The sequence below is a fragment of the Pseudomonas sp. BN415 genome (assembly GCF_029871195.1).
GTDB lineage: Bacteria > Pseudomonadota > Gammaproteobacteria > Pseudomonadales > Pseudomonadaceae > Metapseudomonas > Metapseudomonas resinovorans.
The window spans coordinates 154-55183 of record NZ_SSOK01000019.1 but is presented as its reverse complement, the minus strand read 5'-3'; the positions used below and the strand labels follow the sequence as shown (position 1 = coordinate 55183).

Sequence of the window (55030 nt, the reverse complement as noted above, 5' to 3'; positions counted from 1 at the left end):
GCGAGGCGCTGGCGTTGAAAACCATGAACCCGAGGCTGGGTATTCTCGGCGGCCTTTCCATCCTCGGCACCACCGGCATCGTCCGGCCGTTCTCCTGTTCGGCCTATATCGCATCGATCCATCAGGGCATCGATGTCGCTCGCGCCAATGGCTTCACCCACCTGGCGGCCTGCACCGGCAACGCCAGCGAAGACACCATGCGTCGTCGCTACCACATGGACGACACCGCGCTGATCGAGATGGGCGACTTTGCCGGTGCCGTGCTCAAGCACCTGCGCAAGGCGCCTGTGGAAAAACTCAGCCTGTGCGGCGGCTTCGGCAAGATCAGTAAACTCGCCGCCGGCCATATGGACCTGCACAGCCGCAACTCCAGCATCGACCTGCCACTGTTGGCGCAGTGGGCTGCCGAACTGGGCGCAAGCGCCGAATTGCAGGCGGCCATGCGCGGTGCCAATACCAGCCAGCTGGCGCTGGTCATGGCCCATGACGCCGGCGTTCCCCTGGGCAATGCGGTCTGCGCCCACGCCCTGGCCTTCGCCCGCAAGACGGTGCCGGCCAGCGTGGCGCTGGAAGTCTTCGCCATCGATCGCCAGGGCAATATCGTCGGCGAGGCTGTGGAGCAACGATGAAACGCATCCTCCTGCTGGGCGGCGTCAGCGAAGCACTGGCGCTGGCACGCCGCCTCGGCCCCGAACATGTCTACAGCCTCAAGGGCCTGGGCAAGGTGCCGGATGACCTGGCCTGCCAGGTACGCGTCGGCGGCTTCGGCGGCGCCGAGGGGCTGGCGCGTTTCATCGCGGAGGAGGGCATCGATCTGCTGGTCGATGCCACCCATCCCTACGCCGCACAGATGAGCCGGAACGCCGCGGCAGCGGCCGCACTGGCGGGCATTTCCTGCTGGGCCCTGCGTCGCGCCGGTTGGCAGGCGGGCCCGGATGACGACTGGCAAGGGGTGGCCGATTGGGCCGAGCTGATCGAAGCCCTGAAGCGTTTCCGTCGCCCCTTCTTCACCCTCGGCCGCGAACCCTTGGAGCACCTGCACGAGATCCCGCCGCTGCAGCACTGGACAGTGCGTTGCCTGCAGGGGCAGTCGGCGGGTGAACGCTTTGAGGTGATTGGTGCACGCGGCCCCTTCGATCTGGACGGCGAGCGTGAGTTGTTCGCGCGGCTGCGCAGCGATGTGCTCATCAGCAAGAACAGCGGCAGCCAGTCCACCGAACCCAAGCTGCAAGTGGCCCGCGAGCTGGGGCTGCCGGTACTGATCCTCAAGCGCCCGGAGCTGCCGCCCGTGGCCCGTGAATTCGACTCCGTCGAAGGCCTCTGGCAGGCCCTCGCCATCCAACTGGACACCCCATGACCGCAACACCTTACGCCCGCGTGCTGTTCGCCGGGCCGGACCTTGCCGAAGGCGCTTTCGCCGAACTCTTCCGTCGCCAGCTCATCGCCCAGCGTGGCGAGGAGGCGCTGGCCGATATCGTCGACACCTCAGCCGGTCATGACGAGCTCTGGCAGACGGTGCAGGCCAGCCCCCGCCCATTGCTGGTGATCGACCTCGACCCGCAATCGTCCGCCCAGCATCTGGACTGGCTGCGCAGCGAGCTTGCGACTCTGGACGCTCCGGAGCACCTCTTCGTCGCCAGCCTGCTCGGCCAGTTCGACAGCGATCCGGCCGGTGCCGCTTGTGCACTGGCCGGGCGTGCCGAACTGCACCTGGCGTGCGTGAGTGTGCCGGCAATTCCCGCCAGCCACGCCTGGTCCTGCATCCCGCCCCATGCCCGCCGCCTGCTGCTGTGCAACGGCCCCCGCTGCACTCGCCGTGGTGCGTTGCCGCTGTGGAAAAAACTGCGTGAAACCCTCAAGGCCGCCGGCAAGCTGGAATGCGAGGGCGGCGTGCACATCACCCGCACCCAATGCCAGTTCCCCTGCGATGAAGGCCCTACCGCCAGCCTCTACCCGGAAGGCGAGTGGTACCGGATGCGCGACGAGGAAGAGGTCCTGCGCTGGGTGCAGGAGCGGATCGTGGAAGAGCGCCAAGTACCGGATTTGTTGATTAAGACGTAGGGGCGCCGGGAAGTGCCCCGGCGAACCTGGTAAGGGGCATTGAACGTTGCCGCCTGCAACCTCACATCGCTGAGTTCGGCGTGTTCAGCGATCACCTCCGGATGTTCTGAACGAATGAATCCATTGCGCCCCAGGAGGCTGGGAGCCGCCTGACGATCCAATTCGCACCCCGGATTACTGCGGATTTCCCGCCGGCGCTGAGCTTGACTCCCCCACCCACGAATGTTCATATCCGCGCCGCTTCAGGTGTCTCACGCCGCCGCGCGTGAGGTGAAACGGGAAGCCGGTGCGTTCCGAGAGGAACCAGTCCGGCGCTGCCCCCGCAACGGTAAGTGAGCGAAACCCTCAACAGGCCACTGTGCTGCACAGCATGGGAAGGCGAGGTTTTCATGACCCTCACAAGCCCGGAGACCGGCCTGAGGCATTCGTTTGGCAACCCGCGGTGGGCGGGCGTTGACGCTGACCGTGGGTGCCTGCGCGCCCGCGTCTGCTTTTGCGCGTTCCATCGGGATTGCCGTGCCTTGCACCCTGAATTGGAATTCCCATGGCGCGTCATCCCCAGTCTTCATCCCTGTTCGTCCTCGCCGGCCTGCTGGCGACATCCTCAGCCTTCGCTGAATCCTCGGCCCTGAGCCTGCCGGCCACCGAAGTCGATGGCCAGGTCCTGGAGCCTGCCGAAACCGATCTGCACAAGCCCCAGTCAACCGCTTCGCGGCTCGGCCTCTCCGCGCTGGAAACCCCGGCGAGCACCACCTCCCTCAGCGGCGACACCCTGCGCGAGCGCAATGCCCGCAGCGCCCAGGACGCCGTGACCCGCACCCCCGGCCTCAGCTTCATCGGCACTCCCGGCGACGGCGGCACCGGCCTCTCGGCGCGGGGCTTCACCGGGCATGCCTCGGTGATGCAGTTGTTCGATGGCATCCGCCTCTATACCGGCATGGGTACCACCACTTTTCCGACCGATCCCTGGCAACTGGAGGGCATCGAGGTGTTGCGCGGTCCGGCCTCCAGCGTCTATGGCGAAGGCGCTACCGGGGCGGTGATCAACTACCTGTCGAAGAAACCCTTCGAGGGCGAAATCCGCAACCAGTTGCGCCTGGGCTACGGCTCCTACGACCGCAACCAGTTCGCCCTGGACAGCGGCGGCTCCCTCAGCGACAGCCTGAGCTACCGCGCCACCGTCAACCGCCAGGCGACCCAGGGCTGGGTGGATCGGGGCGATGCCCGGAGCCTGAGCTTCGGTGCCGCCCTGCGCTGGCAGGCGAGCGACGACCTGGCCTTTACCCTGGCGCATGACCAGGGCGACCTGGAGCCCGGCAGCTACTTCGGCACCCCGCTGATCAACGGCCGCTACCGCGAGAGCCTGCGAGAGAAGAACTACAACCTGCGCAATGCCGAGCAGCACTACAACGACCAGTGGACCCGCCTGACCACCGACTGGACCCTTTCCGACCAGGTCAGCGCCAGCAACCAGCTCTACTACCTGAAGTCACGGCGCTACTGGCGCAATGCCGAGGCCTACACCTGGGACGACAGCCGCGAGGACATGCTGCGCAGCGACTATCTGCGCATCAAGCACCATCAGGAGCAGATCGGCGATCGCCAGACCTTCACCTTCGATCATTCGCTGTTGGGTCTGGCCAGCCGCACCTTGGTGGGCACCGAGGTCAACCGTATTCGCTTCGACCTGACCAACAACTCGCCCTACAACGATATCGGCGGCGACTACATCGACCCTTGGAACCCGGCGCCGGGCTATTACCAGAGCGCCTCCGAGTACCGCCCGCACTCGCGCAGCCAGACCCGCACCTTCGCCCTGTTCGCCGAGAATCAGCTGCAGCTCAGCGAACGCTGGTCCCTGATCACCGGCGCGCGCCGCGACCAGGTGCATATTGACCGTGACGATTTGCGCGCCGGCACCCGCAGCGACCGTAGCCTTTCCGGCGGCAACTGGCGCGCGGGGCTGGTCTACGCACTGACGCCGAATGCCTCGATCTACGGCCAGTACGGCACCAGCAAGGATGGGGTGAACAACCTCATCACCCTCAACCCGACCCAGCAGCAGATGGACCTCACCGAGGCCCGTCAGATCGAGCTCGGCTTCAAGCAGCAGTTCTGGGAAGGGCGCGGGCAGTGGACGGTGGCCGGCTACCACATCGTCAAGGAGAAGCTGCTGACCACCGACCCGGTGACCCGCGTCGCCGAGCAGATCGGCCAGCAATCCGCCGACGGCATCGAAGCCAGCCTGGAGCTGAGCCTGGCCCGAGGCTGGCAGGTGTCGGCCAATGCCTCGGTGGTACGCGCCGAATACGACGAGTTCTATCAGGGCGGCGTTTCCCGCGCCGGCAATCGCCCGGTGGACGTGCCGCGTCGCACCGCCAACCTTTGGGTGAACAAGGCGCTGCCTGGCAATGTTCGCGCGGGCGCCGGCCTGCGCTACGTGGATGACCGCTACGCCGACACCGCCAACCAGATCGAGGTGCCCGGCTACACCGTGGCGGACGCCAACCTGAGCTGGCGCGCCACGCCCCAGCTGACCTTGGGCCTGGAGCTGAACAACCTGTTCGACCGCCAGTACGCGGTGAGCCAGACCAACAGCGGCCAGCAGTGGTTTCTCGGCGAGCCGCGCTCGCTCTTCGTCACCACGGATATCACGTTCTGATGGCGCGCCTTTCGCTGCACGACCTGGCCTGGGCTCCGAGCCCGGGCCATTCCTTGCTGGAAGGCATCGAGCTGGCGCTGGGGGAGGGCGAGTTCGTCGGGCTCATCGGCCCCAACGGCAGCGGCAAGACCAGTCTGCTGCGTTGCGCCTATCGCTTCCATCGCCCCCAGTAGGGCCGCGTCGAGCTGGAGGGCGCCAACCTCTGGCGGCAATCGCCACGCTGGAGCGCCCAGCGTATCGCCGTGGTCCTGCAGGAGTTTCCCCAGGACTTCGGCCTCAGCGTGGCCGAGGTGGTCGCCATGGGGCGCATGCCGCACAAGGGGTTGCTGGACGGTGACAGCGAAGAAGACCAGCGCCTGGTGGATGAAGCGCTGGCGTGTGTGGGGTTGGTGGAGCGCCGCATCCAGTCCTTCGAAAACCTGTCCGGCGGCGAGAAGCAGCGCGTGCTGTTGGCCCGCGCCCTGGCGCAGCAACCCCAGGTCCTGATCCTCGACGAGCCCACCAACCACCTGGACCCGCGCTACCAACTGGACCTGCTGCGCCAGCTCCGCAGCCTGGGGCTGGGGATTCTCGCCAGCTTCCACGACCTCAACCTGGCCGCCGCCTTCTGCGACCGCCTGCATGTGCTCGACGGCGGCCGCCTGGTGGCCAGCGGCACACCGGCCGACGTGCTGACTGAAGACCTGCTGCTGCAGGTGTTCGGCGCCAAGGCCCTGGTGGACCCCCATCCCGTTGCCGGTCACCCACGGATTACCTGGATCACCCGATGAAGCTATTTCTCATGTCCCTGGGCGCGAGCCTGCTGCTCTTCGCCACTTTAACCCAGGCCGGGCACTACCCGGTCACTGTCACCAGTTGCCAGCGCGACGTGCGTTTCGAGCGTGCGCCGCAGCGCGCCGTCAGCCAGGATGTCAACCTGACCGGCATGCTGCTTGCCCTCGGCCTGCGCCCGAACATGGCGGGCTACAGCGGCATCAGCGGCTGGAAGACCCTGGATGAGGAATTCCGCGCGCAATTGGCGGGGCTGCCGGAATTGGCGCCGCGCTACCCCTCGGTGGAAAACCTGCTGAATGCCGGTGCCGACCTGTTCTTCGCCGGCTGGAACTACGGCATGCACGTGGGGGGTGAGGTCACGCCGGCCACGCTCGCGCCCCTGGGCATTCCGGTGTATGAGCTGACCGAGTCCTGTGCCCACGTGATGCCACGAGACGCCGCGCGTCTCGAGGATCTCTATGCCGACCTGCTCAACCTGGGGCGCATCTTCGATGTGGAGCCGCGCGCCGAAGCGCTGGTGAGCGACCTGCGTGGCCGGGTGGAACGGGTGCGCCAACGCGTGCCGAAAGACGCGCGGGCGCCGGAGGTATTCCTCTATGACAGCGGTGAGGACCAGCCCTTCACGGCGGGTCGTCTGGCCATGCCGCAGGCGCTGATCGAAGCCGCTGGTGGACGCAACCTGATGGACGATCTGGCTTCGAGCTGGTCGCGGGTGAACTGGGAAACGGTGGTGGAGCGCGACCCGGAGGTGATCCTGATCGTCGACTACGGCGTGGTCAGTGCCGAGCAGAAGCGCGAATTCCTCCTCAGCCACCCGGCACTGCAGCAGGTGCGTGCGATCCGGGAGAAGCGCTTCGTGGTGCTGCCCTACCTGCAGGTCACGCCCAGTGTGGATAACGTCACGGCCCTCGAAACCCTGGCGTCGGCCCTGCATCCCGGGCCGCGGCCATGAACCCGGTACGCAGTGCCAGTGGCTATCGCCTGCTGGTGCTCGGTCTGCTGGCGGTGCTGCTGGTCTCCTGCATCGCTTCCCTGGCCTTTGGTGCGGTGAGCCTCGCACCGGAGCAGGTGTTGGGCATCGTCTCGCAGCGCGTGTTCGGCCTGGAGCCGGAGGTGCCGAGCTGGACGGCGGGGCAGGACAGCATCGTCTGGCTGATTCGTGCGCCGCGGGTAGTGCTCGGTGCGCTGGTCGGCGCCGGGCTGGCGCTGGCCGGCTGCGCGCTGCAGGCGGCTACCCGCAACCCGCTGGCCGATCCGCATCTATTGGGAGTCAGCTCCGGCGCGGCGCTGGGCGCGGTGGTGATGGTGCTCGCCCTGGGCGAGCTGCTCGGCCGCTACAGCCTGCCCCTGGCGGCCTTCATCGGCTCGCTGCTGAGCATGCTGCTGGTGCTGGCCATCGCCAGCCGCCAGGGGCGCCTGGCCAGCGATCGGCTGCTGCTGGCCGGGGTGGCGGTGTCGTTCCTGATGATGGCGCTGGCCAATCTGCTGCTGTTTCTCGGCGACCCGCACGCGGCGACCTCCGTGGTGTTCTGGATGCTCGGCGGGCTGGGGCTGGCGCGCTGGGAGCTGCTCTGGTTGCCGGGTATCTGCGTGGGCCTGTCGTTGCTGATCCTGCTCAGCCTGGGGCGTGGGCTCAACGCATTGATGGCCGGCGAACAGAGCGCCGTGAGCCTGGGGCAGGACCCGCGTCGCCTGCGCCTGCTGGTGTTTCTCTGTACCTCGCTGCTGACTGGGGTGCTGGTCTCCCTGAGCGGCGCCATCGGCTTCGTCGGGCTGATGCTGCCGCACCTGGCGCGGCGCCTGGTGGGCGCCGAGCACCGGCGCCTGTTGCCGGTGTGCGCGCTGCTGGGGGCGGTGTTCCTGGTCTGGGTCGATGTCGCCGCGCGAACCTTGCTGGCGCCTCAGGACTTGCCGATCGGCATCGCCACAGCGGCGATTGGCGGACTGTTCTTTGCGGTGCTGCTGCGACGGCGGGAGTGAAGTGTGTCTCCCCTCTCCCTCTGGGAGAGGGGAGGGGGTGAGGGCGCGCTAGAGCTCGGAAATGACCCGGTACTCGGCCCCTAGCTCTTGTGCCAGTTGCTTCGCCCGCCCGAGCCGGATCGCCCCGCCTTCGATATCCACCAGCACGGTCGGGCAACTGAGTGGATCAAGCGCCGGCCACTCCTTCAAACGGCCATCGGTGAGGATCAGCATCCGCTGCGCCTCGGCCGGCTTCTGCCGTTGTCGCCGCGCCAGCCAATGGGTGGATTGCTGCAAGGCCTCGATCAGCGGCGTGCCGCCACCGGCGCCGAGTTCGGCGAGCCAATGGTGCAGGGCGGGGGAGGCCTTGCTGCCTTGCCAGAGCCACTGTGGCCGGTGGCCGGTGGCGTGGAGCACGGCGAGGCGGGCGCGCTGGCGGTAGGCGTTTTCGAAGAGTCCGGCCAGCAGCCCCTTGGCTTGGGACAGCGCACCATGGCGGCGGGTGGAGGCGGAGGCGTCGACGATCACCAGCCAGAGTTCATCGGGGCGCTGGCTGCGCGGCGCACGGATCAGGTCGGCCGCTTTGCGCGGGCGGCCGCGCAGCAGGGTCGGCAGCCATTGGATGGCGCCCTCTAGTCCCGCGCGGCGAGCGCCGCTGCGACCGTTGCCGAGAGTGCCAGGTCTGGGCCGGGCACCCGCCCCTGTGACCGTGCGCGGGCGGATGCTCAGGGCTTTTTTGGCCAGCGCGGCAGGTCGCGCCGTTCTCCCATGGGGACAGTTTGTGCGGGCAGTGCTCCCCACTGGCCTTCGCCACTGGAGGCTTGTGGCTGCGAGCTGGCCGGTGGAGATTGCGGCGGCTGCGCGGCGGGCGGCGGGGTGTGGGTGCGACGATGGGCGAGGGCGAAGTGCTCGACGGCGTCGATATCCTCGGCGTCGATACGGTCGGAGCCGCGCCACGCCGCGTGGGCGCGGGCAGCACGCAGCCAGACGAGATCGGCGCGCAGGCCATCGACGCCGGCGGCGAAGCAGCGTTGGGCGATTTCATCGAGGGCGGCATCGTCCAGCGGGATGGTCGCCAGGCGGGCGCGGGCGTCCCGGCAGCGCAGGGCCAGCGTCTGTTGCTCGCCAGTCCAGCGGGCAATGAAGGCTTGCGGATCGGTATCGAAGGCGAGGCGGCGGCGGACGATCTCGGCGCGCTCGGCGGGTTGCGGCTGGCCGTTCTGCAGCACCTTGAGGCCGAAGCGGTCCAGTAGTTGCGGGCGCAGCTCACCTTCCTCGGGGTTCATGGTGCCGATCAGCACGAAACGGGCGGGGTGGCGATGGGAAATGCCATCGCGCTCCACCTGGTTCACGCCGCTGGCGGCCACATCCAGCAGCAGGTCCACCAGGTGGTCGGGCAGGAGGTTCACTTCGTCGACATAGAGCACGCCGCCGTGGGCCTTGGCCAGCACGCCGGGAGAGAACTGAGCGCGGCCTTCGCCGAGGGCGGCGTCCAGGTCCAGGGTACCGACGATGCGTTCCTCGCTGGCGCCCAATGGCAGGGTGACGAAGAGGGCTTCCGGCAGCAGGTCGGCAATGCCCCGGGCGAGGGTGGACTTGGCCATGCCACGCGGGCCCTCGATCAGCACGCCGCCGATGGCGGGGTCGATGGCGGCGAGGTAGAGCGCCATTTTCAGCTCGTCGGAGCCGACGACGGCGCTCAGGGGGAAGTGGGGAATATCGGTCATGGCTGTGTCCTGCGGGGCCTGGCGGGCATGGTAGCGAAAGCGCGGGGCAGCCGATAGAAATCAGTGATTGAACGGTGCGTGGCGATGCAGTAGGTTAGCCAGCATTCGCTTTGGAGATTGTCATGCCGCACCTCACGTCCACTTCGCTCATCGCTTCCCCGGCTCGCGCCGTGGCAGGTGTGCGTGTGGCCGCTGCGGCCAGCTATTTCTATGGGTATTGGTTTAGCCACGGGCTGACCTGATACCCATCAGGCGGCCCACTCCAGCAGGGTCGCCGCCAAAGCTCCACGAAACCCCCGGTCGGCAACCCGACCGGGGGTTTTTGTTTTCCGGCCCACAAGGCCAAACGCACGCACTTCGAGGATCGCACCATGATCAGCTACCGCACCTACCAGACCTATTACCGCAACTCCGACTGGCGATTTAGCCGCTCCATTACCGCCCAGACACCGTTGAATCGAACACCCAGATAGCGCCGCGCGCGGATCGAGCCGCGCCGGCTGAGGACGCCAGTCATGAACTCTTCCATTTCCGTTCTGCCCACCGCTGTACAGCCGCTCCATGCCATGGCGCTGGAAGCTGCCCTGCCCACATCGCGCAGCACCCTACCGCTGCCCACCCCTGCCGAATTGCGCCAGCGCCTGCCGCTGAGCCATGCCATTGCCCGCCAGATCAATGCCCAGCGCGAGGCCGTGCGCGCGGTGCTGGATGGCGAGGACTCACGCCTGTTGGTGGTCGTTGGCCCCTGCTCCATCCACGATGCGGATTCCGCCCTCGACTACGCCCGCCGCCTGGCCGCCCTGGCGCCGGAAGTCAGCGACCAACTGCTGCTGGTGATGCGCGCCTACGTCGAGAAGCCGCGCACCACCGTGGGCTGGAAGGGCCTGGTCTACGATCCGCACCTGGACGGCAGTGGCGACATGGCGGAAGGCCTGGCCCTGAGCCGCCGACTGATGCTGGAGATGGCCGAGCTGGGCCTGCCGGTCGCGACTGAGCTGCTGCAGCCACTGGTCGCCGGCTACCTGGACGACCTGCTGAGCTGGGCCGCTATCGGCGCGCGCACCAGCGAGTCGCAGATCCACCGCGAGATGGTCAGCGGCCTGGACCTGCCCGTGGGCTTCAAGAACGGAACTGATGGCAGCCTCGGTATCGCCACCGACGCCATGCGCTCGGCCGCCCATGCCCACCAGCATTTCGGCATTGATGAACTGGGACGTCCGGCGCTGGTGCAGACGGCAGGCAATGCCGATACCCACCTGGTGCTGCGTGGTGGTCACCAGGGACCGAACCATGACGCGGCCAGCGTGCAGGCCGCCCGGGCCGGCCTGGAGAAACTCGGCATCGCGCCGCGCATCCTGGTCGATTGCAGTCATGCCAACAGTGGCAAGGACCCGCTGCGCCAGCCGGGCGTGTTGCAGGACGTGATCGACCAACGCCTGGACGGCCAGGACGCCCTGCGCGGGGTGATGATCGAGAGCCACCTGTTCGATGGCGCGCAGTCGCTGTCCTGTGACTTGCGCTATGGGGTTTCGATCACCGACGGCTGCTTGGGCTGGGCAGGGACGGAGGCGATCCTGCGGGAGGCGGCGGCGCGGTTGCGGGGGTAAAGGATGTTCAGGCCGGCCGGCTGCTGATCGGTGCGTAGGGTGGATCGATGACGCGTGATCCACCCTACTGACTAAGCCCCCTCGTGAATCACCGCTCCTCGCTATCCAGTAGCAGGTTCTCGATTGTTTCGCGGTATTCCCCCGGGTGCTCCCAAAGCCCGCGCTGCTGCGCTTCCACCAGCCGCTCGGCGATGTCGCGCAGGGCTTCGGGGTTGTGCTGGCGGATGAACTCACGGGTGTCCGCGTCCAGCAGGTAGGCGTCGGCCAGCAGTTTGTACTGATGGTCGTCGATCAGCTCGCTGGTCGCGTCGAAGGCGAAGAGGTAATCCACCGTTGCCGCCAGTTCGAAGGCGCCCTTGTAGCCGTGGCGCTTCATGCCGGCGATCCACTTCGGGTTGGCGGCACGGGAGCGGACCACGCGAGCCAGTTCTTCCTTCAGCGAGCGGATACGTGGCAGGTCCGGCTGGCTGTGGTCGCCGTGGTAGCTGGCCACTTTCTCGCCACGCAGGGTTTCCGCGGCCGCGAGCATGCCACCCTGGAACTGGTAGTAATCGTTGGAGTCGAGTATGTCGTGCTCGCGGTTGTCCTGGTTCTGCAGCACGGCTTGCAGCCGCTGCAGCCGCTGGGCGAAGCGCTCCCGCGCCGGGGTGCCGGCATCCTGGGCGCCGTAGGCGTAGCCGCCCCAGTTGAGGTAGACCTCAGCCAGCTCGGCGCGGTCCTGCCACTGGCGTTCCTCGATGGCGCCCTGAACCCCTGCGCCATAGGCGCCGGGTTGGGCACCGAACACGCGCCAACCGGCTTGTAGGCGCGCATCTTCGGCGGGCAGGCCCTCCTCGGTGAGGCGTTCGCTTTCCGCTTTCACTCGCGCCGCCAACGGGTTCATATCCTCTGGCTCATCCAGTTCGGCCACGGCCTGCACGGCCGCGTCGAACAGGCGGATGAGGTTGGCGAAGGCATCGCGGAAGAAGCCCGACACGCGCAAGGTCACGTCCACCCGAGGGCGGTCGAGCAGGGATAGCGGCAGGATCTCGAAGTCTTCCACCCGCTGGCTGCCGGCCTGCCACACCGGGCGTACGCCCATCAGCGCCAGTGCCTGGGCGATGTCATCGCCGCCGGTGCGCATAGTGGCGGTGCCCCAGACGGAAATGCCGAGCTGGCGCAGGTGGTCGCCGTGATCCTGCAGGTGGCGTTCCAGCAGCAGGTTGGCGGACTGGAAGCCCAGTCGCCAGGCCGTGGGGGTTGGCAGGTTGCGCACATCGACGGTGAAGAAATTGCGTCCGGTGGGCAGCACGTCAAGACGTCCCCGACTGGGGGCTCCACTGGGGCCGGGCGGGACGAAGCGACCTTCCAGCGCCGCCAGGACGCCGCCGATCTCGGCATCGCCACAGGCGTCCAGGGTAGGGGCAATGACGGCGCGCAGGTTGTGGATAACCGCATCGCTTGCCGGGCCGATAGAACCGAAGTCAGTGGTTTGGATCAGGCCCAGGGCCAGCAGCTCCAGGCGTTCGCGTGTGTCGCCATTGCTGCGCCAGGGCTCATTGCTGACTGCGTCCAGCCATGCCGGGCGGGGGCCTTCCCAGGGTTCGGCCCAATTGAGGTCGAGCGGGTCGCGGCCCAGTTGCAGGTCGCTGGCCAGGGCGCGCAGCAGGCTGGCGTTGGCGCCCTTGCCGTCGCCACGGGGGATGCGCACCAGGGACAGCAGCGTGTCGTCGCGCAAGCGTCCTGCGGGAGATTCGCCAAACACGTGGAGGCCGTCGCGGATCTGCGATTCCTTGAGGTCGCAGAGGTAGGCGTCCAGCTGCGGCAGCCAGCTCTCCGGGTCGTCGCTGATGACCAGGCTCAGTTCGCGATCCAGCGCCGTCGCCTTCACCAGTTCGAGGATTTCTCCGCGCAGTTGCACGGCGCGGCGCGGGTCGAGCAAGGAGGCGTCGTAGTACTCGTCGGCCAGTCGCTCGAGGTCGCGCAGCGGGCCGTAATTCTCGGCGCGGGTCAGCGGTGGCATCAGGTGATCGATGATCACCGCTTGGGCGCGGCGCTTGGCCTGCGCGCCTTCGCCGGGGTCGTTGACGATGAACGGGTAGAGGTTCGGCAGCGGCCCCATCACCGCGTCAGGCCAGCATTCGGCGGACAGGCCGACGCCCTTGCCCGGCAGCCATTCCAGGTTGCCGTGCTTGCCAACGTGGATCAGCGCATCGGCGGCGAACGCCTCGCGCAACCAGAAGTAGAAGGCGAGGTAGCCGTGGGGCGGCACCAGGTCGGCATCGTGGTAGATGGCCGCTGGGTCGAGCTGGTAGCCGCGCGCCGGTTGGATGCCGACGAAAACGAGGCCGAAGCGCAGACCGGCCACCATCATGCGACCGCTACGGAACATCGGGTCCTGCTGCGGCTCCCCCCAGCGCTCGATGACGGCGCGCTGATTGGCCTCTGGCAGGCGGGCGAAGCCGGCGAGGTAGTCGGAAAGGGCCAGGCTCTGGGCGCAGGGGCGCGCATCGAGGCTGTCCAGGTCGTTGCTGACACCGCCGAGCAGGCTGTGGATAAGCGCGGTGCCACTCTCCGGCAGGCCGGCCAATGGATAGCCTTCGGCTTCCAGGGCGCGGAGGATGTTCAGCGCGGCGGCCGGGGTGTCCAGGCCCACGCCGTTGCCGATACGGCCGTCGCGGGTGGGGTAGTTGGCGAGGATCAGCGCCACGCGCTTGTCAGCATTGGCCTTGCGCGCCAGCGCGCACCAGCGTCGTCCCAGCTCGGCGACGAAGTCCATGCGCTCCCGCTGCGGCAGGTAGCAGACCACGTCGCTCTGGCTACGCTCGCTGCGCCAGGCCAGGCCCTTGAAGCTGATGGGGCGGGTGATGATGCGGCCGTCCAGCTCCGGCAGCGCGATGTGCATGGCCAGGTCGCGCGGGCCGAGGCCTTGCGGGTTGTCGCGCCAGAGCGGTTCGTTGTCCAGCGAACAGATGGCTTGCAGCACCGGGATGTCGCGGCGGAACGGGCGCAGGCTGGGGGCGTCCGGATTCGACTGGGCGAAGCCGGTGGTGTTGATGATCAGCCCGGCCCCCGCGGCGTCCAGCCAGTTTTCCACAGCCGCCAGGCACTCCGCTTCCTTGAGGCTGGCGACGGCGATGGGCAGGGGGTTCAGCCCCTGGGCGGCGAGGCGCTCGCAGAAGGCGTCGATAAAGGCCGTGTTCGCGGCCTGCAAATGAGTGCGATAGAAGAGCAGGGCGGCGACCGGCCGATCGGAGCGCCAGTCGGCCTGCCAGTCTTCCAGCCGCGCCGGGCGTAAGCGCGGGTGGTAGAGGGCGACACGGGGCAGGGCCTGAGGTTCGTTCCAGGGGTAATCACGGTCGAACCAGCGGTTGGCGAGGCAGTTGAACAACTGCCGGGCGTTGTCCAGGCCGCCCTGGCGCAAGTACTGCCAGAGGCGCTCGGCGTCTTCCCCGGGAACGGTGCAGAGGCCGCTCAGCTCCGGGTCGGGACGGTCGTCGCCCGGCACCAGGATCAGCTTCGCACCCCGCTCGGCCAGGGCCACCAGTTGCTCGATGCCGTAGCGCCAGTAACCCACGCCGCCATGAACAGAGATCAGGATGACCTTGGCATGCTGCAGCACCTCGTCGACGTAGAGGTCCACCGAGGCGTGGTTCTGCAACTGCATGGGGTTGGCCAGGCGCAGGCTCGGGTAGTCGTCGGGCAACTCGCGGGCGGCTTCGGCCAATAGCGCCAGGTGCGAGTCGCCGCTGCAGAGGATCACCAGTTCGGCGGGCGTCTGGGCCAGGTGGGCGATGCCGTCGTCCGGGACGAAGCCACCGGGTTGGGTGCGCAGGAGGTGCATTTACTCCTCTCCCCCTTCTACCGGAGGGAGAGGGGGCAGTCCGCCGTTCATGCCAGCGCTGTCCGCAATTCATTGGCAATCGCTGCCTGATCCAGCTCCTGCCCGATCACCACCAGGCGAGTGCTGCGGGTTTCGTCGGTCAGCCACTTGCGGTCGAAGTGTTTGTCGAAACGCTTGCCGACGCCCTGGATCAGCAGGCGCATGGGTTTGCCGGGGATGGCGGCGAAGCCCTTGATGCGCAGGATGTCGTGGCGCTCCACCAGTTGGCCGAGGGCTTTGATCAGGGCGGCTTCTTCCACTTCCGGCAGATCAACGTGGAAGGAGTCGAACTCGTCGTGGTCGTGGTCTTCATGACCTTCGTGGTCATGGTGGGTGGGGCGGCTGTCGATGTGCAGTTCCGACTCGGCGTTCAGGCCCAGCAGCACGCTGAGTGGCAGCTTGCCGGCGCGGGCTTCGACGATCTTCACCGCAGGTGGCAGTTCCTCGGCCACCTCGGCGCGCACGGCGGCCAGGGCTTTGGCGTCAAGCAGGTCAGCCTTGTTGAGGATCACCAGGTCGGCGCTGGCCAACTGGTCTTCGAACAATTCATGCAGGGGCGACTCGTGGTCGAGGTTCGGGTCCTGCTTGCGCTGCTCGTCCACCTGCTCGGGGTGGGCGGCGAAGGTGCCGGCGGCCACGGCCGGGCTGTCGACCACGGTGATGACGGCGTCGACAGTGCAGGCGTTGCGGATTTCCGGCCACTGGAAGGCTTGCACCAGCGGCTTGGGCAGGGCGAGGCCGGAGGTTTCGATGAGGATCTGGTCAAGGTCGCCACGTCGCGCTACCAATTCGCGCATGACCGGGAAGAACTCTTCCTGCACGGTGCAGCACAGGCAGCCGTTGGCCAGCTCGAAGACGCGGCCAACGGCCTCTTCTTCGGTGCAGCCGATAGAGCACTGCTTGAGGATCTCGCCGTCGATGCCCAGCTCGCCGAACTCGTTGACGATCACCGCGATACGGCGGCCTTCAGCGTTGTCCAGCATGTGGCGCAGGAGGGTGGTCTTACCGGCGCCGAGGAAGCCGGTAACGATGGTGACGGGGAGTTTGGCCAGGGTTTTCATGCGCGCCTCTGCGTGGTCGGTCGGCGGGCATGACGAACGCAGCGGGGCTCGCCCCGCGCAACAGATTCGCCACCGGATCACCCCGCCCGGTTGTCTGGAATGTCGTCGAGGCAGGTCTCCTGGCTTACAGCCTGGCGCGGTGCGCCGTCTCTCCGCCTTCCCGCCTTGGGGCAGTGGCTGTGGATAAAGACATCAGCTGTTCACAGTTGCGGGGGCAGCCGTGGCCTTGACCACGTTCCCTCTTAGCTCCGGCGTACAACCGGAGAACCTCGAAAGGGCGAAGGCTACGCAGGGCTCGAAGGACGGTCAATCACGGCAGTTGACGCTTGGTCGGACTCGTGATGTCCTAGCACGGTTTTTTCAGGTGCCTTGCGTCGCCGTACGCGAGGTGAAACGGGAAGTCGGTGCGTCCATTTTCGGACTAGTCCGACGCTGCCCCCGCAACGGTAAGCGATCGTAGGGTTAAGTACGCCACTGTGCCGACACGGCATGGGAAGGCATGCCCGTCCAGCCACAGGCTGGCGTCGTGAGCCCGGAGACCGGCCTGATCAGCTTTTTGGCAACCCGCGGTGGGCGGGCGCAAGCCGGAAATCTGGGCGCACCTGCGCCCGCTTCCCTCGCGCGCGTTCCTCTGCCGGTATCGTTAGCAACGCAGAGGGAATCTCCATGTCCAGCCGCACCCTGTCTCATTCCGCCGCTTCCTCCTCGACCCTGGCCCAACGCCTACTGCTGGCCATCGGCGCCAGCCTGATCGGCCTGTCCCTGGTGTACTTCGCCGGTTTCTCGCACATCGAGGCTGTGCACAACGCCGCTCACGACACTCGCCACAGTGCCGCCTTCCCCTGCCATTGAGTGATTCCCGGATGATCAAGCGCATCGCCCAGACTGCCGGTTTCGCTGGTCTGATCGCAGCCCTGGTGCTGACTCTGTTGCAGAGCCTGTGGGTAACCCCGCTGATTCTCCAGGCGGAAACCTATGAAAGCGCCGAGCCTGTCGCTCAGGTGGAGCACGACCATGAGCATGGCGGCGCCGCCGTCGCGCATACCCATGAACACAGCGACGAAGCCTGGGCTCCGGAAGATGGTTGGCAGCGCACCCTCTCAACTGGTGGCAGCAACCTCGTAGTGGCCGTGGGTTTCGCCCTGCTCCTCACCGGACTATTCAGCCTGCGCGGCCCGACCCGTGCCTGGCAGGGCCTGCTCTGGGGCCTGGGTGGTTTCGCCACGTTCGCCCTGGCACCGTCCCTTGGCTTACCGCCGGAACTGCCGGGCACCGCCGCCGCTGATCTGGCCCATCGTCAGACCTGGTGGGTCGGCACCGCCGCTTCCACTGCCGTGGGCCTGGCGCTCATTGCTTTCGGCCGCCATTGGGCTCTGCGCGTGCTGGGTGTCGTACTGCTGGTGATCCCCCATGTAGTGGGGGCGCCGCAGCCCGAAACCCACTCCAGCCTGGCACCGGAAGCGCTGGAGCATGAGTTCATCGTTGCTTCCTTGATCACCAATGCGGCGTTCTGGGCCGTGCTGGGCTGGGCTGCGGCCTGGCTGTACCAGCGTCACGCTTTGCCGTCTGCTTGAAGCTGGTCGCTGGGCTGGGCTGCCGACGCGGCTGCCCGACGGACGAATTGCAAGGCCTGCTGATGCAGTGCCTTGCCGAAGCCGGCGCTTCACTCGATGATCTGGCCGCGTTGGCCAGCAGTGAGGCGAAGGCCGCGGAGCCGGGGCTGATCGCCCTGTCCGAGCGGTTGCGGCTGCCGTTGTATTTCCTGCCTGTGGATATCCTTGCTGCGGAGGACCTGCGCCTGAGTCAGCCGTCCGAGCGTGTCCGGGAGGTCATCGGCAGTGCGGGCGTGGCGGAAGCCGCCGCCCTGGTCCAGATCGAAGCCCTGTTCGGCGGTCGCGCCGCCCTGCTCATCGACAAACGTCGCAGCGCCGGTGCTACTTGCGCCCTGGCCTGCATCCAGCACGAGGCTTGAGGCCATGACGGTCTATTTCATCGGCGCCGGCCCCGGCGATCCAGAACTCATTACTGTGAAGGGTCAGCGCCTGATCCGTGCCTGTCCGGTGATTCTCTACGCCGGTTCGCTGGTGCCCGAGGCCGTGCTGGCCGGGCACTGCGCGGAGTTGGTGGTAAACACCGCCGAGCTGCATCTGGATGAGATCGTCACGCTGTTGGCCGACGCCCATGCGAGGGGCCAGGACGTGGCGCGGGTACATTCGGGTGATCCATCGCTCTACGGCGCCATCGGCGAGCAGATTCGCCACCTGCGCGAACGGGACATCCCCTTCGAAGTGGTGCCGGGGGTAACGGCTACCGCCGCCTGCGCCGCGCTGCTGGGTTGCGAGCTGACCCTGCCGGACGTTTCCCAGACCCTGATCCTCACCCGTTACGCCAGCAAGACGCGCATGCCTGAAGGGGAAGAACTGGGCGATCTGGCCCGTCACCGCGCGACCATGGCCATTCACCTGGGCGTGAGTCAGCTGGCGAAAATAATCGGAGAACTGCTGCCGCACTACGGCGTCGACTGCCCCATCGCCGTGATCCATCGCGCCAGCTGGCCGGACCAGGAGCAGGTCACCGGCACTCTGGGGGACATCCTGCCCAAGGTGGCGGCACGGGATTTCCGCCGCACTGCGCTGATCCTGGTGGGCGAGGTACTGGCCGCCGATGGCTTTGCCGATTCTTCCCTTTATCGGGCCGATCACGCTCACCTCTATCGGCCCGGCAAAGCGTAGCCGCCACGCGGCTAGTGACGTACGCCGGTGAAACCCGCAGAATGCGGCTCTTATGCGGCGGGCAATTAGCCCGCACACTCTCTCTAACCGGCTTTAAGCGACCTTTTTCTCTATGCGAATGCGCTTGATGCTGTTGGGTGGCGGCAATTCACTCGGACAGGCGCTGATTCGCCAGGGTGCCGAGGAAGACATCGGTTTTCTCGCTCCGCGTCCGCCCGAACAGGGCTGGGACGCCGCCAGCCTGACCCAGCTGCTCGATGACACCCGGCCTGACGCCGTGGTCAACCTTGCCTACTACTTCGACTGGTTTCAGGCCGATGAAGTCAGTGGCGTCCGCCTGGCAGCCCAGGAGCGGGGCGTGGAACGTCTGGCCGAACTCTGCCAGCACCACAGCATCGTCCTGCTGCAGCCTTCCAGCTACCGGGTATTCGACGGCTCCCGCGCCACGGCCTACAGCGAGAAGGATGAAACCGTCCCGCTCAGCGAGCGCGGTCAGGCCATCTGGCGTATGGAACAGAGTGTCCGCGCCGTCTGCCCCAAGCACGTGTTGCTGCGTTTCGGCTGGTTGCTGGACGACAGCCGCGAGGGTTCCCTGGGGCGTTTCCTCAGTCGTGCGGAGCGGGCCGAAGAAATTTGCCTGGCCGACGATCGCCGCGGTAACCCCACCCCGGTCGACGATGCTGCGCGGGTGTTGCTGGCCGTGATCAAGCAGCTGGACTGCGCCGCGCCGCTCTGGGGCACCTATCACTACGGTGGCCACGAAGCGACCACGCCCCTGGCGCTGGGCCAGGCCCTGCTCAGTGAGGCCCGCAACCTGCATCCCCTGACGGTGCAGGACATCACGCCCCAGGCCCACGCCGCCCGCCCCGATGCGGCGGACGAGCCGCAGAACGCAGTGCTGGCCTGCAAGAAAATCCTCCATACCTTCGGCATCAAGCCGCGCGCCTGGCGTGCTGCCCTGCCGACCCTGCTGGACCGCTACTACCGCCATGGCTGATTCCCCCATCCTCATCACCGGCGGCGCCGGATTCATCGGCTCGCACCTGGCCGATGCGCTGCTCGCCAAGGGCCATGCCGTGCGCGTGCTGGACAACCTATCCACCGGCAAGCGTGGCAATCTGGCGCTGGATAACCCGAAGCTGGAGCTGATCGAGGGCGATGTGGCCGACTCGGCCCTGTTGACTCGCGCCATGGCTGGCTGCAAGGCAGTGGCACACCTGGCAGCGGTGGCATCGGTGCAGGCCTCGGTGGACGATCCGGTGGCGACCCACCAGAGCAATTTCATCGGCACCCTGAATGTCTGCGAGGCCATGCGCGAGCACGGCGTCAAGCGGGTGGTCTTCGCGTCCAGCGCTGCGGTCTATGGCCAGAACGGTGAAGGCACTGCGATTGATGAGGACACGCCCAAGGCGCCGTTGACACCCTACGCGGTGGACAAGTTGGCCAGCGAGCAGTACCTGGATTTCTATCGCCGCCAGCATGGGCTGGAACCGGCGGTGTTCCGCTTCTTCAATATCTTCGGTCCGCGCCAGGACCCATCCTCGCCCTATTCCGGGGTGATCAGCATCTTCACCGAGCGCGCTCTGGCCGGGCTGCCGATCACCGTGTTCGGCGATGGAGAGCAGACCCGCGACTTTGTCTATGTCGGCGATCTGGTACAGGTGCTGGTGCAGGCCCTGGAAGCGGAGTGGCTTGAAGTCGGGCCGGTAAACGTCGGTCTCAATCAGGCCACCAGTCTCAAGCAACTGCTGGCCGCTATCGGCGACGTACTGGGTACCCTGCCGCCGGTGACCCACGCCGAATCGCGCGCCGGGGATATCCGTCATTCGCGGGCCAACACTGCCCGCCTGCTGTTGCGCTATGACTTCCCGCAACCCACCCCGCTCAAGCTGGGCATAGCGCGGCTGTTGGGGCGCTGATCCCACCTGGCGTTGCAGTGTCCCTGTACTTCCCCAACACATGAAAAGGCGCCCGAAGGCGCCTTTTTGCTGGGTGGTGCCAGAGGAGTGGCTTAGAACTTGTAGCCGACACCCACCATGTAGACCCACGGGTCGACGTCCACGTCGACTTTGACCTTGCCCACACCGGCCAGGTCGGTTGTGGCCTGGGTGTCGATATCGATGTACCAGACGGCGGCGTTCAGCAGGATGTTGTCAGTCAGCATGTAGTCCATGCCGACTTGGGCAGCCAGGCCCCAGGAGTCGTCCAGGTCCAGGTTGCTGAAGCCCTGGCTCTTGCGTTGGCCGGTCAGGCTCTCATCGAAGAACAGGGTGTAGTTGAGGCCGGCGCCGACATAGGGCTGGAAGGCGGAGTTCGGGTCCATCGGGTAGTACTGGAGGCTAAGGGTCGGCGGCAGCTGCTTGATGTCGGCCAGCTTGCCATCCAGGGCGCCAAGGCCCTTCACACCTACTTCGTGCTGGAACGGGGTGGCGGCAAGCAGTTCCAGGCCGACATGGTCGGTGAGCATGTAGGTGCCGGTCAGGCCCAGTTGAGTGTCGCTGTCCAGGGTGGCTTTGGTGCCACCGACCTTGCCCCCGGCGATCGACAGGGCGGAGCTGTCTTCGTTCGGGTCCACGGTGGCGGCGCCGGCGCGAATGATCACATCGCCGGCCTTGTGGGCCTGGGCCAGGGGCGACGCGATGGCGAGGGCGAGCAGGGAGGCGGTGAGAAGATGCTTGCGCATGGAAGGCTCCAGTTGGTTCTAAGTGTGTTTGGCTGGAGCCAGTTTCAGTAATTAGCAAGCTTCGTATCTTGATCCAGAGCAATGTCACCGAGGGTCGATACGAAAAGGCCCGGTTTGACCGGGCCTTCATGCGTTGGAGGTCAGTTGCTGGGGGATTCGTACGGGTAGATCTTGCTCGCATCCATCTGGTAGCCGGCTTCGGCCAGCTCGCTGCTGCTGGCCTTCACTTGCAACGGGCCTTCGATCCAGAAGGGCTGGTAAAGCGCGTCCATCAGCACACCGAGTTCGCTCGTCACATGGACGATCTGGTTCGACGGCGGCGGCGGCACATGGATGCAGGCGCCAAAGTAAGGCACCAGGAGAAACTCGGTGACGCGGCCTTCCTCGGTCACATCCAGCGGCACGATGTAACCCGGCAGCTTCACGTCCTGACCGTCCAGCTCCTTGACCACGGGTGCCGCGGGCGACTGCTGGCTGGCGGCAGGGCCGGCCTCGGCGCTGAGGGCATCGGACAGTTGCGAGAGATCGTGGATGGGCGCTGGCGGCGCGGGCGGTGGAGCGCCTTCGGGGATCATCTCGGCCCAGGTGAGCTCGCGCGCCTCGCCGGCCCAGAGCGGGGAAGAAAGGGTCAGCAACAGGGCCAGCAGGATGCGCGTCATGGAACTCTCACAGGCGAATGGACAGACCGTCGGCCAGCGACTGCCGATAGGCACGCCACGCTGGCACCACGCCCATCAACAGGGCGGCGGCCAGAATAGCGCCGAGCAGCCTCCACTCATAGGGGCTTGGCAGCGCGAGCGGGAGGTAGAGGCCGTAGTTGGCCTGTACGTAGCCCTGGCTGAAGCCGATACCGATATAGAGCAGCCCCACGCCCAGAACCGCGCCGGCCACGGCCAGGGCAAAGGCTTCCAGCACCAGCAGGCTGCCAACATGCCAGGGCCGCGCACCCACCGAGCGCAGGATGGCCATTTCACGGCGGCGTTCGTTGAGGCTGGTGAGGATGGCGGTGAGCATGCCGATCAGGCCGGTTAGCACGACGAATAGCGAGACGACGAAGAGCGCCTTCTCCGCTGTACCCATCAGGCTCCAGAGCTCTTGCAGGGCCACGCCGGGCAGGATCGCCAGGAGCGGTTCGCCACGGTATTCGTTGATCTGCCGTTGCAGGGCGAAGGTGGCGATCTTGCTGTTCAGGCCAAGCATGAAGGCGGTGATGGCCTTGGGCTGCAGGTCCATGGCTCGCGCCTGATCGGCGTTGACCTTGCCGGCGCCGCGCGCGGGTACGCCGTTCTGCCAGTCGACATGCAACGCTTCCATGCCCGCCAGGGAGATGTGCAGGGTGCGATCAACCGGAGTGCCGGTGCGGGCGAGGATGCCAACTACAGTGAAGGGCTTGTCGTCATGTTGCACCAGACTGACGGTGCTGACGCCATGGGCGAGTACCAGCTTGTCTCCCAGTTTGTAGTGCAGGGCGTCGGCCACCTCGGCACCCAGGACCACCTCGAACATATCGGCGAAGGGCTTGCCCTCGGCCAACTGAAGCGGCCGGCCACGTCCATAGTGGTAATGCTCGAAGTAGGCGGCGCTGGTACCCATCACCCGGTAGCCACGGTGGGAGTCGCCGAGGGAGATGGGGATGGCCCACTTCACCCGTTTGTCCTGACTGATGGCTTCGAAACTGTCCCAGCGGATGTTGTTGGTGGCGTTGCCGATGCGGAACACGGAATAGAGCAGTAGGTTCACCGAGCCGGAGCGGGCGCCGACGATCAGGTCGGTGCCGCTGATGGTGCTGGCGAAGCTGGCGCGGGCTTCGGTGCGCACGCGCTCCACGGCCAGCAGCAGGCAGACCGAGAGGGCGATGGCGAAAACCGTCAGCAGCGCCGTGAAACGGCGGTTGGAGAGACTGGCCAGGGCCAGGCGCAGCAGATACATCTCAGTTCTCCTCGATGCGCGCGGCGTGGTTCAGGTCCGCCAGCGACAGGCTGCGATCGAACAGCGGCGCCAGGCTCTGGTCATGGCTGACGAACAACAGGCTGGCGCCTGCTTCGGTGCATTCGGCGAACAGCAGCTTGAGAAAAGCTTCGCGGGCGTCCGCGTCCAGGGCCGAGGTGGGTTCGTCGGCGATCACCAGCTCCGGTTGGCCGATCAGGGCACGGGCGGCGGCGACGCGTTGTTGCTGGCCGATGGAGAGGGCGTCGGCGCGGCGTTGCAGCAACGCTTCCTTCAGGCCGAGGTGGCGCAGCAGGATGGCTGCGGCGGCATCGACGCTGCCGTGGCGCTGACGGGCACGCTCGGCGCGCAGGCGCGAAAAGCGGCAGGGCAGTTCGACGTTCTCCCGCACGGATAGGAAGGGCAACAGGTTGAACTGCTGAAAGATGTAGCCCGTGTGGTCCACGCGAAAGTGGTCGCGGGCACTCGCGGATAGCTTCGCCAGATCCTGGCCGAGCAAGCGGATGCTGCCGCGACCGGGCTTCTGTACGCCGCCGAGCAGGCCGAGCAAGGTGGTCTTGCCGCTGCCGCTGGGGCCCTTGAGGAAGAGGCTTTCACCCCGTTGCAGGCGGAACTCGGGAATGTCCAGCAGTTCCGGGTGGCCGGGCCAGGCAAAGCCCAGCCCCTGGAGTTCGATCAGTGTCTGGCTCATGGGAAAACGACCGGGTTGCCCCGGCCGGTTCAGGAGAAGTTAGAAGCTCAGGCTGGTGCTGGACTTTGAGAGTTCCGCGCCTTGCTGGCCGTTCGGGCCGATCAGTTGTACCTGAATTTTCTCGGTGGCGGGGAAGCGCTTGAACAGCTCTGCAAGGTTCAGGGACTTCAGCGCGTCGGGGGTGGCGCACTCGAGTTGGTAGTGGGCGTGCACTTCGCTGTGTTGGTGCTCATGGCCCTTGGCGTGCCCATCATGATGCTCATCTTGGCCGAAGAGCGGGCTCTCGAGTTCCTGCGAGACGACCTTGCAACCGGCTGCGGCCGGAAGGGCGAAGAGCTCCAGGGGCTTGTCCAGCTCGGCGCGGGCGGCGGTGACCTTGACCTTGTCCGCGTCGCTTTTGGCTGCATGCTCGAAGCCGACCAGGTTCATTGCAGGGCTTTCCAGCTCCAGTTCCAGGGTCTTGCCGTCCAGCGCGGCGTTCAATCGCGCCACGCCGTGCTCGTGGGCACTGAGGCTGCCGTGCTCATGGTCGTGCTCATGAGCCTGGACGGCGGCCAGGGGCAGCAGGGCGAAAGGCAGGGCAAGCAGCAAGCGGCGCATGGGAGATCTCCGGGAGGGGGAAGTGAGCGTTACGTTATAACAAATGTAGGCAGCCCGCCAGCGCCGTGGGAGCATTGCGCATTCGCTTCTGGAGGAGTTGGATATGCTGCGTATACGTGGACAGATCGGTGACTGGCCGGTGGACCTGACGGTGGAAATGGATGCCGACGACTGGGACCAGTTGGCCAGCCGCCTGTCGCCCGAGGGGGTGGTCCAGGCTCCTATGGCGGCGAAGGCTGCGAGTGGCCCGCACAATGACGCCCTCTGGGATACCGCCCAGCAACTTCTGCGCGAGGCCGGGCAGATGGAGGGGCCGCGCCTGCTGGCGGAACTGGAAGCGCTGGCCGGCGGCGTGGCGGCGGGCAAGCGCCTGTTGGTGCGCCTGCGCCACTGTGAGCAGGTGCATATGGAAGCGGGGAAGGATGCGCCCCTTTATATATGGAGGGGGTGAGCAGTCGATGTGCCGAGTTGCCCTTGCAGGTTGGGCCGAGTTTCACGAGGCCCAACGAGCAGAGTCGAATTCTGCTCGTTGGGCTTCGCTGCGCTCTTCGCCAACCTACCGATGCTCGATCAGTAGATCGCGTTGTAGAGCTTGCGGCGGTAGGTGGTGACCAGCGGGTGGTCGTTGCCCAGCAGGTCGAACACTTGCAGCAAGGTCTTGTGGGGCAAGCCTTCGCAATAGCTGCGGTTGCGTACGAAGAGCTTGAGCAGGCTATCCAGCGCCGGCTCGTACTGCTGGCGGGAGAGCTGCTGGATCGCCAATTGGTAGACCGCCTCGTCGTCGCCGGCATCCTGCGCCAGGCGTGATTTCAGGTCGGCCACTTCCGGCAGGTCTGCAGCCTGGCGGAGGAAGGTCAGTTGGGCACGAGCGCCGGCCAGGGCCTGCTTGTGTTCGTCGCTCTTCACCGCGTTGAGCACGGTTTCCGCTTCGCCCAGTTCGCCGCGCTCGGCGAGGCAGCGGGCATAGAGGATCAGGCCGGCGGCGTTGGTGTTGTCGTCGGTCAGCAACTGCTTCAGCAGGTTCTCCGCTTCACTGATGCGGCCTTCATTGAACGCGGCCTGGGCGGCGTCCAGCAGATTACCCTGGGGAGTAGCCGGCATCTGCACGTGGGGTTCGAGCATGGCGCGGATGGCTGATTCCGGCTGCGCCCCGGCGAAGCCGTCCACCGGCTGGCCGTCCTTGAACAGCACCACGGTCGGCAGGCTGCGGATGCCGAAGCGCATGACGATGTCCTGCTCGATATCGCAATTGACCTTGGCCAGCAGCAGCTCGCCCTGGTAAGACTCGGCGATCTGCGCCAGCAGCGGCATCAGCGCTTTGCAGGGGGCGCACCAGTCGGCCCAGAAATCCACCAGCACGGGCTTGTGGAAGGAGTTCTGGATCACCGCCTGGTCGAAGTCGGCGCCGGTGGTATCGAAGATGTAAGGAATGTCGCTCATCTGGGCTCTCGAAAGCGCGAAAGGATGGGCGAATCATAAGGCCGGCGACGGGGGATGAATATGCCCCGCACGAGCGCGGAGCTTGCAGATGGCACGGTCTGCTTTACCTGTGGGGGCGAATTCATTCGCTAACCGGGCCGCAGGTCCGGCCCCGGGAAATCAACCCGAGACCAGTTGGGGAGCGCTACGCGCTCCATAGCGAATGAATTCGCCCCCACAATGTCATCACCGAATCGCGTGATACAGGCTCACATTGCGGAATTCCGCCGGCTCGGCCAGGTCCGGCCAGGTGCAGGCGTCCAGAATGGCAAGGCGCGTGTAGAGCGGGTGCTGGAAGTCGCGGACCCGTGAGTCGGCCACCAGGGCCTGGCGGCCGCGCGTGAGGAAGTGGTCGAGCAGGGGCAGGTTGGCTCGGTCGTAGAGCACGTCGGCGACGATGATCAGGTCGAAGCGGTCTTCTTCCTGAAAGAAGTCCGCCGAGTAGCTCAGCTCTACTCCGTTGAGCACGGCGTTGGCGCGGCAGGCTTCCAGGGCCAGTGGGTCGAGGTCGCAGGCGACTACTTCGGCGGCGCCGGCCTTGGCTGCGGCAATGGCGGCAACGCCGGAGCCTGCGCCGAAGTCCAGCACGCGCTTGCCAGCCACCCACTCGGGTTTCTCGGCCAGCCAGCGTGCCAGAGCCAGGCCGCTGGCCCAGCAGAAGCACCAGTAAGGCGGTTCTTCGAGGATGCGTCGGGTCTCTTCGGGGCTGAAGGCGCGGTCCATATTGTTGGCGTCGATGAGCCAGAGCTTGAGATCTGTGCCGGGCAGGGTTTCCGCACCGAGGCTGGCGTCGCCCAGCAATTGGGTCAGCGCCTGCTGCAGCGATTCCGGGGCGTTCATGGTGCCGGCACCATCTGCAGGGGGCCGAGGGATTGGCTTTGAGGCTGCAGGATGAGGCGCGGCTGCATCTTGAGGATCAACTGTCCGGACAGACTGACGCGGCCGCGCAGCTCCACGCGCTCACCACGGGGAAAGGACTCCGGGTTGAACAGCAGGCGGAAGGGCAGGGGGCCGCCATTGCCATTCAACACCAGGCTGCCAAGCAGGCGTTGTGGGCGGTCGCGGGAATCGATCGACATCAGTGCCAGTTCCACCTCGCTGCCGGCGGGCGGCGCCTGTAACACACCGCTGAGTTCGCGCATGTGGGCAGGCGTGGCCTCCACCTTGGGCTGCGGCGCCGGGGCGGGCTGTTCCGGGACGGGTTCTTCACTGGCACATGCCGCTAGCAGGGTGGCCAGGAGCAAGGGAAGGAGTGGACGCATCTGGGCTTCCTGATCTGAATGCGCGGGCCTTATAGCGCAAAGCCGTCGGCTTGTCTTGCCCCGGGGATGCGCTACCATGGACCCCCTTTTCTACCGATGCCCCCACGAACGCCATGCACTGTCCCTTTTGCGGCGCACACGACACCAAGGTCATTGATTCACGGCTGGTAGCCGAGGGCGATCAGGTGCGCCGTCGCCGCGAGTGCCTGAACTGTGAGGAGCGTTTCACCACCTTCGAGACCGCCGAACTGGTGATGCCCCGTCTGATCAAGCAGGACGGTAGCCGCCAGCCTTTCGACGAAGACAAGCTGCGGGCCGGCATGCAGCGCGCACTGGAAAAGCGTCCAGTAAGCGTAGAGCGTCTTGAGGCAGCCATCGCCCATATCAAGCACAAACTGCGCGCCACCGGCGAACGTGAGGTGAAGTCGCGGGTGCTGGGTGAGCTGGTGATGCTTGAGCTGCAGAAGCTCGACGAAGTCGCCTACATTCGCTTCGCCTCGGTCTATCGCCGCTTCCAGGACCTCAACGAGTTCCGCGAGGAAATCGAACGCCTGGCCCGCGAGCCGTCGAAAGACTGATGGCTGTCAGCGATCAGGCCTATATGGCCCGCGCCCTCGAGTTGGCGCGCAAAGGTATCTACTCCACCCACCCCAATCCGCGCGTCGGCTGCGTCATCGTTCGCGATGGCCAGATCGTTGGCGAAGGCTGGCACGTCCGTGCCGGCGAACCCCATGCCGAAGTCCACGCCTTGCGCCAGGCCGGTGAGCTGGCCCGCGGCGCGACCGCCTACGTCACCCTCGAACCCTGCAGTCATCACGGTCGCACGCCGCCTTGCGCCGATGCGCTGGTGGCTGCCGGAGTGGGGCGCGTGGTGGCGGCCATGCAGGACCCCAATCCCCAGGTGGCCGGCCGTGGCTTGAAACGCCTGGCGGATGCCGGCATTGCGGTCAGCAGTGGCGTGCTAGAGGCCGAAGCGCGGGCATTGAATGCCGGCTTCATCAAGCGCATGGAACAGGGCCTGCCGTTCGTGCGGGTGAAGCTCGCCATGAGCCTGGACGGCCGCACTGCGATGGCCAGCGGCGAGAGCCAGTGGATCACCGGCCCGGAGGCCCGTTCGGCCGTACAGCGCCTGCGCGCCAGGGCCAGTGTGGTGCTGACCGGAGCCGATACCGTGCTCACTGACGCTGCGCGTCTCACCGTGCGTGCCGAAGAGTTGGGCCTCGACCCTGAACTCACTGCCCTGGCCGTCAGTCGCCCGCCGCTGCGGGTGCTGGTGGACGGGCGTTTGCGGGTGCCGCTGTCGGCGCCCTTTTTCCAGGCGGGTCCGGCGCTGGTCGCCACCGCCGGCGATGTCCACGAAGTCAGTCCTGGCCGCGAACTGCTGGCCCTGCCCGGCGCCGATGGCCATGTCGACCTGCGCCGGTTGCTGCAAGAACTGGCCAACCGTGGCGTCAACGAAGTCCTGGTGGAGGCCGGTCCGCGCCTGGCCGGGGCCTTTGCCCGTGCCGGACTGGTGGATGAGTACCAGATTTTCATCGCCGCGAAGTTCCTCGGCTCCAGCGCCCGTCCCTTGCTGGACTGGCCGTTGGCGCGGATGGCCGAAGCCCAAGAGCTGAACATCGTCGAAATGCGCGCTGTGGGCGACGACTGGCGAGTCATTGCGGTTCCTCGTCCCGCTGCCTGATTTCGCACGCGCCAGCATGCCCACGACAGCCGATGCAAGTTCGCCACGACTGTGATAAAACGCCTGCCAGCCAGTTTCATTGACTGGCTGAAACGTTCTCAGGGCGGGGTGCAAGTCCCCACCGGCGGTAATTGCGCTGAATGTGCATAGCCCGCGAGCGCCTGCCACTGGCAGGGTCAGCAGACCCGGTGTGATTCCGGGGCCGACGGTAATAGTCCGGATGAAGAGAGAACGGGATAGCCTGCCTGGGCTGGGGTACGTTCGTGCCTGCGCCCGCCAGATCCCTTTCGATCCGATACGCCCTGTTTTTCACGAAACAGGAGTTCCATCGATGTCACATGCAACAGTCCATATCCTTCCGGCGCCGGCGGATCGTCCGCGCGCGGGTGAGGGGCGGGCGCCTATAATGCGTCTTTCGCCGGTTTTCGCCGGCACGCTGCAAGTTCTGGAGGTCCCATGTTCACCGGCATAATCGAAGCCATCGGCACCATCCGTGCGATCACGCCCAAAGGCGGCGACGTCCGCGTCCTGGTGGAAACCGGCAAGCTGGATCTCGGTGACGTGAAGCTCGGCGACAGCATTGCGGTAAACGGCGTCTGCCTCACCGCCGTGGAGCTGCCGGGCAACGGCTTCTGGGCCGATGTCAGCCGCGAGACCCTGGCCCGCACCGCCTTCGACGACCTGAAACCCGGCAGCCCGGTCAACCTGGAAAAGGCCCTGACCCCTACCAGTCGCCTCGGTGGCCACCTGGTCAGCGGCCATGTCGACGGTATCGGCGAAGTCGTGGCGCGGGAAGACAACGCCCGCGCCGTGCAATTCCGCATTCGCGCACCGCGCGAGCTGGCCAAGTACATTGCCCTCAAGGGTTCGATCACCGTCGACGGCACCAGCCTGACGGTGAATTCGGTAAACGGCGCGGACTTCGAGCTGACCATCGTCCCGCACACCCTGGCCGAGACCATCATGGTCGACTACCGACCGGGGCGCCGCGTCAACCTGGAGGTCGACCTGCTGGCTCGCTACCTGGAACGCCTGCTGCTGGGCGACAAGGCAGCGGAGCCCCAGTCCTCCGGCCTGACCGAAAGCTTCCTCGCCGAACACGGCTACCTCAAACACTGAATTCATTAAGGAGGGCCCATGGCTCTCAACAGCATCGACGAACTGATCGAAGACATCCGCCAGGGCAAGATGGTCATCCTCATGGATGACGAGGATCGCGAGAACGAAGGCGACCTGATCATGGCCTCCGAGTGCGTGCAGGCCGAACACATCAACTTCATGGCCCGATTCGCCCGCGGCCTGATCTGCATGCCGATGACCCGTGAGCGCTGCGAGCTGCTGAAGCTGCCGCTGATGGCGCCGCGCAACGGTTCCGGCTTCGGCACCAAGTTCACCGTTTCCATTGAGGCCGCCGAAGGTGTCACCACCGGCATCTCCGCCGCCGACCGTGCGCGCACCGTGCAGGTAGCGGCCGCCAAGGGCGCCAAGGCCGACGATATCGTCAGCCCCGGTCACATTTTCCCGCTCATGGCCCAGCCCGGCGGCGTGCTGGCGCGTGCCGGCCACACCGAAGCCGCCTGTGACCTGTCGCGCATGGCTGGCTTCGAGCCGAGCGGCGTGATCTGCGAAATCATGAACGACGACGGCACCATGTCCCGTCGCCCCGAGCTCGAGGCCTTCGCCGCCGAGCACGGGATCAAGATCGGCACCATCGCCGACCTCATCCACTACCGCCTGATCCACGAGCGCACCGTCGAGCGCATCGCCGAGCAGCCGCTGGACAGCGAGCTGGGCCATTTCAACCTGGTGACCTACCGCGACTCCGTGGAAGGTGACGTGCACATGGCGCTGACCCTGGGCAAGATCTGCCCGGAAGAGCCGACCCTGGTGCGGGTGCATAACATGGACCCGCTGCGCGATCTGTTCATGGTCAACCAGGCGGGTCGCTGGAGCCTGCGCGCCGCGATGAAGGAAGTGGCGGCCGCCGGCAGCGGCGTCGTGCTGCTGCTCGGCACCCCGCTCACCGGTCCGCAGTTGCTGGCCCACCTCGAGCGCCAAATGGGTGCCGAAACCAAGGTCACCAACCCGACCACCTACAGCACCGTGGGTGCCGGCTCGCAGATTCTCCGCGACCTCGGGGTGCGCAAGATGCGCCTGATGAGCTCGCCGATGAAGTTCAACGCGATATCCGGCTTCGACCTGGAAGTTGTAGAATACCTGCCCGCTGAATGACCCGTAGGGCTCTGGCCATCAAGGCCGGGGCCCTCGCTCTTTAATTGACGAGATCTCGCCCATGTCCCTGAAGACCATCGAAGGTACCTTCATCGCCCCCAAAGGCCGCTATGCCCTGGTGGTCGGCCGTTTCAACAGTTTCGTCGTGGAAAGCCTGGTGAGCGGCGCCGTAGACGCGCTGGTACGCCATGGCGTCAGCGAAAACGACATCACCCTCATTCGTGCGCCCGGTGCATTCGAGATCCCGCTGGTGGCCCAGAAGGTCGCCCAGCAAGGCGAGTACTCCGCCATCATCGCCCTCGGCGCGGTCATTCGTGGCGGCACCCCGCACTTCGAATACGTCGCTGGCGAATGCACCAAGGGCCTGGCCCAGGTCTCCATGGAATTCGGTGTACCGGTCGCCTTCGGCGTGCTGACCGTCGACTCCATCGAGCAGGCTATCGAACGCTCCGGCACCAAGGCCGGCAACAAGGGTGCTGAAGCCGCTCTGTCCGCCCTGGAAATGGTCAGCCTGTTGGCTGCCCTGGAGGCCAAGTGAGCAACGCAGACGGTTCGGCGCCCAAGGCACCGAAAGGCAAGATCGCAGCCCGTCGCCAGGCCCGCAGCCTGGCGATGCAGGCGCTCTACTCCTGGCACATTGCGGGTCAGCCGCTCAACGAAATCGAGGCGCAGTTCCGCGTCGACAACGATTTCAGCACGGTAGACGGCGCCTACTTCCACGAGATTCTCCACGGCGTACCGCGCCAGAAGACCGAGATCGATGCGGCCTTCCTGCCCTGCCTGGACCGTGCCCTCGAGGAAGTGGACCCGGTTGAGCTGGCGATCCTGCGCCTGTCCACCTACGAGCTGATGAACCGCGTGGATGTGCCTTACCGCGTGGTGATCAACGAAGGTATCGAACTGGCCAAGGTGTTTGGCGCAACCGACGGGCACAAGTTCGTCAACGGCGTGCTGGACAAGCTGGCGCCGCGCCTGCGCGCCGCCGAAGTCCGCGGCGGCAAGCGCTGATTGCAGCCGTCGCGTGGGTGAGTTCGAGCTGATCCGCCGTTTCTTCGCCTCTGCCGCTTGCGCGGCCGGAGGCGAAGGTATTGCCCTTGGCATCGGCGACGACTGTGCGCTGCTGCAACTGCCGCCTGGTGAGCAGCTGGCGATTTCCACTGACACCCTGGTGGCCGGCGTGCACTTTCCGCAAGGTGCCGACCCCTTCCTTCTTGGCCAGCGCGCCCTGGCGGTTTCCGCCAGCGACCTGGCGGCCATGGGCGCCACGCCCGTCGCCTTCACCCTTGCCCTGACGCTGCCCGACGCCCGAGCCGATTGGCTGGAGGGGTTCGCCCGTGGTCTATGCGCCATGGCGAGCGGCTGCGGGATCGGCCTGGTGGGCGGCGATACCACCCGTGGTCCGCTGAGCCTGACCCTGACCGTGTTCGGTCGCCTGCCTGCTGGCCTGGCCCTGACCCGCGCCGGTGCGCGTCCCGGCGAGCTGCTGTGCGTGGGGGGCAGCCTGGGCGATGGTGCAGGCGCTCTACCGCTGGTGCTGGGCGAGCGGCAGGACAGCGGCGTGCAGGCGGACTACCTGCTGCAGCGCTACTGGGCGCCACAACCGCAACTGGCCCTGGGCCAGGCGCTGCGCGGCAGGGCCACGGCGGCGCTGGACATCTCCGACGGTCTGCTTGCCGATTGCGGTCATATCGCTACCGCCTCGGGCGCAGCGCTGCTGGTCGAAGCTTCGCGGCTACCGCTGTCTTCGGCCCTCGAAGGACTCTTTTCCAGGGAATTCGCCCTCAACTGTGCGCTAGCCGGTGGCGATGATTACCGCCTGGCCTTTACCCTGCCTGCCAGCGAGCTGGACGCCCTCCAGGCGGACTGGCCGGACGTGGCTGTGATCGGCCGGGTGGAAGCCGGACAGGGTGTGCACCTGCTGGACGCCGCCGGCGTCGAAGTAAAACCGCCGGCACTGGGTTATCAACATTTCGGGAGTCAAGGTGACTGATCGCGAATCGGCCACGCCGCAACCCATCCCTCATTCGGTATGGAGCAACCCCTGGCATTTCCTCGCCTTCGGCTTTGGCTCGGGTACCTTGCCCAAGGCCCCGGGCACCTGGGGTTCGCTGGTAGCGCTGCCCTTCATTCCGCTCTGGCAGATGCTGCCGGACTGGGGTTACTGGTTGATGCTGGGGCTGACCATGCTGTTCGGCTTCTGGCTGTGCGGCAAGGTAGCCCACGATCTGCGCGTGCATGACCATGAAGGCATCGTCTGGGACGAGATGGTCGGTATGTGGATCACCCTCTGGCTGGTGCCCGAGGGCTGGCAATGGTTACTGCTGGGTTTCCTGGTGTTCCGTGTGATGGACATCCTCAAACCCTGGCCAATCCGCTGGATCGACCGCCATGTCCACGGTGGCGTGGGGATCATGCTCGACGATGTGCTGGCCGGGGTCTTCGCCTGGCTGGCGATGCAGCTCATCATCTGGGGTCTGGCCTAGTCTTGGTAGGACCTGCGACGGGGATGGGCGGGTGGAGGGCAGTGTGATGCGGAGCTGGATACTGAAGGCCCTGATCGGTTGCGTGTTGCTGCCCGCAGCCTGGGCCGAACCGTTCCCGGCCAACGAAATCCATCTCGCCAGCGAAGTCTGGCCCGAGCACACCGAGGCCAACGGCACGGGGCTCGGCTGGGACATCCTGCGTCGGGTCTATGAACCCGAAGGCATCCAACTGAAGATCCGCTCCATGCCCTATACCCGCTCCATCGGCCTGGTGCAGCGCGGCGAGGCGGATGCCTGGGTCGGTTCCTACCGCAACGAGGTCAAGGACGCCTGGTACCCGCGCTGGCACTACGACGCCGACCAGGTCAGCGCGCTCTCGCTGAAATCCACTCCGGTCCCCACCCTGGCCACACTCGGGCAGTACCGCCTGGCCTGGATTCGAGGCTACGACTACCAGGACTACCTGCCGAACCTGAAGCACTTCAAGGAGATCCAGCGGCGTAGCGGCATCCTCTCGATGCTCGAGTTGGGTCATGTGGATTTCTACATCGACGCCCGCACCGAGGTGGACGATGTGCTGGAAAGCGCTACCGACCGCGGCCGCTTTCGGATCACCCCGCTGGTGCGCCTGCCCCTCTACCTGGGCTTCGCCAATACAACGCGCGGCCGCCATCTGGCGGACGTCTTCGACCGACGCATGAGCGCCCTGGTCGCCAGCGGCGAGCTGAAACCGTTGTTCAAGCGCTGGAAACAGCCTTACTCCTTCGACAAGGAACTGGAGAAACCCCATGTCGCGCCCTGACTTGCGATTCGTCGCCTTCCTGCTGGCGTTCGCTCCGCTACTCGCGGCCGCTACCCAGGTGCAAGTGGTCGGCCTCTTCCCCGGAGCTGCGGTACTCAACGTCGACGGCCAGCGCAAGCTGGTGAAAGTGGGGCAAACGGGCCCTGGTGGCGTTCAGGTAATCAGTGCCGACAGCAAGGGTGCTGTGCTGCGCGTCGACGGCGTCGAGCGCAGCTACGGCCTTTCCCGCGAATACAACCAGGCCGGCAGTTCCGCCGCGCCCGGCACTCCGGCCGCGCCGCAGAAGGCCCAGCTAAGCGTCGCCCGTGGCAACAATGGGCATTATCAGGTGGCGGGCTCCATCGAGGGTCATCCGGTGCAGTTCCTGGTGGACACCGGCGCCACCAGCGTCGCCATGAACGAGAACCAGGCCCGTCGCCTGGGTATCGACTACCGGGTGAAGGGTCTGCCGATGAAGGCCAGCACCGCCGGCGGTACGGTCAATGCCTGGCGGGTGAAGTTCGACAGCATCAAGGTCGGCAGCCTCGAAGTGCTGGGCGTGGAGGGTGCGGTTATCGAGGGCGAGGCGCCGGTGGAAGTGCTGCTGGGCATGAGTTTCCTCAATCGCGTGCGCTGGCGCGAAGAGCAGGGCGTTCTTCTGCTGGAGTCGAAATTCTAAGGGCGCTTCCTTCGAGCCATTCGATACGTATCCCCAACTATTCAATCTGACCTGCCGGTTAGTGCTGCTGTTACAATGCCGGCCTTGCTAATTTCCAGGAGTTCTCCGGTGTCTGTCGTTTTTGTCGCCGCCTCCCAACTGCCCACTCCTTTCGGCGTGTTCACCATGCACGGCTTTCTCGATGAGGCCAGTGGTAAGGAGCACGTTGCGCTCACCCTGGGCGATGTGGCCAGCGGCGAACCCGTCCTGGGCCGCCTGCACTCCGAGTGCCTAACCGGTGACGCCCTGTTCAGCCTGCGTTGCGATTGCGGGTTCCAGCTGGAAGCGGCCCTGAGTGCCATCGCCGAAGCCGGCTGCGGCGTGCTGCTGTACCTGCGTCAGGAAGGTCGTGGCATCGGCCTGCTGAACAAGATCCGCGCCTATGAACTGCAAGATGGCGGCGCCGATACCGTTGAGGCCAACGAGCGCCTGGGCTTTGGTGCCGATCAGCGGGATTATGCAATGTGCCAGCCCATGCTGGAGCACCTGGGGGTTTGCGCCATCAAGCTGATGACCAACAACCCACGCAAGGTCAAGGCTCTGGAGAGCTATGGCCTCAACGTGGCCGAGCGCGTACCGCTGCAGACCGGGCTGAACAAGCACAACCGCAAGTACCTGGCCACCAAGGCCGGCAAGCTCGGGCATATGCTCGGCAACCTGCATCAGGCGGAAGCCGAGTCGTGACCCGCAAGGACGTCCGTCGCAGGCTCGCCCTGGCCTGGTGGCGCCAGCTGGGCTACACCCTGGTGCCGCTGTTCATCATGAGTTACCTGTTTGGCGACGGTGAACCGGTGCTGCCGGTGCTGCAGATGCCGCTATTCATCGCAGCGCTGGCGTCCATGTTCTTCAGCCTGCCGTTGTTTTCCGCGTACAAGCGCGCGCTGGTTGCGACCGAAGCCGCCCTTGGCCGAGCCGAGGAGCCGGGCGCCTGGCAAGAGCTGGCTCGTCGTCGTGGCAAGGCCTTTCTCGCCGCCGGCTTGCCAGCCTGGATCGCCGCCCTGGCGGTGCTGGTCGGCCTCAATGCAGTGGCGCTGATCCTCCTCGCCCTGAGCAGCCTGGTGCTGCTCTACCTCTACCGAATTCCCCGCCAGCTCGGCTGATGCGCCGGCTGCTCACCTTCCTGCTGTTGTGCCTGGCCCTACCCGCCACGGCACAGCTGCGTGTGGTCAGCCTGGCGCCTTCCCTCACGGAAACCATGCTCGACCTAGGCGCCGGCGACCTACTGGTGGGTGTGCTCGACGGCGGTGATCGTCCAGCGGCCCTCGCGGGATTGCCATCGGTAGGCCGATACGGTCAGCTGCAAGCGGAAAGCCTGCTCAACCTAAAGCCTGACCTGGTGTTGCTGTGGCCCGACAGCGTCGGCGCCGCTGGGCGCGAACAGCTGAAAAGGCTCTCGATTCCCCAGTTGGTGGTGGAACCCCGGGATCTGGAGCAATTGGCGCAATCGTTCATCGAGATCGGCGAGCGAGTCGGTCGGGCCGACCAGGGCCGCCAGTTGGCTGTGCGTTTTGAAACAGGCCTGGCGGAACTGCGCCAGCGCTATCAACGTGATGCGCCGCTGAAGGTCTTCTACCAGGTGTGGGACAAGCCGCTCTACACCCTCGGCGGCAAGCAGATCGTCAGCGATGCCTTGAGGGTCTGCGGTGCGCGGAACGTCTTCGCCGACCTCGCGCTGCCGGCGCCACAGGTGGGCGTCGAGGCCGTGCTGCAGCGCGATCCGACGGTGATCCTGGTGAGCGAGCCGAGCCAGGCCGGCGACTGGAAAGCCTGGCCGCAATTGGCGGCAGTGAGGACGGGGCAGGTCTGGCCGGTGCCCGACCGGGGGCTGGAGCGGCCGAGTTTCCAGATGCTGGGTGCAACCGAGAAACTATGCCGCCTGCTGGAGACTGCAAGGTAAATACAGAGGGCGATGATGGGTTTCGGACCTCAACCCATCCCACGGATTCGCCCTTGCGCTGGGCGTGCCTTCGTAGGATGGGTAGAGCGAAGCGAAACCCATGCAGTGGGGGCTCAGGCGCCCAGCAGCACCAGCCGCTTGCGCACCGATGCCTCGATACCCGCCGCGTCCAGTCCGCACTCGGCGAGCATTTCCGCCGGTTTGGCGTGTTCGACGTAGTAATCCGGCAGGCCCAGGTGCAGCACGGGCTTGACCAGGTTCTCGCGGGCGAGGAACTCGCTGACGGCGGCGCCAGCACCACCCATCACGCTGTTCTCTTCGATGGTTACCAGCAGCTCATGGCTGCCGGCCAGCTCGCGGACCAGCGCCTCGTCCAGGGGTTTGACGAAGCGCATGTCGACCACGGTGGCGTCCAGGTTTTCCGCCACTTGCAGGGCTTCGGCCAGTTGCACGCCGAATACCAGCATCGCCACTTTCGAACCCGCGCGACGTACCACGCCCTTGCCGATTTCCACCGGCGCCAGGGTCGGGTCGATCGCGGCGTTCGGGCCGCTGCCGCGCGGGTAGCGCACGGAGGCCGGGCCTTCGAAGTGGTAGCCGGTAGTCAGCAACAGGCGCAGTTCGTTCTCGTCGCTCGGGGTCATCACCAGCATGCCGGGGATGCAGCGCAGGTAGGAGAGATCGAAGCTGCCAGCGTGGGTCGGGCCGTCTTCGCCCACCAGGCCGGCGCGGTCGATGGCGAACAGCACGTCGAGGTTCTGCACGGCTACGTCGTGGATCAGTTGGTCGTAGCCGCGCTGGAGGAAGGTGGAATAGATGGCCACCACCGGCTTGGCGCCATCGCAGGCCATGCCGGCCGCCAGGGTCACGGCGTGCTGTTCGGCGATGGCAACGTCGAAGTAACGATCCGGGAAGCGCTCACTGAAGGCCACCAGGTCGGAGCCTTCCTTCATCGCCGGGGTGATGCCCACCAGGCGCGGGTCCTGCCCGGCCATGTCGCACAGCCACTGGCCGAACACGTTGGAGTACTTCGGGCCGGACGGTTTCTTCGGCGCGGCCGGGGCCTTGATCGGCTCCAGCTTGGTGATCGCGTGGTAGCCGATGGGGTCGACTTCCGCTGGGGCGAAACCCTTGCCCTTCTTGGTTACCACGTGGAGGAACTGCGGGCCCTTGAGGTCGCGCATGTTGCGCAGGGTAGCGACCAGGGTGGGCAGGTCGTGGCCGTCGATGGGGCCGATGTAATTCCAGCCGAGCTCCTCGAACAGCGTGCCGGGAACCAGCATGCCTTTGGCATATTCCTCGGTACGACGGGCGATTTCCCAGGCGCCGGGCAGGCGCGAGAGCACCTTCTTGCTGCCTTCGCGCATGCTCGCGTAGGTGCGGCTGGAGAGGATCTTCGCCAGGTAGTTCGACAGGCCGCCGACATTGTGCGAGATCGACATGTCGTTGTCGTTGAGGATCACCAGCATGTCCGCCTGCACGTCCGACGCGTGGTTGAGCGCCTCGAAGGCCATGCCGGCGGTCAGCGCGCCGTCGCCGATCACGGCGATCGACTTGCGGTTTGAACCCTGCATGCGGGCGGCGATGGCCATGCCCAGGGCGGCGCTGATGGAGGTGCTGGAGTGACCGACGCCGAAGGTGTCGTACTCGCTTTCCACGCGCCGCGGGAAGGCGGCGATTCCGTCCTTCTGGCGCAGGGTGCCCATCTGCTCGCGGCGCCCGGTGAGGATCTTGTGCGGATAGGCCTGGTGGCCCACGTCCCAGACCAGCCGGTCGTCGGGTGTGTCGTAGACGTAGTGCAGGGCGATGGTCAGCTCCACCACACCCAGGCCGGCACCGAAGTGACCGCCGGTCTTGCCGACGGTATAGAGCAGGTACTGGCGCAGTTCGTCGGCCAGGGTTTCCAGCTCCGCCTCGCCAAGCCGGCGCAGTTGATCCGGCGTCGCCGCGCGGTCGAGCAGGGGCGTGACGGGGCGTTCGCGGGGAATCTCGTGGAACGTCGTGGGCATCAGGCGAATCGTTATAGGTAAAAAAAGATGGGCAAGTTTACCTGATGCGCTCGTCAGTGCCCAAACGTGCTGTCAGTCAGTTCGTAGCACCTTGTGTGATTGATTACGCCGGGTAGTGCCGCGCCAGGAAATCCAGCAACCGCTCATTCACCGCGGCCGGGCTCTCGTTCTGCAGCCAGTGGCCGCAATCGGGCAAACGATGCTGTTCCAGGCGGGGCACCAGATCGGCCATGCGCTTGAGCGTATAGGCCTCCAGACGGGCCACCGGGTCATGGTCGCCGACCATGAACAGCGTGGGTTGCTCGACCTGCCGGCCGGCGAGGTGCTCGGTCTGCTGCCAGTTGCAGGTGAAGTTGCGGTACCAGTTCAGTGGCCCGCGGAAACCGTGTTCGGCCAGGGTGCGCTGATAGACGGCGAATTCGTCGGCGTCGCACCAGCCGGGCAACGCCGGTGAAGCGTCGAGGCCTTCCAGCAGGCAGGCATCGGCGGGTTTGTCGCGCAGCAGGGCGTCGCCCAGGTCACTGAGCAGCAGGCGCAGGCTGCGGTCCAGGTCGGCGTCCAGTTCGGCTTCGGCCACCCCCGGTTCCTGGAAGTAGAGGATGTAGTTGAAGCGCCCGGCGTTGGCCTCGCGCATGATTTCGATGGCCGGCCGCTTCGGGCGACCGCCGAAGGGCACCGAAAGGGCGCCCACGGCACGAATGCGCTGTGGCTCAAGCAGGGCCAGGTGCCAGGCCACGGGGGCGCCCCAGTCATGGCCGACCACGCAGGCGTCTTCCTGCCCAAGGCTGGCCATGGCGGCCTGGATGTCGGCGCAGAGGGTCAGCAAGGCATAGTCCTCGACGGCCTCGGGGGCGCTGCTCTGACCGTAGCCGCGCATTTCCGGCACCAGGACGCGGTAGCCGGATGCGACCAGCGGTCCGATCTGCTGGCGCCAGGAGTACCAGCACTCGGGAAACCCATGCAGCAGCCAGACGGGACGGCCATCGCTCGGGCCTGCCATGTAGAGGCTCAGGGTGATGCCGTTGACCTGCAGCAGGCGGTGTTCGAGAGGGGGCATGACAGGCTCCGGTGGGTTACCAGGTATCGACGAAGGGACGTTTCTTGCCGTCGCGCCTGGCCGGTCGGCCCGCAGCGGTCAGGCCTCGTAGCAACCAGGCGCGGGTTTCCTCTGGATCGATCACGGCGTCGATCTCGAGGAAGCTCGCCATGTTGATCGCCTTACCGTTCTGGTAGGCCTTGGCCACCATCTTGTCGAACAGCTTCTGGCGCTCGGCCGGGTCGTCTACGGCAGCCAGCTCCTTGGCATAGCCCAGGCGCACCGCACCCTCCAGGCCCATGGCGCCGAACTCGCCGCTGGGCCAGGCGATGGTGAACAGCGGTGAATGGAAGCTGCCCGCCGCCATGGCCTGGGCGCCCAGGCCATAGCCCTTGCGCAGCACCACTGTGAAGAAGGGGACCGAGAGGCTGGCGGCGGCAACGAATATCCGCGAGACATGGCGTACCGTCGCCTGCTTTTCCGATTCCGGCCCCACCATGAAGCCGGGGGTGTCGCAGAGCGAGAGCATGGGGATATCGAAGGCATCGCAGAGCTGCATGAAGCGCGCAGCCTTGTCGCCGGCCTGGGCGTCGATGGCGCCGCCCAGGTGCATGGGATTGTTGGCCAGCAGGCCGAAGGCCTTGCCTTCGATGCGAATGAAGGCGGTGATCAGCCCCGGTGCGAACTGACGGCGCAGCTCCAGCACCGAGTTCTGGTCGGCCAGGGTTTCGATCAGTGCGCGGATGTCGTAGACCCGCAGGCGATTCTCCGGGATGGTGTGACGCAGCAGGCGCTGGTCGGCGCACTGCCAATCGGCGAGGTCACCCTGGAAGTAGGACAGGTATTTCTGTACCACCCGTACCGCCTGGGCTTCATCGTCCACCAGCACGTCGATCACGCCGTTGGGGCCCTGCACGCGGGTGGGGCCGACCTCCTCCGGGGCGAAACTGCCCAGGCCGCCGCCCTCGATCATCGCCGGGCCGGCCATGCCGATACTGGCGTTCTTCGTCGCGATGATCACGTCGCAGCAGCCGAGCAGCGCGGCGTTGCCGGCGAAACAACGACCGGAAACCACCCCCACCAACGGCACCAACCCGGACAGCCGCGCCATGCCGACGAAGGTGTGGCAGTCCAGCCCGGCCACGCCGACGAAATCCGAGTCGCCCGGCCGACCACCGCCGCCCTCGGCGAACAACACCAGCGGCAGGCGCCATTGCTCGGCCAGGCCCAGCATGCGGTCGGTCTTCTTGTGGTTCATCACCCCCTGGGTACCGGCGAACACGGTGTAGTCGTAGGCGATGGTCATGCAGCGTGCGGCGTCGCTGCCAAACGGCCCGGCATTTACAGTGCCGATGCCGGCCACCAGTCCATCGGCCGGGCTAAGCTCGATCAGCTCTTCCAGCGAACGACGCCGGCGCTGGGCGGCTAGGGCCAGGGCGCCGTACTCGATGAAGCTGCCGTCATCCAGCAGCGCCTCGATGTTCTCGCGGGTGGTGCGCTGGCCAGTCTTGCGGCGCTTGGCCACCGCCTGCGGGCGGCGCTCATCCGTGTTGATGGCGTGGCGTTCGAGCACTTCGGCGAGGTCGGCGCGGATGTGCTCGAGGTCATGGCTTTCTTCCGACTGTGCGGTGGCGCCGTTCACCTCGGCCGGTTCCAGGAATAGCAGCGGCGCGCCTTCGAACAGGCTGCCGCCGGGCGTCACGGCCAACGCGCGGACGATACCGCCTTGGGTCGTTTTGACCACGAACTCCATTTTCATCGCTTCCAGCACGGCCACCGGCTGGCCGGCGGCGACGGCATCGCCGACCTGAACGTCCAGGCTGACCAGCACGCCCTGGCTGGGGGCATTCAACGGTACGCACCCGGCCGGTGCCTCGATCTGGACGCCAGGGTTGCCGCCTGTGTTAGTTGCAGCACTGATGAACAGGTGAGGGTGGGCTTCCTGCTGCGGCGCCAGGAGTTGTTCAATCTCTCGCTCGATGAAGCGGGTATCCACGCCAGCGGCCAGTTCCGGGCGGCGCAGCAGGTTCTGCAGGAAGTGGATATTGCTCGTCACCCCCTCCAGGCGGAACTCGCAGAGCGCGCGATAGGCACGGCGCAGGGCCATGGGCAGGTCATCACCCTGGACGATCAGCTTGGCCAGCAACGAGTCGTAGCTCGGACTGGTGGGGTAGCCGGCATAGCCGTAGCCATCGACGCGGATGCCCGGCCCGCTGGGCGGTTCGTAGGCGCTGATCAGGCCGCCGGCGGGGCGGGCGCTGCCGTCGCTGTGCATGCTTTCCAGGTTGATCCGCAACTGCACGGCGAATCCGCGCGCTGGCACGGGCTCCACCAGGCCCAGGTCGGCCAGGCGGGCGCCGGCGGCGAGGCGCAGTTGCGTCTGGACCAGATCGATGCCGGTGACCGCTTCGGTGATGCAATGCTCCACTTGCACGCGCGGGTTGGCTTCCATGAACACGAAGTCGCTGCGTTCGCCGTCCACCAGAAACTCGAAGGTGCCGATGCCGCGATAGGCAACAGCGGCTGCCAGGGTCAGTGCGGCGTCCAGGATGCGCTGGCGCAGGTTTGCGTCCAGGTCGGGGGCCGGGGCGATCTCGATCACCTTCTGGTGGCGCCGCTGCAGGCTGCAATCGCGCTCCCAGAGATGGGTCACCCGTTCGCCGTCGCCCAGCACTTGGACCTCGATATGGCGGGCGTTCTCGATCAGGCGCTCGACGTACAGCTCGCCGTTGCCGAATGCCGCGCGAGCCTCGGACTGGCAGCGCTCGAAGGCCTGTTCCAGTTCGACCGCGTCGCGCACCGCACGCATACCGCGCCCGCCACCACCGGCCAGCGCCTTGAGCATGATGGGGCCACTTTCCAGCAGGGCTCGGGCTTCCTCGAGGGTGGTGGCCTGGTTGCTGCCCGCTGCCAGCGGCAGGCCACAGCGGGCCGCCAGTTCACGGGCGCGGGCCTTGTCACCGAACAGCGCCAGGGCCTCGGCCGAAGGGCCGACGAAGCGAATGCCAGCCGCCTCGCACTGGCGGGCGAAGTCGGCGTTCTCGCTGAGAAATCCGTAACCGGGATGCACGGCGTCGCAGCCGTGCTGGCGAGCGATTTCGACCAGCTGCGCAGCGTTGAGGTAGGCCGCGGCGCCCCGACCCTTCAGGGGGACTGCGAGGTCAGCCTTGCGCCAATGCAGGGACAGATCGTCGTCCTCGGCGTACACCGCGACACTGCGAATCCCCAGTTCGGCGGCGGCGCGGGCGATGCGGATGGCAATTTCGCCACGGTTGGCAATCAGCAGAGACTGGATGTCAGTGTTCACGGCGAGGGTCCTTGGCATGCGTTCGATGGATCTTAGGCACTGGCCGCCCACCGCCGCAGCCAACTGTGTCGTGACGAATACCCGCCACTCATGGCGGTTGATGATCCGGTGACATGGATTGTCCGAATCGGCCCTTGTCGCCACCCGGTACGCTGAAGTATCTGTGGCGCCCTCATCTCTTCCACAAGGACCGTCCATGAACGAACTGCTGCACAGCCTGGACTGGGTGCTGCCCCTGCGCAGTGATGTGCTGACGCCGGTAATGCGCTTCTTCACCCTGCTGGGCTACGAGAAGTTCATCCTCTTCTTCCTGCCGCTGGGGTACTGGGCCTGGAACCGTGGCGTATTCCTGCGCCTGCTGGTGCTGGTTGCCGTGACGGCGCTGCTCAATGCCTGGCTCAAGGACTACTGGCAGGACCCGCGCCCAGACATCGCCCTGCGCATGGACCATGAGGTTGGCGACACGTTCGGCCTGCCCAGCGGGCATGCGCAGATAGCTGTGGTCATCTGGTTCTGGCTGGCCTTAGAGCTGCGCCGCGCCTGGGCCTGGGTAGTCAGCGGCGTGGTGGTGACAGGGATCATCTTCAGCCGTCTCTACCTCGGCGCCCACGATGTGGAAGACGTGGTGGGCGGCTCGCTGCTGGGTATCGCCACGCTGCTGCTATTCGCCCAGGTGCGGCACTGGAGCTGGTGGCGCGAGGCCCATGGGCTTTGGCATCTGGGGTTGATCCTGTTGGCGTTCCTGGCAGCCTGGCTGACCTGGCCGGGCGTGGCACCGAGCTACGTACCCCTGCTGGCGGGGTTGATGCTCGGGGTGCTGTTCGGCTATCGCCAACTGGTGTTTTCCGCCGAGGTCGCGACCTGGCGCCGTCTGCTGGCCGCCGTCATTGGCGCGGGGATGTTCATCCTGTTGCAGAAGGTGCTGAAGCTGGCAGGCGCAGCGTGGCCGCTGGACCCGCAACTCTGGCAAGGGCTGCGCGGGCTGCTCATGGGCCTGTTCGTGGCAGCGGCGATGCCGTGGCTGCTGGTGCGGTTGGGGCTGCTGCAGGTTGTCGCTGAGCCGCAGCCAGAAACGCTTGCCGGCGAAGCAACCTAGAGACGGAAGGCGGAAGCTGAGACGCGAAGCGGCGCAGTATCAGCTACGCCGCTCGACGATGTAGCGGGCCAGGGCGCGCAGCGGTTCGGCCGACTCCCCGAGGTTGGCGATGGCGAGCAGGGCCTGATCGCGCAGTTTCAGCGCGTAGGCCTTGGCTTCGTCCAGGCCGAGCAGGGAGGGGTAGGTGGGTTTGTCGTGGGCCTGGTCCTTGCCCTGGGTCTTGCCCAGGGTTGCGGTATCGCTCTCCACGTCGAGGATGTCGTCCTGCACCTGGAAGGCCAGGCCAATGGCGCGGGCGTAGATCCGAAGTGCGGCCAGGGCGGCCGGGTCGGCACGGCCGCTGGCCAGGGCGCCGAGGCGCACGCTGGCTTCGATCAGGGCGCCGGTCTTGTGCCGGTGCATGGTTTCCAGCGCGGTCTGGTCGAGCTTGATGCCCACCGAGCCGAGGTCGATGGCCTGGCCGCCGACCATCCCGGCGGGACCCGCAGCGTGGCCAAGGCTGGCGATCATCGCCAGGCGGGTTTCGGCATCGTGGGGGTTGTGCTGGGCATCGGCCAGCACCTCGAAGGCCAACGCCTGCAGGGCATCGCCAGCGAGGATGGCACTGGCTTCGTCGAAGGCGATATGGGTGGTGGGTTGGCCGCGGCGCAAGTCGTCATCGTCCATGGCCGGCAGGTCGTCGTGGACCAGCGAATAGGCGTGGATCAACTCCACGGCGCAGGCGGCGGCATCGGCACGGGCCACATCTCCGCCCAAGGCTTCACAGGCGGCATAGACCAGCAGTGGGCGAACCCGCTTGCCACCGTTCACCACGCTGTAGCGCATGGCCTGGTAGAGGCGTTCAAGCGGTGCGAGCGGGGCGATGAACAACGCGTCGAGGGCAGCATCCACCCGCTGCTGGCAGCGCGTCTGGTAGTTGGAAATCATGCTTGCTCGTCCGCGTCGAAGGGCGCCTCTTCCAACTGGCCGTCGCGTTCCAGCAGGATTTGCACTTTCTGTTCTGCCTGATTCAGCGCGGCCTGGCACTCACGGGTCAGGCGGATGCCCTGCTCGAAGGCGCTGAGGGAGTCCTCCAGCGACAGTTCGCCACTCTCCAGGCGTTCCACCAGGGACTGCAGATCGGCGAGGGACTGTTCGAAATCGGGGGAGGCTTTCTTGCGGGCCATGATGCTGTCTCGCGGAGGTCAAATCGGTCGCGACACTAGCAGAGCCGCCACCCGTGGGCAAATGAAGGGGGCGGATGGTTACTGTGTAAAGAGGGTTCCGGACGGGGCAGCCTGTAGGGGCGAATTGGTAACCCCTCTTTACCGGTCTCAGGTCGTGACGAAGTAGTAGACCGTCATTCCCGTCCCCACCGCGATCACCAACCACCGCAGCCAGCGGCTCGGCAGGCGTCGGGCCAGGGCGCCGCCGGCATAGCCGCCGCAGCTGGCCGCCGCGAGAAGCACCGCCAGTTCACTCCAGCTCACCCGGCCAGCGGCGATGAAGGTGACCACCGCCACGCTATAGATGGTGCTCGACAGCAGGTTCTTCAGGGCATTGGCCCGCAGCAGGGGATGGCCTTCGATGGAGAGGGCTGCCAATTGCAGGATGCCCATGCCGGCACCGAAGTAACCGCCGTAGATGGCGACCAGCGTATGGCTCAGGTTGCTACCCAGCCCATGAGCCGGCAGTCCACCGGCTTTCTGTTGGCGATTGACCAGCTTGCTCAGCCAGGGGCTGGCCGCGAACAGCAGGGTGGCCGTGAGCAGTAGCCAGGGGATCAGGCGGCGAAAGGTCTCATCGCCTCCCGCCAGTAACAGCAGACCGCCGCCCAGGCCTCCCAGCAACGACAGCAGCACCAGCGGGACCACGTAGCGCCCCAGCGGACGCAGCTGATCGCGTGCAGCCCAACTGGCAGCCAGGCTGGCCGGCCACAGGGCTACTGCGTTGGTGGCGTTGGCGGTTACCGGCGGCAGCCCGGTGGCGAGCAGGGCGGGGAAGGAGAAGAAGGTGCCGCCGCCAGCAAGGGCGTTCATGCCCCCGGCGGCGAAGCCGGCGAGCAGCAGCAGGAAAACGTCGTGGAGGCTCATGGTCGGGCGCGCAAAAACCGGCAGGTTACCCCCGGGAATGAGCGGTGGCAAAGGACCGGCGAACGGTTACCCACCCGATTGGCCGCCGACCAGTGAGCCGAATCGCCGCCTGAATGGGAACGCGTCGTTCGCCAGTAGCAGTATGCTTTCATCAACTCGTATGGGGCGGGGGCGGTAAAACGAAGGGAAGCCCACTCCACAGGCCTTTCCAGGCAGTATCAGCGAAAGGCGACAAGGCAAAGTACCACGCGTTAGCGTCAGGCCGGAACCGGGCTCAGCAGTACCTGGTTCCGGCCTCTTTCATTGTGCCTTCGGGTCGTCCGCCAGCAGCGCGAAACCTTCGCGGTTATCGCTGACGATACGGAATTGCTCGCTCTGGCCGGGCTCCACATGCGCAGCCTTTTCGCGGCGCAGGCGGCCCATGGAGCAGAGGGTGTCGTCCGTCTCGTCGATACCGATACCGACGATGCGGTCGCCCGGTGGCACCTGGAAGCTCGCAACCTCCCCGATGCCAATGCGTGCCGCCAGCTGACGGTCCACGTGCACGGCGATGTAGCAGCCGCTACCCAGTCCCCCCATGTCGCGGTTGACTACGATCTGGCCGCCGCCCTCCACCGGCTCCTGAAACGCCAGCAGACGATCGGCGGGTACGTGCGTGATTTGCGTCGGGTCGGTTCGATAGGACGAGCAGCCGGCGAGCAGAAGCAGAGAGACAGCAACACAGGTCAGACGCATGGAGCCCTCCTTGGGCGGAGCGAACATCGGGCAATGCTGGAACTCTAGTGGAAGCCCCGGGCTTTGCCATGGAAAAGCCCGGTTGGTTGCCTCAGTGCCGGTCGGCGGCATCTTCCGCTGGAAGCTTTTTCAACCGGTAGGCCAGGGCGGGGCGGGTCATGCCCAGCAGGCGTGCGGCTTCCGAGACGTTCTGCTGGGTGCGCTTCATCGCCCCCTGCATCAGCGCTTCTTCCACCGCGTCCAGGCTGAGGCCGCTGTCGATCAGCCGCTCCACCCAGTCGAGCTCGACGCTGGCCGTGCGGGCCACCAGCTCGCCTTCACTGGACAGGCCGATGCTGTCGGCTTCATGCGAGAGATGCGGGAACAGCGCGTCGGCGCTGATGCTCTGGTTGGCGTCGGTAATGATCACGCCACGCTCGATCAGGTTCTCCAGCTCGCGGATGTTGCCCGGCCAGTCGTAGCGCAGGCAGGCTTCCAATGCTCGGTCGGAAAGCCCGAGAGTGGTCTTGCCGTAGCTGGCGTGGAGGCGCGACAGGAAATGCTCCACCAGCAGTGGAATGTCTTCCCGGCGTTCCCGCAGCGAGGGGATGAACACCGGGTAGACGTTGAGCCGGTAGTAAAGGTCAGCGCGAAAGCGCCCTGCCTTTACCGCCTGCGCAAGGTCTTCATGGGTGGCGGCCACCACACGGACGTCAACTTTGCGGGTCTGCGAGTCTCCGACCCGCTCCAATTCTTCTTCCTGCAGCACCCGCAACAGGCTGGCCTGGGCGCGGGGCGTGAGCTCCACCACTTCGTCGAGGAACAGCGTGCCGCCGTTGGCGCGCTCGAAGCGGCCCATGCGCGACTGCTGGGCGCCGGTGTAAGCGCCGCGCTCCACGCCGAACAGCTCGGCTTCGATCAGGTCCGGTGGAATGGCGGCGCAGTTCAGCGCCACGAAAGGCCCGCCAGCCCGCTCGCTGCGCAGGTGCAGGCTGCGCGCCATGACCTCCTTGCCCACCCCGGTCTCACCCAGTAGCAGTACCGAGGCCTTGCCCGGCGCGGCTTTGTCGATCAGGGTGCAGGCCTTGCGGTAGAGCGGCGCCTGGCCAATGCCGTAAAACTGTCCAGCGTCGTGCTGCAGGCGCTGGCGCATGTTCGCCACCTGCACTTGCAGGGCCTGGAGTTCGTCGATGATGGGGTCGCTCTGGAAGTAACGGAGGAACTCCTCGGCGTCCTCCCATTCCTCCACTGGCTTGCCGATGATGCGGCAGCGCGAGTCGCCGCAGCCGCGGCAGCTGACCTCCTTGTAGAGCACCTGGCGACCGAGGAAGAAGGACGAATAGCTGATGGCATACCCGAGCAGGGTCCAGCACACCGGCTGGTCGGAGTGCAGCCCCTCAGCCTGGCAGTTTTCCACCTCGTAGGAGTTCTGCCATTCGAGGTCGGCGTAGAACTGGCCATTCTCGATGTCGATGTTCATCTCCAGTGGATGGACCTTGACCATGCCCTTGAGCGAATGCAGCTGCGGACCGGTGAGGAACATCTCCACGGCGTCGGCCTCCGGACGCAGTTTGCGCGCCAGTTCGGCATCCTTCAGGCCGGACTGGTAACCCAGGCGCAGGAACAGCCCCTTGGCCCGCTCGATTCCAAGCATCTCGATCAATTCACGCCGGAAAGATCCCATGGCCGAGGCCTGGAGCAGAAGCATGCGTTGCTCGTTGAGCCAGATCTTGCCCTCGTTGCCGAGGAAGCGGACCTGATCGGTCAGGTCCTTCAGGGTCGGGCTGTGCTCCGACGCCTTGTAGTCAACTTTCATCGTGTTGCACCCCAGATTGTTCTTGTACGGGGAGGTAGGCGACCCACCGCTCAGGCAGGCGGTTGCAAGGGTTCGACCGGGCGGCCGGAAGACGCAAGGAAGGGCCGCTCTCTTTTTTCTAAGCGGCCTGAAAGCCGGTGAAAAGTCAATCGCCGCTGCTGATTGGCGATTTGCTCAAAGCGTTCTCGAACGTTGAGCAAATGGTGAAAAGCCACCGGCCTGACAACGACCTTCAGTGCCCGTTGCTTTTGCCTCGCCACGCCGTAAAGCCCAATTAAAACAACGTCTTGAAAGAGAATTGGCTGCCCTTGCGAACGCTGGCACAGCCGTTGCTCTACCCCTGGCAACCCGCCCATGGAGTTGCATTGCATGAGCCAGCAACAGACCCGCTTCGATCAACTGCCGCGTTACGTCCGGGTGCGCAGCGAGCCTGACGCCACTTTCGTCGAGTTCGATTTCGCCATCGGCTATCCGGACCTCTTCGTCGAACTGGTTTTGCCGCGCGCGGCCTTCGCCAGCTTCTGCGAGCAGAACCGGGTTCAGCACATGGATGCGGAGATGGCCGAAGCCATCGACGCCGACATGGAGAAATGGCGCTACGGCGAGAGCCGCGATCAGGTCGACTGATGGCTTGACCACGACGCGCCGACTCCCCACAACAACAAGTACAGGACGCCCTGCATGAGCATCGAGATCAAGACGGCAACGGCCGAGCCGATCCGCCAGACCTTCAGCCACACCCGCCGGCGTTTCGGCGACAAGCCTGCCAGCCGCTACCAGGAGGCCAGTTTCGATATCGAGGCCGCCACCAACTTCCATTACCGCCCGCTCTGGCAGCCGGACAAGTTGCTCAACGACCCCACCCGTACTGCCGTGCGCATGGCCGACTGGTACAGCGTCAGCGACCCGCGCCAGTTCTACTACGGCGCCTATGTGCAGACCCGCGCCAGAATGCAGGAGAACGCCGAGCACGATTACGCCTTCTGCGAGAAGCGCAACCTGTTGGCCGGGCTGGATACCGCCAACCGCGAGCAGATTACCCGCCTGCTGCTGCCCCTGCGCCATGCGGAGCTCGGCGCCAACATGAACAACAGCGGTATCGCCGCCGATGGCTTCGGCACCAGCCTGACCCAGCTGCACATGTTCCACGCCATGGACCGTCTCGGCATCGCCCAGTACCTGTCGCGCATCGGCCTGATGCTCGATGACGGCGGCACCGACCTGCTCGCCGAAGCCAAGCGCCAGTGGCTGGAGGACCCGGCTTGGCAGGGGCTGCGCCGCTACGTGGAGGACACGCTGGTGGTGCGTGACTGGTTCGAACTGACCTTGGCGCAGAACCTGGTCAGCGATGGCCTGCTCTACCCGCTCCTGTTCCACAAGTTCGATGAGCAGCTGTGCGCCCAGGGTGCCGGCCAGGTGGGCATGCTCACCGAATTCATGCGCCTCTGGTTCGCCGAGACCCAACGCTGGGTCGATGCCCTGGTGAAAACCGTCGCTAGCGAAAGCGCTGAAAACCGTCAGCTCGTCGAAGGCTGGGTCACCCAATGGCAGGCCCGTGCCCTGGAGGCCCTGGCGCCGCTGGCCGAAATCGGTCCCGGCGCCGCCGCCCTCGACACCGTGGCCGGCGAGTTCGCCGCCCGCCTGAAGAAACTCGGCCTTGCAGGAGCCGCGCAATGACTTCCCTCGTCTACATCGCCTTCCAGGACAACGACAACGCCCGCTACATCGTCGAAGCCATCGTCCAGGACAACCCCCACGCCGAGATCCAGCATCAGCCGGCCATGATCCGCATCCAGGCCGAAGGGCGCCTGGAAATCCACCGCGCCACAGTCGAGGAAAAGCTCGGCCGCGAATGGGACGTGCAGGAGATGCTCATCGACGTCATCACCCTCGGCGGCAACGTCGAGGAAGACGAAGACCGCTTCGCCCTGCACTGGAACTGAACCCGCGCATAACGACAAGAATCGGGAGAGCCACCATGGCCGCCAAACGCCTGAACCAGAAAGACAAGTACCGCTGCCTGACCCGCGACCTGGCCTGGGAGCCGAGCTACCAGAGCAAGGACGATATCTACCCCTATGAGCGCTTCGAGGGCATCAAGATCACTGACTGGGACAAGTGGGAGGACCCCTTCCGCCTGACCATGGACGCCTACTGGAAATACCAGGCCGAGAAGGAGAAGAAGCTCTACGCCATCTTCGACGCCTTCTCCCAGAACAATGGCCACACCAACCTCTCCGACGCGCGCTACGTCAACGCGCTGAAGCTGTTCCTCAGCGGCGTGACGCCGCTGGAGTACCAGGCCTACCAGGGTTTTGCCCGTGTCGGCCGGCACTTTGGCGGGGCCGGCGCACGAGTCGCCTGCCAGATGCAAGCGATCGACGAACTGCGCCACGTGCAGACCCAGATCCACGCCATGAGTCACTACAACAAGCACTTCAACGGCCTGCATGACTTCGCCCACATGCACGACCGGGTGTGGTTCCTCTCGGTGCCCAAGTCCTTCTTCGAAGACGCGCGAACCGCCGGGCCGTTCGAGTTCCTCACGGCGATCTCCTTCAGCTTCGAGTACGTGCTGACCAACCTGTTGTTCGTGCCCTTCATGTCCGGTGCGGCCTATAACGGCGACATGGCCACCGTCACCTTCGGTTTCTCGGCGCAGTCCGACGAGGCCCGGCACATGACCCTCGGCCTGGAGGTGATCAAGTTCCTGCTGGAGCAGCACGAAGACAACGTGCCGATCATCCAGCGCTGGATCGACAAGTGGTTCTGGCGTGGCTACCGCCTGCTGACGCTGGTGGGGATGATGATGGACTACATGCTGCCGAACAAAGTCATGTCCTGGGCCGAGGCCTGGGAGGTGTACTACGAGCAAGCCGGCGGCGCGCTGTTCAAGGACCTGGAGCGCTACGGGATCCGTCCGCCCAAGTACGTCGAGCAGACCACCATCGGCAAGGAACACATCAGCCACCAGGCCTGGTCGATCTTCTACCAGTACAGCCAGGCCACCAACTTCCACACCTGGATACCCACCGACGAAGAACTGGACTGGCTCTCGGCCAAGTACCCGGACACCTTCGACCGTATCTACCGCCCGCGCTACGAGCACTGGCGCGAGATGCACGCCCGTGGCGAGCGCTTCTACAACAACACGTTGCCGATGCTCTGCCAGGTCTGCCAGATCCCGCTGGGCTTCACCGAGCCGGACGCAGATACGACGCTGAGCCACCGCAGTACGGAACATGGCGGCGAGCGCTTCCATTTCTGCTCCGACGGCTGCTGCGACATCTTCCAGTACGAGCCGGACAAGTACGTCCAGGCCTGGCTGCCGGTGCACCAGATTCTCCAGGGCAACTGCGGCGGCGCCGATGTCGAGGCGGTGGTGCGCGACTACTACAACATCGCCTTTGGCCAGGACAACTTCGACTACCAGGACTCGCCGGAGCACCAGCGCTGGCGCGAGTGGCAGGGCGACAAGCCCGCCGACGTCGCCAAGGCCGGCTGAGCCCAGTGGCGGGTGCCGCGCGCCCGCCCTCTAACCCATTACAAGAAGGACAGTGTCATGCCCGTGACTGCCATCGGTGCCTACGAGGCACAATCCCTGGACCGCCAGGAAAACTTCAACGGCCTGCAACTGGTGTACCTCTGCTGGGAACGCCACCTGATGTTCTGCGCCCCCTTTACCCTGCCGCTGCCGCCGGAAATGCCCTTCGGTGACTTCATCGAGAACGTGGTAAAGCCGGCCATCGCACCGCACCCCGATGCCGCGAAGGTGGATTTCAAGAAGGCCCTCTGGCGCCTGGACGATGCCGACTTCCAGCCCGACCTGACGGCGGGGCTGGCCAGCAACGGCATCGGCCACAAGAGCCTGCTGCACCTTTCCACCCCCGGCCTGGATGGCCTCAACGGCAGCTTCAACTGAGGAGGTCGCCATGAGTTACCAGGTCACCATCGAACCTACCGGCGAACAGATCGAAGTGGAGGAGGGCCAGACCATCCTCCAGGCGGCGCTGCGCCAGGGCGTCTGGTTGCCCTTCGCCTGCGGCCACGGCACCTGTGCCACCTGCAAGCTGCAGGTGCTGGAAGGGGAGGTGGACGTCGGTGCCGCCTCGCCCTTCGCTCTCATGGACATGGAGCGCGACGAGGGCAAGGTGCTGGCCTGCTGCGCCATCCCGCAGAGCGATCTGGTGATCGAGGCCGACATCGACGTCGACCCGGATTTCGCCGGCCACGCCGTGCAGGACTACCGCGCCACCGTGATCGCACTGGACGACCTCTCGCCCACCATTAAGGGCGTGCGCCTGAAACTGGACCGGCCGATGGACTTCCAGGCCGGGCAGTACATCAACCTTCAGATTCCCGGCATCGAAGGCACCCGCGCCTTTTCCCTGGCCAACCCGCCGAGCCGTGCCGACGAAGTGGAGTTGCACGTCCGTCTGGTCGAAGGCGGACAGGCGACGAGTTTTATCCATGACGGCCTGAAGGTGGGCGATGCGCTCGAACTCTCCGGCCCCTATGGCCAGTTCTTCGTGCGCGGCTCGCAGGCCGGCGACCTTATCTTCATCGCCGGTGGCTCGGGGCTGTCCAGTCCGCAGTCGATGATTCTCGATCTGCTGGAGCAGGGGGATACACGGCGCATGACCCTGTTCCAGGGCGCTCGCACCCGTGCCGAACTCTATAACCGTGAACTCTTCGAGCGCCTGGCCGAAGAGCACGAGAACTTCACCTACGTGCCGTCCCTCAGCCAGGCGGCGGAAGACACTGAGTGGACCGGCTTCCGCGGCTATGTACATGACGCGGTGAAGAAGCACTTCGACGGTCGCTTCACCGGCAACAAGGCTTACCTCTGTGGGCCGCCGCCGATGATCGACGCCGCCATCACCGCGCTGATGCAGGGGCGGCTTTTCGAGCGCGACATATTCATGGAGCGCTTCCTGACGGCTGCCGATGGCGCTGGCGAGAGCACCCGCTCAGCCCTGTTCAAGCGCATCTGAATCCGCTTCATCCGCCGCTCCGTGCCGCATGCACGGACGGCGGCTCACGCCCATAAAAACAACAAGGTATTGCTGATGAGCGCCAAACTGCGTGTCCTTTCCTGCTGCATCTTCGCCACTTTCGGCCACATCGCCCATGCCACCGAAGGTGGAGGCTCCACCTATCCAATGGGCGCCGAAAACTACATGTCCGGCGCCATGCCGCCACCAGGCTTTTACGGCCAGGTGTTCTCCACTCATTACGAAGCCGACACCCTGCGCGGCAACGATGGCCGCAGCCTGCCCGTGGATTTCCGTGTGCGCGCCAACGTGGTCGCGCCACGCCTGATCTGGGTGAGCGAGCAGCAGCTGTTCGGCGGCAACCTGGCCTTCGCCGCGCTGGTACCCTTCGTCGACCTCAAGGTGGATGTGAATGGCCAGTCCCAGCACAAGAAGGGCCTTGGCGACGTCATCTTCGGCCCCGCCCTGGGCTTTCATCACAGCGACAAATTGCACAGCATCTTCGCCCTCGACTTCATCGCACCCACGGGTGAGTACGACCGCGGAGACCTGGCCAACATCGGACGCAATTACTGGACCGTCGAGCCGGTATGGGCGATTTCTTACGTCGACCCCGCCGGGCTCAACGCTAGTGTGAAACTGATGTACGACTTCAATCGGGAAAACCCAGCCACCGACTACCGCTCCGGACAGGAATTCCACTTCGACTACTCCGTTGGCTGGGGCCTGGGCAATGGCTGGGTTCTGGGCGTGGGCGGCTACTACTATCGCCAGACCACTGACGACCGCCAGGATGGCGAGCGCATCGACGACAACAAGGGCCGCGCCTTCTCAATCGGCCCATCGATCATGTACAGCAACCAGGATGGCTGGTTCCTCACCGCCAAGTGGGAACAGGAAACCCAGGTGCGCAACCGCGCGGAAGGGGATGCTTATTGGCTGAAGCTAACGGTGCCGTTCTAGCGCCTGTTCACGTGGGCAGGCCTGCGTCCTGCTTGGCGAATGATTTGGCTATGTCTGCGTTAGTTGTTGCAACGATGAAGGAAGTGCTCTAGTGCAGACCTTCGAGGCTTCCGCGCCAGCC

At 65.8% G+C, this 55030-nt stretch carries 56 protein-coding genes, 1 pseudogene and 4 riboswitches (1 of these 61 cut by a window edge); of the genes and pseudogenes, 36 read left to right on the top strand and 21 right to left on the bottom strand.

Annotated elements, in window-relative coordinates:
* From E8F20_RS05495 to E8F20_RS05465, 7 genes and pseudogenes are all read left to right on the top strand, one after another.
* A protein-coding gene (locus E8F20_RS05495) for a cobalt-precorrin-5B (C(1))-methyltransferase (protein ID WP_280282810.1) crosses the window boundary here: on the top strand, positions 1-629 show its 3' portion. Its footprint begins 469 nt before the window's first position; only the last 629 of its 1098 coding nucleotides appear in the window; its start codon lies off the left edge, out of view; the stop codon is at positions 627-629.
* Positions 626-1357, top strand: a complete 732-nt coding sequence (locus tag E8F20_RS05490) for a cobalt-precorrin-6A reductase (protein WP_280282809.1) — start codon at positions 626-628, stop codon at positions 1355-1357. Before E8F20_RS05495 ends, E8F20_RS05490 begins: the two co-directional genes overlap by 4 nt.
* Positions 1354-2061 (top strand): (2Fe-2S) ferredoxin domain-containing protein, encoded by a 708-nt coding sequence (locus E8F20_RS05485; protein WP_280282808.1) that lies wholly within the window; start codon positions 1354-1356, stop codon positions 2059-2061. Before E8F20_RS05490 ends, E8F20_RS05485 begins: the two co-directional genes overlap by 4 nt.
* A gap of 227 nt (positions 2062-2288) precedes the next feature.
* Positions 2289-2496, top strand: a riboswitch (cobalamin riboswitch).
* 109 nt (positions 2497-2605) lie between these two features.
* A complete protein-coding gene (locus E8F20_RS05480; protein WP_280282807.1) occupies positions 2606-4723 on the top strand; it encodes a TonB-dependent receptor in 2118 nt (705 codons plus the stop codon).
* Positions 4723-5493: pseudogene (locus E8F20_RS05475) on the top strand (ABC transporter ATP-binding protein). Before E8F20_RS05480 ends, E8F20_RS05475 begins: the two are co-directional and overlap by 1 nt.
* Positions 5490-6449: an ABC transporter substrate-binding protein gene (locus tag E8F20_RS05470; RefSeq protein ID WP_280282806.1), complete on the top strand. Its 960-nt coding sequence runs from the start codon at positions 5490-5492 to the stop codon at positions 6447-6449. Before E8F20_RS05475 ends, E8F20_RS05470 begins: the two are co-directional and overlap by 4 nt.
* Positions 6446-7477, top strand: coding sequence for an iron ABC transporter permease (locus tag E8F20_RS05465; protein WP_280282805.1), 1032 nt, complete (start codon positions 6446-6448; stop codon positions 7475-7477). Before E8F20_RS05470 ends, E8F20_RS05465 begins: the two co-directional genes overlap by 4 nt.
* A gap of 48 nt (positions 7478-7525) precedes the next feature.
* On the opposite strand, the gene E8F20_RS05460 is transcribed toward E8F20_RS05465, so the two are convergent.
* Positions 7526-8179, bottom strand: a complete 654-nt coding sequence (locus tag E8F20_RS05460) for a VWA domain-containing protein (RefSeq protein ID WP_280282820.1) — start codon at positions 8177-8179, stop codon at positions 7526-7528.
* A 2-nt stretch (positions 8180-8181) separates the two neighbouring features.
* Positions 8182-9183, bottom strand: coding sequence for an AAA family ATPase (locus E8F20_RS05455; protein WP_280282804.1), 1002 nt, complete (start codon positions 9181-9183; stop codon positions 8182-8184).
* A gap of 515 nt (positions 9184-9698) precedes the next feature.
* Here E8F20_RS05455 and E8F20_RS05450 point away from each other — a divergent pair.
* Entirely contained in the window at positions 9699-10790 is a 1092-nt protein-coding gene (locus E8F20_RS05450) for a 3-deoxy-7-phosphoheptulonate synthase (RefSeq protein ID WP_280282803.1), read from the top strand.
* Positions 10791-10878: 88 nt separating this feature from the next.
* Here E8F20_RS05450 and cobN read toward each other — a convergent pair whose 3' ends face one another.
* Positions 10879-14613, bottom strand: a complete 3735-nt coding sequence (gene cobN / locus E8F20_RS05445) for a cobaltochelatase subunit CobN (RefSeq protein ID WP_280282802.1) — start codon at positions 14611-14613, stop codon at positions 10879-10881.
* Positions 14614-14660: 47 nt separating this feature from the next.
* The gene (gene cobW, locus E8F20_RS05440) at positions 14661-15713 is read right to left on the bottom strand and encodes a cobalamin biosynthesis protein CobW (protein ID WP_280282801.1); all 1053 of its coding nucleotides are present in this window, start codon (positions 15711-15713) and stop codon (positions 14661-14663) included.
* Positions 15714-15804: 91 nt separating this feature from the next.
* Positions 15805-16000, bottom strand: a riboswitch (cobalamin riboswitch).
* 58 nt (positions 16001-16058) lie between these two features.
* Positions 16059-16276, top strand: a riboswitch (cobalamin riboswitch).
* 97 nt (positions 16277-16373) lie between these two features.
* Between cobW and E8F20_RS05435 the strand changes: the two genes are divergently transcribed.
* The 6 genes from E8F20_RS05435 to E8F20_RS05410 all read left to right on the top strand — a co-directional run bounded on the left by E8F20_RS05435 (position 16374) and on the right by E8F20_RS05410 (position 20364).
* The gene (locus tag E8F20_RS05435; RefSeq protein WP_028629224.1) at positions 16374-16565 is read left to right on the top strand and encodes a CbtB domain-containing protein; all 192 of its coding nucleotides are present in this window, start codon (positions 16374-16376) and stop codon (positions 16563-16565) included.
* Positions 16566-16576: 11 nt separating this feature from the next.
* Positions 16577-17287, top strand: a complete 711-nt coding sequence (locus E8F20_RS05430; protein ID WP_280282799.1) for a CbtA family protein — start codon at positions 16577-16579, stop codon at positions 17285-17287.
* Positions 17284-17685, top strand: coding sequence for a cobalamin biosynthesis protein (locus E8F20_RS05425; RefSeq protein ID WP_280282798.1), 402 nt, complete (start codon positions 17284-17286; stop codon positions 17683-17685). Before E8F20_RS05430 ends, E8F20_RS05425 begins: the two co-directional genes overlap by 4 nt.
* Before the next feature lie 4 nt (positions 17686-17689).
* Positions 17690-18445 (top strand): precorrin-4 C(11)-methyltransferase, encoded by a 756-nt coding sequence (gene cobM, locus E8F20_RS05420; protein WP_280282797.1) that lies wholly within the window; start codon positions 17690-17692, stop codon positions 18443-18445.
* Between the two features lie 112 nt (positions 18446-18557).
* Positions 18558-19442 carry a sugar nucleotide-binding protein gene (locus E8F20_RS05415; RefSeq protein ID WP_280282796.1) on the top strand — a complete coding sequence of 295 codons (885 nt, stop codon included), beginning with the start codon at positions 18558-18560 and terminating at the stop codon, positions 19440-19442.
* Positions 19435-20364: an NAD-dependent epimerase/dehydratase family protein gene (locus E8F20_RS05410; RefSeq protein WP_280282795.1), complete on the top strand. Its 930-nt coding sequence runs from the start codon at positions 19435-19437 to the stop codon at positions 20362-20364. Before E8F20_RS05415 ends, E8F20_RS05410 begins: the two co-directional genes overlap by 8 nt.
* A 92-nt stretch (positions 20365-20456) precedes the next feature.
* Here E8F20_RS05410 and E8F20_RS05405 read toward each other — a convergent pair whose 3' ends face one another.
* The 5 genes from E8F20_RS05405 to E8F20_RS05385 all read right to left on the bottom strand — a co-directional run bounded on the left by E8F20_RS05405 (position 20457) and on the right by E8F20_RS05385 (position 24366).
* Positions 20457-21128, bottom strand: a complete 672-nt coding sequence (locus E8F20_RS05405; protein WP_280282794.1) for an OmpW family outer membrane protein — start codon at positions 21126-21128, stop codon at positions 20457-20459.
* Between the two features lie 140 nt (positions 21129-21268).
* Positions 21269-21787, bottom strand: a complete 519-nt coding sequence (locus E8F20_RS05400) for a DUF3299 domain-containing protein (RefSeq protein ID WP_028629217.1) — start codon at positions 21785-21787, stop codon at positions 21269-21271.
* Positions 21788-21794: 7 nt separating this feature from the next.
* Positions 21795-23057, bottom strand: coding sequence for an ABC transporter permease (locus E8F20_RS05395; protein WP_280282793.1), 1263 nt, complete (start codon positions 23055-23057; stop codon positions 21795-21797).
* A 1-nt stretch (position 23058) separates the two neighbouring features.
* Entirely contained in the window at positions 23059-23766 is a 708-nt protein-coding gene (locus E8F20_RS05390) for an ABC transporter ATP-binding protein (protein ID WP_280282792.1), read from the bottom strand.
* 39 nt (positions 23767-23805) lie between these two features.
* Positions 23806-24366: a DUF2796 domain-containing protein gene (locus E8F20_RS05385; RefSeq protein ID WP_280282791.1), complete on the bottom strand. Its 561-nt coding sequence runs from the start codon at positions 24364-24366 to the stop codon at positions 23806-23808.
* 103 nt (positions 24367-24469) lie between these two features.
* Between E8F20_RS05385 and E8F20_RS05380 the strand changes: the two genes are divergently transcribed.
* The gene (locus tag E8F20_RS05380) at positions 24470-24817 is read left to right on the top strand and encodes a hypothetical protein (RefSeq protein ID WP_280282790.1); all 348 of its coding nucleotides are present in this window, start codon (positions 24470-24472) and stop codon (positions 24815-24817) included.
* A gap of 119 nt (positions 24818-24936) precedes the next feature.
* On the opposite strand, the gene trxA is transcribed toward E8F20_RS05380, so the two are convergent.
* From trxA to E8F20_RS05365, 3 genes are all read right to left on the bottom strand, one after another.
* A complete protein-coding gene (trxA, locus tag E8F20_RS05375; protein WP_137823881.1) occupies positions 24937-25806 on the bottom strand; it encodes a thioredoxin in 870 nt (289 codons plus the stop codon).
* 225 nt (positions 25807-26031) lie between these two features.
* The gene (locus E8F20_RS05370) at positions 26032-26685 is read right to left on the bottom strand and encodes a 50S ribosomal protein L11 methyltransferase (RefSeq protein ID WP_280282788.1); all 654 of its coding nucleotides are present in this window, start codon (positions 26683-26685) and stop codon (positions 26032-26034) included.
* The gene (locus tag E8F20_RS05365) at positions 26682-27107 is read right to left on the bottom strand and encodes a YbaY family lipoprotein (RefSeq protein WP_280282787.1); all 426 of its coding nucleotides are present in this window, start codon (positions 27105-27107) and stop codon (positions 26682-26684) included. The genes E8F20_RS05370 and E8F20_RS05365 overlap by 4 nt, the downstream gene beginning before the upstream one ends.
* 113 nt (positions 27108-27220) lie before the next feature.
* Here E8F20_RS05365 and nrdR point away from each other — a divergent pair, with 113 nt between their 5' ends.
* The 13 genes from nrdR to E8F20_RS05300 all read left to right on the top strand — a co-directional run bounded on the left by nrdR (position 27221) and on the right by E8F20_RS05300 (position 36902).
* Positions 27221-27685, top strand: a complete 465-nt coding sequence (nrdR, locus tag E8F20_RS05360; protein ID WP_280282786.1) for a transcriptional regulator NrdR — start codon at positions 27221-27223, stop codon at positions 27683-27685.
* Positions 27685-28791, top strand: a complete 1107-nt coding sequence (gene ribD, locus E8F20_RS05355) for a bifunctional diaminohydroxyphosphoribosylaminopyrimidine deaminase/5-amino-6-(5-phosphoribosylamino)uracil reductase RibD (RefSeq protein ID WP_280282785.1) — start codon at positions 27685-27687, stop codon at positions 28789-28791. The genes nrdR and ribD overlap by 1 nt, the downstream gene beginning before the upstream one ends.
* Positions 28792-28881: 90 nt before the next feature.
* Positions 28882-29028: riboswitch (FMN riboswitch) on the top strand.
* A gap of 219 nt (positions 29029-29247) precedes the next feature.
* Positions 29248-29910 (top strand): riboflavin synthase, encoded by a 663-nt coding sequence (locus E8F20_RS05350; RefSeq protein ID WP_280282784.1) that lies wholly within the window; start codon positions 29248-29250, stop codon positions 29908-29910.
* A gap of 18 nt (positions 29911-29928) precedes the next feature.
* Complete coding sequence (ribBA, locus tag E8F20_RS05345) at positions 29929-31023, top strand: bifunctional 3,4-dihydroxy-2-butanone-4-phosphate synthase/GTP cyclohydrolase II (protein ID WP_028629206.1); 1095 nt, start codon at positions 29929-29931, stop codon at positions 31021-31023.
* Between the two features lie 61 nt (positions 31024-31084).
* Positions 31085-31561 (top strand): 6,7-dimethyl-8-ribityllumazine synthase, encoded by a 477-nt coding sequence (ribE, locus tag E8F20_RS05340; protein WP_069082022.1) that lies wholly within the window; start codon positions 31085-31087, stop codon positions 31559-31561.
* Complete coding sequence (nusB, locus tag E8F20_RS05335) at positions 31558-32031, top strand: transcription antitermination factor NusB (RefSeq protein ID WP_028629204.1); 474 nt, start codon at positions 31558-31560, stop codon at positions 32029-32031. The genes ribE and nusB overlap by 4 nt, the downstream gene beginning before the upstream one ends.
* Positions 32032-32044: 13 nt before the next feature.
* Complete coding sequence (gene thiL / locus E8F20_RS05330; RefSeq protein WP_280282783.1) at positions 32045-33013, top strand: thiamine-phosphate kinase; 969 nt, start codon at positions 32045-32047, stop codon at positions 33011-33013.
* Positions 33006-33506 (top strand): phosphatidylglycerophosphatase A, encoded by a 501-nt coding sequence (locus E8F20_RS05325; RefSeq protein ID WP_280282782.1) that lies wholly within the window; start codon positions 33006-33008, stop codon positions 33504-33506. Before thiL ends, E8F20_RS05325 begins: the two co-directional genes overlap by 8 nt.
* 46 nt (positions 33507-33552) lie before the next feature.
* Positions 33553-34308 (top strand): transporter substrate-binding domain-containing protein, encoded by a 756-nt coding sequence (locus tag E8F20_RS05320; protein ID WP_280282781.1) that lies wholly within the window; start codon positions 33553-33555, stop codon positions 34306-34308.
* Complete coding sequence (locus tag E8F20_RS05315; protein ID WP_137823507.1) at positions 34295-34966, top strand: TIGR02281 family clan AA aspartic protease; 672 nt, start codon at positions 34295-34297, stop codon at positions 34964-34966. The genes E8F20_RS05320 and E8F20_RS05315 overlap by 14 nt, the downstream gene beginning before the upstream one ends.
* Before the next feature lie 108 nt (positions 34967-35074).
* Positions 35075-35689: a GTP cyclohydrolase II gene (gene ribA, locus E8F20_RS05310; RefSeq protein WP_028629199.1), complete on the top strand. Its 615-nt coding sequence runs from the start codon at positions 35075-35077 to the stop codon at positions 35687-35689.
* Positions 35686-36105: an MFS transporter gene (locus E8F20_RS05305; protein ID WP_280282780.1), complete on the top strand. Its 420-nt coding sequence runs from the start codon at positions 35686-35688 to the stop codon at positions 36103-36105. The genes ribA and E8F20_RS05305 overlap by 4 nt, the downstream gene beginning before the upstream one ends.
* Positions 36105-36902 (top strand): cobalamin-binding protein, encoded by a 798-nt coding sequence (locus tag E8F20_RS05300; protein WP_280282779.1) that lies wholly within the window; start codon positions 36105-36107, stop codon positions 36900-36902. Before E8F20_RS05305 ends, E8F20_RS05300 begins: the two co-directional genes overlap by 1 nt.
* Before the next feature lie 113 nt (positions 36903-37015).
* On the opposite strand, the gene dxs is transcribed toward E8F20_RS05300, so the two are convergent.
* From dxs to E8F20_RS05285, 3 genes are all read right to left on the bottom strand, one after another.
* Positions 37016-38911, bottom strand: a complete 1896-nt coding sequence (dxs, locus tag E8F20_RS05295) for a 1-deoxy-D-xylulose-5-phosphate synthase (RefSeq protein WP_280282778.1) — start codon at positions 38909-38911, stop codon at positions 37016-37018.
* 103 nt (positions 38912-39014) lie between these two features.
* A complete protein-coding gene (locus E8F20_RS05290) occupies positions 39015-39968 on the bottom strand; it encodes an alpha/beta hydrolase (RefSeq protein ID WP_280282777.1) in 954 nt (317 codons plus the stop codon).
* Positions 39969-39984: 16 nt separating this feature from the next.
* The gene (locus tag E8F20_RS05285) at positions 39985-43254 is read right to left on the bottom strand and encodes a carboxyl transferase domain-containing protein (RefSeq protein ID WP_280282776.1); all 3270 of its coding nucleotides are present in this window, start codon (positions 43252-43254) and stop codon (positions 39985-39987) included.
* 196 nt (positions 43255-43450) lie between these two features.
* Between E8F20_RS05285 and E8F20_RS05280 the strand changes: the two genes are divergently transcribed.
* Entirely contained in the window at positions 43451-44350 is a 900-nt protein-coding gene (locus E8F20_RS05280; RefSeq protein WP_280282775.1) for a phosphatase PAP2 family protein, read from the top strand.
* 39 nt (positions 44351-44389) lie between these two features.
* Here the strand turns inward: E8F20_RS05280 and ispA are convergent, their stop codons facing one another.
* The 6 genes from ispA to E8F20_RS05250 all read right to left on the bottom strand — a co-directional run bounded on the left by ispA (position 44390) and on the right by E8F20_RS05250 (position 49323).
* On the bottom strand, positions 44390-45277 hold the full coding sequence (gene ispA, locus E8F20_RS05275; RefSeq protein WP_280282774.1) for a (2E,6E)-farnesyl diphosphate synthase: 888 nt from the start codon (positions 45275-45277) through the stop codon (positions 44390-44392).
* Positions 45274-45516: an exodeoxyribonuclease VII small subunit gene (locus tag E8F20_RS05270; protein ID WP_028629179.1), complete on the bottom strand. Its 243-nt coding sequence runs from the start codon at positions 45514-45516 to the stop codon at positions 45274-45276. Before E8F20_RS05270 ends, ispA begins: the two co-directional genes overlap by 4 nt.
* A 147-nt stretch (positions 45517-45663) precedes the next feature.
* On the bottom strand, positions 45664-46422 hold the full coding sequence (locus E8F20_RS05265; protein ID WP_280282773.1) for a sulfite exporter TauE/SafE family protein: 759 nt from the start codon (positions 46420-46422) through the stop codon (positions 45664-45666).
* Positions 46423-46722: 300 nt separating this feature from the next.
* The gene (locus tag E8F20_RS05260; protein WP_280282772.1) at positions 46723-47157 is read right to left on the bottom strand and encodes a 3-isopropylmalate dehydratase; all 435 of its coding nucleotides are present in this window, start codon (positions 47155-47157) and stop codon (positions 46723-46725) included.
* A gap of 91 nt (positions 47158-47248) precedes the next feature.
* Positions 47249-48952: a sigma-54-dependent Fis family transcriptional regulator gene (locus tag E8F20_RS05255; protein ID WP_280282771.1), complete on the bottom strand. Its 1704-nt coding sequence runs from the start codon at positions 48950-48952 to the stop codon at positions 47249-47251.
* A 50-nt stretch (positions 48953-49002) separates the two neighbouring features.
* Positions 49003-49323 (bottom strand): hypothetical protein, encoded by a 321-nt coding sequence (locus E8F20_RS05250; RefSeq protein WP_280282770.1) that lies wholly within the window; start codon positions 49321-49323, stop codon positions 49003-49005.
* Between E8F20_RS05250 and E8F20_RS05245 the strand changes: the two genes are divergently transcribed.
* From E8F20_RS05245 to E8F20_RS05215, 7 genes are all read left to right on the top strand, one after another.
* The gene (locus E8F20_RS05245; protein ID WP_280282769.1) at positions 49322-49579 is read left to right on the top strand and encodes a phenol hydroxylase subunit; all 258 of its coding nucleotides are present in this window, start codon (positions 49322-49324) and stop codon (positions 49577-49579) included. The genes E8F20_RS05250 and E8F20_RS05245 overlap by 2 nt on opposite strands.
* 54 nt (positions 49580-49633) lie before the next feature.
* Positions 49634-50629, top strand: coding sequence for an aromatic/alkene monooxygenase hydroxylase subunit beta (locus tag E8F20_RS05240; protein WP_280282768.1), 996 nt, complete (start codon positions 49634-49636; stop codon positions 50627-50629).
* Positions 50626-50895, top strand: a complete 270-nt coding sequence (locus tag E8F20_RS05235) for an MmoB/DmpM family protein (protein WP_028629173.1) — start codon at positions 50626-50628, stop codon at positions 50893-50895. The genes E8F20_RS05240 and E8F20_RS05235 overlap by 4 nt, the downstream gene beginning before the upstream one ends.
* A 35-nt stretch (positions 50896-50930) precedes the next feature.
* Positions 50931-52457: an aromatic/alkene/methane monooxygenase hydroxylase/oxygenase subunit alpha gene (locus E8F20_RS05230; protein WP_280282767.1), complete on the top strand. Its 1527-nt coding sequence runs from the start codon at positions 50931-50933 to the stop codon at positions 52455-52457.
* Between the two features lie 57 nt (positions 52458-52514).
* Positions 52515-52874, top strand: coding sequence for a phenol hydroxylase subunit P4 (locus E8F20_RS05225; RefSeq protein WP_028629171.1), 360 nt, complete (start codon positions 52515-52517; stop codon positions 52872-52874).
* A gap of 10 nt (positions 52875-52884) precedes the next feature.
* The gene (locus E8F20_RS05220; RefSeq protein ID WP_280282766.1) at positions 52885-53946 is read left to right on the top strand and encodes a phenol 2-monooxygenase domain-containing protein; all 1062 of its coding nucleotides are present in this window, start codon (positions 52885-52887) and stop codon (positions 53944-53946) included.
* Positions 53947-54021: 75 nt separating this feature from the next.
* Positions 54022-54909 carry a transporter gene (locus E8F20_RS05215; protein ID WP_280282765.1) on the top strand — a complete coding sequence of 296 codons (888 nt, stop codon included), beginning with the start codon at positions 54022-54024 and terminating at the stop codon, positions 54907-54909.
* Positions 54910-55030: the final 121 nt, after the last annotated feature.

Bases quoted from the DNA above. Each gene is read 5' to 3' on its own strand.
- E8F20_RS05270 (WP_028629179.1), bottom strand. From the start codon at position 45,516: ATGGCCCGCAAGAAAGCCTCCCCCGATTTCGAACAGTCCCTCGCCGAT.
- E8F20_RS05215 (WP_280282765.1), top strand. From the start codon at position 54,022: ATGAGCGCCAAACTGCGTGTCCTTTCCTGCTGCATCTTCGCCACTTTC.
- E8F20_RS05370 (WP_280282788.1), bottom strand. From the start codon at position 26,685: ATGAACGCCCCGGAATCGCTGCAGCAGGCGCTGACCCAATTGCTGGGC.
- E8F20_RS05480 (WP_280282807.1), top strand. From the start codon at position 2,606: ATGGCGCGTCATCCCCAGTCTTCATCCCTGTTCGTCCTCGCCGGCCTG.
- E8F20_RS05400 (WP_028629217.1), bottom strand. From the start codon at position 21,787: ATGACGCGCATCCTGCTGGCCCTGTTGCTGACCCTTTCTTCCCCGCTC.
- E8F20_RS05260 (WP_280282772.1), bottom strand. From the start codon at position 47,157: ATGCGTCTGACCTGTGTTGCTGTCTCTCTGCTTCTGCTCGCCGGCTGC.
- ispA (WP_280282774.1), bottom strand. From the start codon at position 45,277: ATGATTTCCAACTACCAGACGCGCTGCCAGCAGCGGGTGGATGCTGCC.
- E8F20_RS05490 (WP_280282809.1), top strand. From the start codon at position 626: ATGAAACGCATCCTCCTGCTGGGCGGCGTCAGCGAAGCACTGGCGCTG.
- E8F20_RS05230 (WP_280282767.1), top strand. From the start codon at position 50,931: ATGGCCGCCAAACGCCTGAACCAGAAAGACAAGTACCGCTGCCTGACC.
- E8F20_RS05315 (WP_137823507.1), top strand. From the start codon at position 34,295: ATGTCGCGCCCTGACTTGCGATTCGTCGCCTTCCTGCTGGCGTTCGCT.
- E8F20_RS05250 (WP_280282770.1), bottom strand. From the start codon at position 49,323: ATGCAATGCAACTCCATGGGCGGGTTGCCAGGGGTAGAGCAACGGCTG.
- E8F20_RS05265 (WP_280282773.1), bottom strand. From the start codon at position 46,422: ATGAGCCTCCACGACGTTTTCCTGCTGCTGCTCGCCGGCTTCGCCGCC.
- E8F20_RS05365 (WP_280282787.1), bottom strand. From the start codon at position 27,107: ATGCGTCCACTCCTTCCCTTGCTCCTGGCCACCCTGCTAGCGGCATGT.
- E8F20_RS05380 (WP_280282790.1), top strand. From the start codon at position 24,470: ATGCTGCGTATACGTGGACAGATCGGTGACTGGCCGGTGGACCTGACG.
- nrdR (WP_280282786.1), top strand. From the start codon at position 27,221: ATGCACTGTCCCTTTTGCGGCGCACACGACACCAAGGTCATTGATTCA.
- ribD (WP_280282785.1), top strand. From the start codon at position 27,685: ATGGCTGTCAGCGATCAGGCCTATATGGCCCGCGCCCTCGAGTTGGCG.
- E8F20_RS05410 (WP_280282795.1), top strand. From the start codon at position 19,435: ATGGCTGATTCCCCCATCCTCATCACCGGCGGCGCCGGATTCATCGGC.
- E8F20_RS05220 (WP_280282766.1), top strand. From the start codon at position 52,885: ATGAGTTACCAGGTCACCATCGAACCTACCGGCGAACAGATCGAAGTG.
- E8F20_RS05405 (WP_280282794.1), bottom strand. From the start codon at position 21,128: ATGCGCAAGCATCTTCTCACCGCCTCCCTGCTCGCCCTCGCCATCGCG.
- cobM (WP_280282797.1), top strand. From the start codon at position 17,690: ATGACGGTCTATTTCATCGGCGCCGGCCCCGGCGATCCAGAACTCATT.
- E8F20_RS05235 (WP_028629173.1), top strand. From the start codon at position 50,626: ATGACTTCCCTCGTCTACATCGCCTTCCAGGACAACGACAACGCCCGC.
- E8F20_RS05240 (WP_280282768.1), top strand. From the start codon at position 49,634: ATGAGCATCGAGATCAAGACGGCAACGGCCGAGCCGATCCGCCAGACC.
- E8F20_RS05225 (WP_028629171.1), top strand. From the start codon at position 52,515: ATGCCCGTGACTGCCATCGGTGCCTACGAGGCACAATCCCTGGACCGC.
- E8F20_RS05465 (WP_280282805.1), top strand. From the start codon at position 6,446: ATGAACCCGGTACGCAGTGCCAGTGGCTATCGCCTGCTGGTGCTCGGT.
- E8F20_RS05245 (WP_280282769.1), top strand. From the start codon at position 49,322: ATGAGCCAGCAACAGACCCGCTTCGATCAACTGCCGCGTTACGTCCGG.
- E8F20_RS05390 (WP_280282792.1), bottom strand. From the start codon at position 23,766: ATGAGCCAGACACTGATCGAACTCCAGGGGCTGGGCTTTGCCTGGCCC.
- E8F20_RS05470 (WP_280282806.1), top strand. From the start codon at position 5,490: ATGAAGCTATTTCTCATGTCCCTGGGCGCGAGCCTGCTGCTCTTCGCC.
- ribBA (WP_028629206.1), top strand. From the start codon at position 29,929: ATGGCTCTCAACAGCATCGACGAACTGATCGAAGACATCCGCCAGGGC.
- cobW (WP_280282801.1), bottom strand. From the start codon at position 15,713: ATGAAAACCCTGGCCAAACTCCCCGTCACCATCGTTACCGGCTTCCTC.
- E8F20_RS05385 (WP_280282791.1), bottom strand. From the start codon at position 24,366: ATGCGCCGCTTGCTGCTTGCCCTGCCTTTCGCCCTGCTGCCCCTGGCC.
- E8F20_RS05415 (WP_280282796.1), top strand. From the start codon at position 18,558: ATGCGAATGCGCTTGATGCTGTTGGGTGGCGGCAATTCACTCGGACAG.
- E8F20_RS05320 (WP_280282781.1), top strand. From the start codon at position 33,553: ATGCGGAGCTGGATACTGAAGGCCCTGATCGGTTGCGTGTTGCTGCCC.
- E8F20_RS05430 (WP_280282799.1), top strand. From the start codon at position 16,577: ATGATCAAGCGCATCGCCCAGACTGCCGGTTTCGCTGGTCTGATCGCA.
- E8F20_RS05450 (WP_280282803.1), top strand. From the start codon at position 9,699: ATGAACTCTTCCATTTCCGTTCTGCCCACCGCTGTACAGCCGCTCCAT.
- E8F20_RS05485 (WP_280282808.1), top strand. From the start codon at position 1,354: ATGACCGCAACACCTTACGCCCGCGTGCTGTTCGCCGGGCCGGACCTT.
- E8F20_RS05300 (WP_280282779.1), top strand. From the start codon at position 36,105: ATGCGCCGGCTGCTCACCTTCCTGCTGTTGTGCCTGGCCCTACCCGCC.
- ribE (WP_069082022.1), top strand. From the start codon at position 31,085: ATGTCCCTGAAGACCATCGAAGGTACCTTCATCGCCCCCAAAGGCCGC.
- cobN (WP_280282802.1), bottom strand. From the start codon at position 14,613: ATGCACCTCCTGCGCACCCAACCCGGTGGCTTCGTCCCGGACGACGGC.
- dxs (WP_280282778.1), bottom strand. From the start codon at position 38,911: ATGCCCACGACGTTCCACGAGATTCCCCGCGAACGCCCCGTCACGCCC.
- E8F20_RS05290 (WP_280282777.1), bottom strand. From the start codon at position 39,968: ATGCCCCCTCTCGAACACCGCCTGCTGCAGGTCAACGGCATCACCCTG.
- E8F20_RS05280 (WP_280282775.1), top strand. From the start codon at position 43,451: ATGAACGAACTGCTGCACAGCCTGGACTGGGTGCTGCCCCTGCGCAGT.
- trxA (WP_137823881.1), bottom strand. From the start codon at position 25,806: ATGAGCGACATTCCTTACATCTTCGATACCACCGGCGCCGACTTCGAC.
- E8F20_RS05350 (WP_280282784.1), top strand. From the start codon at position 29,248: ATGTTCACCGGCATAATCGAAGCCATCGGCACCATCCGTGCGATCACG.
- E8F20_RS05255 (WP_280282771.1), bottom strand. From the start codon at position 48,952: ATGAAAGTTGACTACAAGGCGTCGGAGCACAGCCCGACCCTGAAGGAC.
- E8F20_RS05395 (WP_280282793.1), bottom strand. From the start codon at position 23,057: ATGTATCTGCTGCGCCTGGCCCTGGCCAGTCTCTCCAACCGCCGTTTC.
- E8F20_RS05455 (WP_280282804.1), bottom strand. From the start codon at position 9,183: ATGACCGATATTCCCCACTTCCCCCTGAGCGCCGTCGTCGGCTCCGAC.